The sequence below is a fragment of the Pseudomonas syringae genome (genome assembly GCF_001698815.1).
GTDB classification, from domain to species: Bacteria; Pseudomonadota; Gammaproteobacteria; order Pseudomonadales; family Pseudomonadaceae; genus Aquipseudomonas; species Aquipseudomonas syringae_A.
Genome location: NZ_LGSI01000074.1, coordinates 56,451 through 113,041, shown reverse-complemented (window position 1 = coordinate 113,041; position 56,591 = coordinate 56,451). Strand labels below are relative to the sequence as shown.

Below are 56,591 nucleotides of genomic sequence, written 5' to 3'. Positions count from 1 at the left end.
CTGTTTCAGGTAATCCTTGGCATCCCAAAGGCTTTTGTCGAGGTTGCCCAGTGGCGAGCCGCGATAGCCGGAAATGAAACCGGCGGTATTCAGGCCCCGCGCTTCGTCGCGCTGTTTTTGCAGCATCGGCAGGCGGGTCAACGCCTGGGTGCCGGTCAAATACAGATTGCCGGTCGCGAGCCGGTACTTATCGTCCAGACGAATATCAGCCAAAGACATTCAGGTGCTCCTTTTATTTTTATGAGCATTTCAGGCTGTAGTGCCGAGCAGGTTCGACTCGGCGGTCACAAGCAAAATACTGCCTGTAGCAACCGGGCTTTTTCTTTCTAATTTGGCGAAAATCTGCTGATATTCGACATGTTCCTTTCGATAAAAATAAAAAACAGGGTCAATTCATGCAGATTAAATTAAGCCCCATCGACCGCAAGATCCTGCGCCTGCTGCAACACAATGCTGACCTCTCGGCTGCGGAGATCGCCGAACGGGTCGAGCTTTCCCAATCGCCCTGCTGGCGGCGGATCAACCGGCTGCAGGAAGAAGGCGTTATCGAGCGCAAAGTCGCCCTGCTCAACCCGAAAAAGCTCGGCCTGACCATGACGGTTTTCGTCAGCGTGAAGTTATCGGGGCATGGTCGGCGCTACCTGACCGAATTCGAAGAAGCGATCACCGGCTACCCGGAGGTGCTGGAATGCTATGCGATGGCGGGGAATATGGATTTCTTGCTGAAGGTCGTGGCCCAGGACATTTCCAGCTATGAACGCTTCTTGCGCGATCACCTGCTGCAACAGCCCCACGTACAGGAAGCGCACTCCAACATCGCCATGAGCGAGGTGAAGCGCACCACTGAATTGCCACTGGATTGAGGCTCTGCGGCCTCGTCACCGATTGTTTTTCTGCATGGACGCAAGAAAAACATTTGACTTGCAAATGATAATGATTATTATTGCATCAGCTGATCGCGAGATCAGCTGGATAACTCAGGAGTCTTAGGTCGGCTCCTGGATTATCTCCTCATCAGGCTAATCACGGTTTTTGACCCGGATTTTTTCCGGGTCTTTTTTTTTGGTTTTTGCGTTGCTTCAGGCTAATGAAGACGTGTCATTCTGCGATGGCGCGGATCATAGCAAAAAGAATATTGAACGGGACTGTGAAGTTGGCTTTCTCAGACTTTAGCAGCCAGATAAAGAGTAAATGATGAGACATCTCCGTTGAGATACGTTCTCATCATTGAGTAATCTCCCCAGCGAGGCGATCGATCATGAGTACCCAGCTCTCGTCTTTTACCGCCCTTCCGGCTCACCAGCCGGACGCACCGCTCAGCCACCAGGCGCAAGAGCTGCGCATCGGCCTGCAAAAATTGTCGCGCCGCACGCAACAGATCTTTCTCATGAGTCGGCTGGACAACCTGCCCTACGCGAACATTGCCAGCTTTCTGGATACGGACGTGGACGCCGTCGAGCGCGCCATGGTGCGCGCCCTGCAACAGAGCCGCCCGCATGTGGCGGCATCCATCGCGCCGGTTGCCGACAGCGTCAACGAAGCGGCCAGCCGCTGGTATGTGCATTTGCAAAGCCCGCAAGCGACCGCCAGTCAGCGCATTGAATTTCGTCACTGGCTCGATGCGGATCTGGATCACCTGTGCGCCTTCGAGGCGACCGAGCGACTGTGGCGTCAGTTACTGGCTCCGGCTACTGCCATGGGTGCCGGCGGCTGGCATCGTCGCAAGCGCCGCGCCTACCTGGGATGGTGGTTGCTCTCGGCATTCGTGGGCGGGCTGCTGGTCACCGCCGAGGCTTTCTCCTGAGTCACCCATGGCCGATTGACTGAAGTTAACGTCGCCGTGGCCCGCAGTGTTCCGTGTAAAGTAGCTGTCACATTTGGCACTGACGTACAGGAACCCACCGTGACCACTCTCAGCATCAGCGCGGACTTCGACAGCGGCAATATCGAAGTAATAGACGCGAGCAGCCCTGCACACATTCAGCTGGCAATGCGCCCAGACATCAAAAGCCCGCATTTCCAGTGGTTCCACTTCAAGGCTGAAGGCCTGCACGTCGGCGAGCCGCACCATTTCAGCCTCAACAATGCCAGCCAATCGAGTTATAACCGAGCGTGGACCGGCTACAACGCCGTTGCGTCCTACGACCACCAGGACTGGTTCCGCGTGCCCTCGACGTTCGACGGCAAGGCGCTGAATTTCACCCTCACGCCGACCCACTCCGAGGTGTATTTCGCCTACTTCGAACCTTACAGCCGTGAGCGCCATGACTGGCTGGTCAAGCACGCGCTGGAAAACGCCGGTACTGAACTGCTGGCCACCGGCAAAAGCGTCGAAGGCCGGGACATTCCACTGTTGCGCAAAGGCGACGGCGCAGCGGGCAAGCGCAAGATCTGGATCATCGCCCAACAGCATCCTGGCGAACACATGGCCGAATGGTTCATGGAAGGCTTGATCGAGCGCCTTGTGGAGCAGCATGATCCGCAACTGACGCAACTGCTGGATGCCGCCGATTTGTATCTGGTGCCGCACATGAATCCCGACGGCAAGGATCTCAATCGCTGCTGGCAGAATTCCACCGAAGACACCAGCCCCGAAGTGTTCTTCGTCAAGCAGCAGATGGAAAAGTATGGCGTGGACATGTTCCTTGACGTACATGGCGATGAAGAAATCCCTTACGTTTTCACCGCTGCCTGTGAAGGCAATCCCGGCTACACCCCCAAGCAGGCCGAGCTGGAAGAACACTTCCGCCGCCGCTTGAGCGAAATCACCCGGGATTTCCAGACGCGTTATGGCTATCCACGCTCGCAACCGGGCCAGGCAAACATGAACCTGGCCTGCAACAGCGTCGGCGAGCGCTTCAAGTGCCTGTCACTGACTCTGGAAATGCCTTTCAAGGACAACGACGACGCCCCCGACCTGATAACCGGCTGGTCCGGCAAACGCTCGAAACAGCTGGCCAAGGATGTATTGACCACACTCGCGGAAATGGTCTCCGTGTTGCGCTAGACCACAATCGTTGGAGCGAGCGGGCGGCGTTCCGACTTGCCCGCGAATCAGGCGCCTCGGTGGCCCTGATCCACCGCGTAATCGTTCTTCGCGGGCAAGCCACGCTCCAACNGTTGGAGCGAGCGGGCGGCGTTCCGACTTGCCCGCGAATCAGGCGCCTCGGTGGCCCTGATCCACCGCGTAATCGTTCTTCGCGGGCAAGCCACGCTCCAACGGTGCAACTTAGCCCCTGCCCCGCAACATACTGCCCAACACCTCGTCCCGGCGGATCCAGCCGTGAAACAGCGCGGCGGCGACATGCAACACAATGGTCAGAAACAGCAGATACGCCAGGTACGTATGCGCCTGGCGCAGAAACGCAAAGGTATGCGGGTTGGCCGCCACGATTGACGGCAGTCGCAACGAGCGGCCCAACATCACCGGATCTCCGGCGGCAGAAATCATCGACCAGCCAATCAATGGCATCGCCAGCATCAGTGCATACAGCAGATAATGCGACAGCTTGGCCGACAACGCCTGCCACGTCGGCAAGTCGGCGGGCAGCGGCGGCGTTTGCGTAGAGAAACGCACGATCAGGCGCAGGATGACCAACACCAGAATCGCGATCCCCAGCGGTTTGTGAAGGTTGAGCAGCCACTCGTGGCGTTGCGAAACCGAAGCCACCATGCCAGCGCCGATAAACAGCATGGCGATGATCATCAGCGCCATCAACCAATGCAGCAGTCGCGCCAACGGGGCGAAATGTCGGGTGGGTGCGCTCATGATTTTTTCTCCGCAACGGGCGCCGCTTTGGGCAATTGATCAACTTCGCCAGTACGCCGCTGATAAGAAGATGCATACGCCGCCGAGCGGGCCGCCAGCAACGGGTCGCCAGAACCCGCGATACCGGCAGGCAGGATCAACGGATCAAAATTGATGTCACGACAATCGCCATCCGCTTGCGGTTGCGTGCTGTCGATGACCAGCGTCCCGGCATTGGTGGCGCGACGTTCGGCAGGCCATTGCTTGCTGGCGTCGTCAATCGGGTCGCTCGGTTCAGCCAAGGTAATCATCAGGTTCCAGCGCAGCGGCCCACGGGCGAGTCGGTCGGCTAGGTCCGGCTCCAGATAGTCCTTGGCGTCCGGCGCAGGACCGGCCGCTGCATCCTGACTGACCGGCACCATATTCCAGCGCACAGCCTGGCGCTTGCCATCGGCGCTGACCAGATAGAACGCATTGACGCTGTTGTACGTTTCGGTGGCGTAACTGGCGGACGGCTTGGCCGTCTTGACCCAAGCAAGGAACGGCGCGGCTTCCGGGTGTTTGGCAAAAAACGCGGCAGGCTTGGCGGGATCAGGTTTGCCGGTTGCCGGGTCAGGCGCCTGCGCTTGCATCAGCTCATAAAAAGCTTGCGGCGTGCCGACCGGGAAAACCGGCATGGCATTCATGCCGGTACGCCATTGCTGGCCGTTGGCCTGGGTGAAGCGCAGCGCCATACTGCGCAACGGCGCGGCGCTGTCCGGCGAGTAGGGATTGCCCGTCGGCAGGGCAAATCGACCTTCGACCGGAGTGCGCGTCGCGGAAAACACCTGTGCGCTGGAATACTGCGCGGCACTGCCATTGCTTTCAAAGTAACCTGCGACACACACGCCCTTGGGGTGGTTGCGCCTGAATCCGGGATGCACGCCGTTGTTGTGCTCCAGCCCATCGACCAGACGTGCCGGGGTCAGACGCTGCGGATCCAGATAGCCGCCGACATAAGCCAGCGCGGTGGCGGCCGCCAAAACGATAACGCCAATGCCAGCCAGGCGCAGCAGGGTGCTGCCAAGGCTCAAGGGCGTTTTTTGCTGTTCAGGCGGCGGGAAGCGCTCGACCATGGGGGATCTCCTGGGCCGATGGCCTGTAGGTAAGTGGACGGTAAGACGCACCCTGTCAGGGTTTATTCCCTGCTCCGAAATTAATTGTATAAATGGAGGAATAAACGCTGTGGAGCGTCGTCTCTCTGATCACACGCTTACCTGATCATAGTTGCAGACCGGAAACCCGCCGCCCATGAACGAGCTTGATGAACAGTTACGGGAGTTGATCCCGCGCATGCGCCGGTTCGCGTTGTCGCTGACCCGCAACCCCAGCACTGCCGACGACCTGGTGCAGGCTAGCCTGGAAAAAGCCTTGTCGGCCTGGGGTAACAAGCGACCGGAGGGCGATTTGCGCGCCTGGCTGTTTTCCATCCTGTACCGGCAGTTTCTCGACGCCCATCGTCGCTCCCGGCGCTATAGCCGGATGCTGGAGCTGTTCACCGGGGGTGGCGACGATCATTATCAGCCCAGCGTCGAGCGCACCGTGGTGGCGCAGTCCACCCTGAGTGCATTCGACCGTCTGAGCACCGAACAGCGCGCGTTGCTGCTCTGGATCTCGGTGGAAGGCTTGAGTTACAAGGAAGTCGCCGAAATTCTCGACGTACCTGTTGGCACCGTCATGTCCCGCCTGTCGCGCGCGCGTCAGGCGCTGCGCCAAATCAGTGATGGCGAAATCCTGTCCCCTGCCCTGCGGATATTGAAATGATTACCTTGCCCCCCAGCGAACACGTATTGAATGCTTACGTCGACCATCAGCTCAGCGATGCCGACCGGGCGACACTGGAAACCTGGCTCGCCGCGCATCCCGACGTCGCCTTGCAGGTCAAGCAATGGCAGGAAGATGCGCAACAGTTGCGCGCGGCCTTGAGCGGCCAGTTGCAACGCCAGGCAAATCCCGAACTGGACCCGACCTTCATTCGCCATCGCCTGCGCCGCAACCGCTATCGGCATTTCGCCACGGCAGCGGTGTTGCTGGTGGCGGTGAGTGGCGGCGGCCTGAGCGGCTGGCATGCCAGGGAAATGACCCTGAGCAATGCGACCCTGCCCATGGCCGATGCGGTGCAGGCGTACCGGATGTTCGCGGTCAACGACGACATGGCCAGCGACTGGAGCGCCGAAAAACCCAACGACGCCCAAGGCTGGCTGGACCGCAACTTTGCCCGCGCCGAGCGTCTGCCGAATATGGAAGCAGCCGGTTTCCGACCGGTCAGCGGGCGCATGACCAGCACCGAACAAGGCGCGGCAGCCATGGTCGTGTACAAGGATCGCGAAGGCCGCACCCTGAGTTTCTACATCCGTCCGCCCGGTGCGCAGCATCATCTGCTACCGCGTGGCAGCCGCCTGGATGGCGATCTGCAGGCTGACTACTGGTCGAGCGGCAGTTACAACTATGCGGTGGTTGGCGCCGCCAAAGACGAAGCGACCCAGCGTGCCCGGAAGGCTTTGCCTGAAGCGATTTGATGGGTGGTTGAGAATTTGTAGGACCGGCTTTAGCCGGGAGAACGCTCTCCCGGCTAAAGCCGGTCCTACGGAATGACGCGGTGATTCAGCAACAAACCGCTCAAGCAGCCAACCGGCGACCATTGCTGCGCTGCACCAGCAAGCTCAGTAATGCCGTCAGCGCCAGCGCAATCACCACCGCACCATAGACGTTGGTGGTGGCGATCAAGCCGAAGGTGTGCGCTGAAAACCCTGCGACAAGGGCCGGCACACAGAACGCCAGATAGCTGAGCACGTAGAACGCCGACATCAAACCCGCCCTCTCGTGGGCGTGTGCCAGCGGCAGCAGCAAGCGTAAGGCGGCGAGAAAACTTGAGCCGAAACCTATGCCGGCTATCACCGTCCCGACAAAAAACAGCCACAGCCAACCCGCATTCACTGCCGACAGGATCACGGCGACGCCCAGCGTCAGGAAGCTTGCGCCGATCCATAAGCCAAGGGTCGGCGGTCGCAAACGCAGGTTGAGGATCGCCAGTGCGCCGCTCAAGGTCAGAGATGCCACAGCTAACCCGCCGTTGATTGCCGAGGTCGAACCCGTCGCCGCCGCCAACAGCGAAGGAGTCAATGACAGGTAGAAACCGCCCAGCGACCAGGCGGCGATATCCACCGGCAACACCAGCCATAAAGTACTCCTCGCCTGGAGCGGGACATGCAGCGAAGGCTTGAGGGACTTCCACACCCCCGGCTGGCGGCTGACTGTCTCCGGCATGCGCCACAGATAGATGGCCTGCGACACAAACGCGGCCAGCAACAGGTAATACGCCAACAGCAGCGGCAGAGGCGCCAGCTCTACCAGCAAGCCTGTGCCCAACGCGCCGATGGCCATACCGAACATTGGCGCGATACTGTTGACCAACGGACCCTGTTTTTGATCGCTGTCCAGCAATGCTGCGCCCAGAGCGCTGGCCGCCATGCCGGTGGCCAGGCCTTGAAGCATGCGCGCAAGGACCAGCCAGATCACATCCGTGGCTATGATGAACAACAGCATCGAGATGATTTCCAGCAGCAAGGCGCTGAAAATGACCGGCCGCCGGCCCAGATAGTCCGACAACGAACCGACAATCAGCAAAGCAACCAACAGCGTCAGCGCATAAACCGCGAAGATCAGCGTCAACATCGCAGCCGAGAAGCCCCAGGCCTGCTGGTACAGGTGGTACAGCGGTGTCGGCGCGCTGGAGGCGGCGAAAAAGCACAGCGTGGTAAACGCCAGAAAGCCCAGGTGATTGCGACCCCGTTCGTGCATATCCGGTTTCTGGAAAGGAAGGGACATGGGTACACTCTCCACTCAAGCAAATCATTAAAGCTAATATTTAGCGTTTCCGAGTGTGCTAGCTGTCGCCGCTTAAAGCAAATACTTTGTGTTAAGGTCTGCCACATGGCTATTAAAGAAGGAATACGCACCGGCGGCCGCAGCGCCCGGGTGCAAGAGTCGATTCACGGCGCAGTGCGCGATCTGCTACGCGAACATGAGCGCGGCGACCTAAGCGTGCCTCTCATTGCGACGCGCGCTGGCGTTACCCCATCGACCATCTACCGTCGCTGGGGCGACCTGACCACGCTGCTGGCCGATGCTGCGGTGGAACGCCTGCGCCCGGACCCGCCCATCGATTGCGGCAATCTGCGCGATGATTTGCTGACCTGGACCGAGATGTACCTGGATGACATGGATTCCGCTCCCGGCCGGGAAATGATGCGCGACGTCGTAGCCAGCAACGGCGCCAGCTGTTCCGGCAAATGCATGGCGATTACCCGCGACCAGCTTCAGATCATCATTGATCGCGCGATGGCCCGTGGTGAAACCTCGCCCAGCGCCGAGGACCTGATCGATCGCGTGGTGGCGCCGACGGTCTACCGGATTCTGTACGCCGAATCCGCGCCATCCCTCACCCGCGTTCATCAATGGGTAGACGGCTGCCTGGCAGACGCCAACGCTCAAGTGGAACGTGGCTGATCCATGCACAGCCTCGAAGAGCTGCGCGCTGGCAAACTGGCCGGCATCAAACGACTGGATCTGTCCTGCGGCCTGACCGAGTTCCCGAAGGAAATCTTCGCGCTGGCCGACTCGCTGGAAGTCCTCAATCTCAGCGGCAATGCCTTGCAGCACTTGCCTGATGACCTGCATCGCCTGAAGCGCCTGCGCGTGTTGTTCGGCTCGGACAACCTGTTCACCGAGCTGCCTGACTGCATCGGCCAGTGCCGCGAACTGCAGATCGTCGGTTTCAAGGCCAACCAGATCCAGCATGTCCCGGCTCAGGCGCTGCCGCCGCAGTTGCGCTGGCTGATCCTGACCGACAACCGGATTCAGCATCTGCCCGACGCGCTGGGCGATTGTCCGGCACTGCAAAAGCTGATGCTCGCCGGCAATCAGTTGCAGTCGCTGCCCGCCAGCCTGGCCCGCTGCGAACGACTGGAGCTGATCCGTATTGCCGCCAATCAGCTTACGGAGTTGCCCGCATGGCTGCTGGAACTGCCTTCACTGGCCTGGCTGGCTTACGCTGGCAATCCGCTATGTACCGAACACGAACAAGCCGCTGTGCGGCAGATTCCCTGGCGGGAGCTGCATGTTCAACAGCAGTTGGGCGAAGGCGCCTCCGGCATCATCCAGCAGGCGCGCTGGCAAAGCCCGGAACAGCCTGACAAGGCCGTCGCACTCAAACTTTATAAAGGCAGCGTGACTTCCGATGGCTCGCCGCTCAATGAAATGGCGGCGTGTATTGCTGCCGGCAATCATCCCAACCTGATCGGCATCGAAGGCCAGATCCTTGACCATCCTCAGGCTCAGGCAGGTCTGGTGATGCAACTGATTGCGCCGAGCTTTGCCAATCTGGCAGGACCACCGAGCCTGGAATCCTGCACGCGAGACATCTATCCAGCAGATCTGCGCCTGTCCTTGCCAGTGGTTGTGCGTATCGCCCAAGGCATCGCGTCAGTTACCGCCCACTTGCACGCGTGCGGCATGACTCACGGCGATCTGTACGGACACAACATTCTGTGGGAACCCGACGGCACCTGCCTGCTGGGGGATTTCGGCGCAGCGTCGTTTCATCCGACAGCTGCCTTGGGAGAGGCGCTGGAGCGCATTGAAACACGGGCGTTCGGGATTTTACTGGGGGAGTTGCTGGAGCGCTGTGACGCCGAGGGGTCGCAGATGACGGCGTTGCGTCAGGTGCAGGCTCGGTGTGTGCAACCGGAGATTGGCGCAAGGCCAATGCTGGGCGAGGTTGAGCGGCTGTTGCAGGTGTAAATACAAACTCGTTGGAGCGAGGCTTGCCCGCGAAGGCATCAGTTCAGGCAATAGATATGTCGACTGGAATACCGATTCGCGGGCAAGTCGGAACGCCGCCCGCTCGCTCCAACAGGCTCTCTGTTTACCGCTGCTTACCCCGCCAACCCTACATAAACGTTCTGCACATCGTCATTGTTGTCGATGGCTTCAAGGAAGGCTTCGACTTCGGCCATTTGCTCATCGGTCAGGCCGTCCACGGTGCTTTTCGGGCGGTAGCCCAACTGCGCGGACTGCACGGTAAACCCGAACTCAGGCAGCTTTTTGCACACAGCGTCCATGTCGGTCGGTTCGGTGAGAAACAGCGTCGCCCCCTCTTCACCCGGCTCGCAATCCTGCGCGCCCGCTTCGATGGCGGCTTCGTCAGCATCGGCATCCGGGCTGGCAGGGACGGCTTCAATCATGCCCTGATAGTTGAAATCCCAGGAAACCGAACCCGCGGCGCCAAGCTGGCCCTTGCGGAACAGCACGCGAATTTCCGAGACGGTGCGATTGATGTTGTCGGTCAGGCATTCGACGATCACCGGGACGCGGTGAGGCGCGAAACCTTCGTAGGTCAGGCGTTCGAACGTGACGTTCTCGCCGAGCAGACCGGCGCCTTTCTTGATTGCGCGCTCCAGGGTTTCGCGGGGCATCGAGGCTTTTTTCGCCTGCTCGACCACCAGACGCAGACGCGGGTTCATGTCCGGATCAGCGCCGGCGCGTGCAGCAATCATGATTTCCTTGGACAGCTTGCCAAAAATACGACCCTTGGCATTGGATGCTGCTTCTTTATGCTTGACCTTCCACTGTGCGCCCATGCTTGCTCTCTTGATCCGATTGCGCCCTGCCCATCACAGCCACTATCGCTACAAAACACCGACGATGGCTGGGGCAAAACGCTGAAAAATTGGCTAACCGAATGAAATGCGTCGTGACTGATGAACGACGCCCGGCGCATTTTATACGCGATGGCGCCAGATGAAACCCCTGCTGTCGCGCCATTGATCGTAGCCAAGCTGCTAATGCCGCGGAAACACCTTGAAGCCAATCACCGATATTACCCTTTAGCTTGTAGTCCCTTTCCGAAAAAAGCCTAAGCGATGCCCATTGACCTTGGCATTTCGTACCCTCTGCACCCTGAATTTCAAGCTGGGAGCGCTGTGGATGTTCGAAGACAAGCAAATGCCGATAACGCTGAACCTCACCGGCAGCCCGATGGACCTGCGCGTCCTCAGCTTCACCGGCCACGACGCCCTGAACGAGCCATATCGCTTTGACGTTGATCTGATCAGCAGCAACCCGCATCTGGATATGGACAGTCTTACAGGCACCGCCGCCTGGCTGGCCTTTGGTGTCGAGCACGCAGGGGTTCATGGCCTGGTCGACGGCGCCAGGCAACTCTATGCCGGAACATGCCTGAGCCTGTATCGAATTAGCCTGGCGCCAAGTCTGCTCAATCTGGAGCAAGCCCGTCAGCGCCGCGTATTCACAGGTCTAAGCGTGCCGCAGTTGATCATCCAATTGCTGGAAAACCATGGCCTGAACCAGGATAGCTACCGTTTCGAGCAACCAGTTGGCGTGTATCCGCCACGCGACTGGTGTGTGCAGTACGACGAAACCGACTTGCACCTGCTGCAAAGGCTCTGCGAAGAGGAAGGCATTCATTTTCGGTTTGAGCACAGCCCGACCGGGCACCAGCTTATATTTGCCGACGACCCGGCCAGCTTCCCGGAGCGGCAGAGCGCGATACGCTTGCAGCGCGATGAAAGCACCGACAACCAGCCGGCCATCGGTTACCTGAGCGAACGCCTGACCATGCACGCCGGGACTGACACCCATGATCCGGTATGGCACCGCTGCAGGAGCAGCGACGCCAGATCGCTGACCACTGCGCAATCAGATGCGCAAGGTGCAACCAATCAGCCTTTCGACACGGGAACTGACACGTCAAGACCCGGAGACGAGGAAGCCCACCATCGACAGACAAGCGCTCGTACGCTGGAGCGCCTGCGTTGCGAGCGACGTCATATCCGTGGATGGAGCAGCCATTGCGCACTGACCAGTGGCCAGATCATTCAGGTTCTGGGTCACCCCGTCACGTTGTTCAACGATCAATGGCTGCTGGTCAAGGTCCGCCATTGGGGCAAGCAGCCGCAGGTTCTGGAGGGCTGCGACCCTCACGACATGGCAGGAATTCTGGGCGCGGCCGTTACTGCTGCGCACGAGCAACAGGCGCCGTGGATCGTTCAACTGTCGAGGCTGCCTGAGCTTGAGACGTTCGAGCATGGCTATCGCACCGGCTTTTGCGTGCTGCCTTGGGCAATGACATTTCGTCCTTCCTGCACCCACCGTAAACCCGGCGTACGCGGTGGTCAGCAGGTAACGCTGATGGCTGATGCGGCCGAGTTCGGCAGATCCGGTAATGCGTGGCGAGCTCCGGTACGTTACGACTGGCAGATTGCGCCGTCCTCACCGGAGGACCACACCTGCTGGGCTCTGGCAGACCTCCCCGATCTCGCCGAGGTGTCAGTCAGTGAGCTGGCCGCTGGTGACCGGTTGCTAGTGCGGCATTTCGACAGCGATCCAGACAAGCCGGTCATCTGCGGCGTCCTGGCACACAGAACTGCAGCTCGGGTGGCCGAAAGTCCGGAAACAGCAATCCTGTTGAACGGGATACATCTGGAAAAAGCTCCCGCCAACATTCATCTGAATTCCATGGACGATCTTTTGTTCGAAGCGCGGGAAGACCTGCGGCTGAGCACGGCGAAGGCGACGTTCGAGCTGAGTAGCGCAGGAATCACGATCACTGGCCCGCGCACAGTCACCCTGCAACCTTGCCTTTTACCCGAAGTCGCGCCCGCCCGATCGCCAAACACGCTGCGCTGGGAAGACGATTTGCGTTTGACCGAACATCCCGGCCTGCAAGGCGCGCCACTGGCAAACCGAATCTGGTACATCGTGTTCATGTCGATCCCAGGGCTGGCGCACTTGCCGCGACTCGAACCCCGGCATTTTCTCTATGAAGGCAGAACCGACGAGCGAGGCTATCTCGGGCTGACCTGCGCCCAGATGCGCGAGCTTTCTGCTCGCTACTGCAGAAGCCCGAAGCACCTTTGCCTGGTGCATCCCGACCGCTGCATCACGCTGCAGGACTACTTCGCGCAGAACTGGAGCGAGCAAAGGCTACGCGCGTTCATGGAACAGGACTGACGGGTACCCATCTTCCCTAACGTCCGTTGAAACGGGGCTCACGCTTCTCGATAAACGCCGCCATGCCTTCCTTCTGATCTTCCGTTGCGAATGCCGCGTGGAACACCCGACGCTCGAAACGGATGCCTTCGGCGAGGCTCACTTCAAAGGCCCGATTGACGCTTTCCTTGACCATCATCGCCATCGGCAAGGATTTTTCGGCGATGGAACTCGCCACCTTGAGGGCCTCGTCCAATAACTGCTCAGCGGGCACGATGCGCGCCACCAGCCCGGCACGCTCGGCCTCCTCGGCATCAATCAGGCGTCCGGTCAGACACATTTCCATGGCCTTGGCCTTACCCACCGCACGGGTCAGGCGCTGGGTGCCGCCCATGCCTGGCAATACGCCCAGTTTGATTTCCGGCTGACCGAAGCGCGCGTTATCTGCGGCCAGAATGAAATCGCACATCAATGCCAGCTCGCAGCCGCCGCCCAGGGCAAAGCCCGCCACTGCAGCAATCATCGGCGTGCGCCGGTTCGCGACCCGGTCGCTTTGCGCGAACAAGTCGTCGAGGTAAATTTGCGGATAGACCAGATCGGCCATTTCCTTGATGTCAGCCCCTGCGGCAAATGCTTTGGCGGAGCCGGTAAGCACAATGCAGCCGATGTTGCGGTCACTGTCGAGCGCATCCAGCGCGTGGTTCAATTCACTGATCAGCTGCGCATTGAGGGCGTTCAGCGCGTTCGGCCGGTTCAGGGTGATCAAACCGACCCTGCCTCGAGACTCTAATAAGATAGTTTCATAAGCCATTGATATATATCCATTTTATTAAAATTAGGCAAATTACATAAATAACTTCAAATACATCACGCAAGCTTATGATTTATATGACTTTATATAACATCTATCGCCATGGCCGTCGCCTCGCCGCCACCGATGCAAATCGCCGCTACGCCCCGCTTCAAGCCCTTTTGCTTCAGGGCGTTGATCAGAGTGACCAGGATGCGGGCACCGGACGCGCCAATGGGGTGGCCCAGCGCGCAAGCGCCGCCATGCACGTTGACCTTCTCATGAGGCAACTCCAGCTGGCTCATGGCGACCAGCGTGACCACCGCAAAGGCTTCGTTGATCTCAAAAAGGTCGACGTCACTCAAAGACCATCCAGTACGGCTGAGCAATGCCTTGATGGCGCCAATCGGCGCGGTGGTGAACAGCCCCGGCTCGTCGGCAAACGCCGCGTGGCCATGGATCACGGCCAAAGGCTGCAAGCCACGACGTTGCGCCTCGGAGCGGCGCATCAACAGCAATGCCGCTGCGCCATCGGAGATCGAGCTGGAGTTGGCCGCGGTCACGCTGCCACCTGGGCGGAACGCGGGTTTAAGGGTCGGAATCTTGTCCGGACGCGCTTTGGGCGGCTGTTCGTCCTGGGTGATTTCCCGTTGCTCCTTGCCTGCCGTCACGTGCAGGGGGACGATTTCCGCGTTGAAATAACCGTTATCGGCAGCCGCCTGGGCACGAGTCAACGAGGCAATGGCGAAGGAGTCCTGGGCTTCACGGCTGATGCCGTTGGCCTCGGCGCAGTCTTCAGCAAAAGTGCCCATCAGCCGACCGCGCTCATAAGCATCTTCCAGTCCGTCGTAGAACATGTGATCGATCACCTGACCATGCCCCATGCGATAACCGCTGCGGGCGCGATCCAGCAAATACGGCGCGTTGGACATGCTTTCCATGCCGCCGGCAACGATGACCTCGGCGCTGCCGGCCAACAGCATGTCATGGCCAAGAATCGCGGCCTGCATGCCGGAGCCGCACATTTTGTTCAAGGTGGTGCACAGGGTCGAAGTCGGCAGCCCGGCGCCCAACGCGGCTTGTCGCGCAGGTGCTTGACCGATCCCGGCAGACAGCACACAACCGAACAGCACCTGCTGGACATCGGCCGACGCCAGCCCGGCGCGTTCGACGACCGCACGAATGGCCACAGCACCCAGTTGCGGGGCCGTCATGCTGCGCAGATCACCTTGAAAGCCGCCCATCGGCGTACGAACCGCACTGACGATCACCACCGGATCATCACGAGTTGCGGGATTATTCATAGACATGATCAAACTCCTGAGTCTGATTGCTCATTTGGCGGCCATGCGCAGCGCGCCATCCAGGCGGATGACCTCGCCGTTGAGCATGGGGTTTTCGATGATGTGCCGCACCAGCGCTGCATATTCGTCCGGCTTGCCCAGCCGTGGCGGGAATGGCACGCCCGCAGCGAGGGAATCGCGCACTTGCGCGGTCATGCCGGCCATCATCGGCGTTTCGAAAATGCCGGGGGCAATCGTCATGACCCGAATGCCGAAGCGTGCCAGTTCCCGGGCTGCCGGCAGAGTCATGCTGACGATTGCGCCCTTGGACGCCGCGTAGGCGGCCTGACCGATCTGTCCGTCATAGGCCGCCACCGATGCGGTATTGATGATCACGCCGCGCTCGCCGCCCTCGTTCGCCGTGCTTTCGGCAATGACCGCCGAAGCCAGGCGCAGCAGATTGAAGCTGCCGATCAGGTTGACGTCGATGACGCGACGAAAGCTCTCCAGGTCATGCACGCCTTCCTTGCCGAGGATTTTTTGCGCACCGACAATTCCCGCGCAGTTGACCAGCCCGTGTAACTCACCGAACGCCGCCACCGCCGCAGCCATGGCTGCCTGGACCGAATCTTCCCGGCTGACATCGGCCACCACTGCGTGGGCGCGCGCGCCGAGTTTGTCACGTTGCACAGCCAGCGCCTCGGCATTGAGGTCCACCAGCATCACCCGCGCGCCCGCCTCGATCAGCATCTGCGCGGTCGCCGCGCCCAGTCCGGATGCGCCGCCGCTGACGATGAATGCCTTGTCTTGAATGTCCATGAAACCTCGCTATCTCGATTTTATTCTTGGAATAACCGAAATAGTCGCGCCGTCAGCAGGCGCAGGCAATGGTCAAAGCATTCAGTCTGGATGACTGGTTTGGTCAATAGCGACTACGGCTTCGCAGCCAAGCATCACGCTGCGGTAGTGACCGGGATTGGACCCGGTCCATTTGCGGAAGGCCTTGTAGAAGGAACTGGTGTCGGCAAACCCCAAGCGCGTGGCGATGGAGGCAAAGCTCAACGTCTCTTCGGCGAGCCAGTGAATGGCCAGCTCTTTGCGTACGCTGTCCTTAAGACCTTGATAACTGTGGCCTTCGTCAGCGAGACGACGACGCAGGGTCGATGCGGACATGCCCAAGTGCCTTGCCAGCGCTTCAGTGTCCGGCCATTGCTCGGCGGGCAGCTCGTGCAAGTCATGACGAATCCGGATAGACACACTCTGCGGGTCGCGATACTTGACCAGGATGTTGGCTGGCGCCCCGGCGAGGAAACGCCGCAACTCAGCGGCCGAGCGCTTGATTGGCAAATCCAGGCAATCGGCGGCAAAGATCATTCGCGAACAAGGCCGCTCGAAACGCAGGTTCTCACCGAACATCACCTTGTAGTCGTCGATGAAGGCTGGCGCCGTACAGCGCAATTCGATGGCGAGGATAGGAATACGCCGCCCGCTGAGCCAGCAGGCCACGCCGTGCACGATCATCCAGTAGGTGAAGTAGCTGAATGCCCTGCCCGGCGCGGTTTCGCCTTCATCAAGGACGATTTCTGCCACGCTGTGCTGGCGGATCAAACGGGCGCCGAACCGCTCCAGCATCAGGGACAGAAAACTCAAGCCCGACTCAAGCCCGGCGGCGACGGTGAGCTGGGCCATGGACGAACGACACAGAAATTCCAGGCTGCCCTGGCGTAGACGTCTGGCGTCCATGCCGAAAAACTCATCGTCACAGGCCTGCGCCAGTGCTCGCCATAACGCTGCATAGGCTGTAGCCGGGACTCGTGAACCTGCGCGGGTCAACAGATCCGCAGCGATACCGACAGTGTCCAGTAAGCGCGACCGAGCCTGGGCGCTCAGGCCGCATTCCAGCAATGCCTCGCGCACCAACTCAATGGCAATACTGTCTTTTTCAACCGCGACAGACGGGGATGCATGAGCAGTTTTGAGGTTATCCATCCAGGGATCGCCAAGCTACGATCTGCGCAGCATACGGCCCATGTCTGCGGAAAACGAATCTCTATGGTCAATTGCGGTCTGACGGAGTAACGCAACGTCGCCTGCTTGTCACCCTTGGAGCCATCTGGATGCCCTTACGTCCCTTTCGTACCTTGCTGGTCAGTCTTTTACTGCTGGGTGTCTCGGCATGCGCGCTGTTTCCCAATCGTGACCCGCTCAATATCAACGTGGTGGGCATCGAGCCTTTGCCTGGTCAAGGCCTTGAAGTCCGCATGGCGGTCAAGCTGCGCCTGCAGAACCCCAACGAAACGGCTATCGAGTACAACGGCGTCGCGCTGGACCTGGACGTCAACGGCAAGCTGCTGGCATCGGGAGTCAGCGATCAGCAAGGCACCATCGGGCGTTTCTCCGAAGCCGTGCTGGTGGTTCCGGTCAGCGTTTCCGCCTTCGCCGCATTGCGCCAGGCAGTTGGCCTGACGCAAACCCAGAGCCTGGATAACCTGCCGTATACGCTGCGGGGCAAACTGGCTGGCGGCGTATTTGGCACCATGCGCTTCAGTGACAGCGGCACGCTCAACCTGCCGCACGCGGAAGACGGCAGCTGGTAATCCGCGAGACAACGCGGAAGTTCGGACTTATTTGCTGGTGGCCACCAGGCGATTCACTTCACTGCGGACCATGTTGGCGTATTCCGGCGGGCTCATGGTGTCCAGCTCCGAACGCACCCACTCAGACCATTTGCCCTTGCGTTTGGAACGTTCGCCGAACAGACGAGCGGCGTCGCCTTTGGCCTTGCCCAGGTTGCTTTGCCACAAATCGAACAGACGGGATTTTTCATCTTCGAGTGCAGCACGCTCAGGCAGAGGCCGGTTGGCCAGATTGAAACTCATAACGGTCACCTGTGACTAAAAATCGGCTGCATCTTACACCCGTCACGGATAAGTTCCGGGCAAATTCGACGAGCGAATTGCGATACGTCATACAAACCGCTGCAACTTTTCCGTAGGCTCAAGACTCCATTGCTCACTGTTGTCATCAATTGGAAGGAAATCATCATGGCTCGTAAAACTGCTGCCCAAAACACTGCAGAGCAAATCAAGGATCAGGCCTTCAGCGAACTTCAGGCGCTGATCGAAGAATCCGACAAATTGCTCAAGGACAGCGCAGCGCTGGTTGGCGAAGACGCAGAATCCCTGCGCGCGCAGCTGAGCCTGAAGCTCAAACAGGCTGCGGAATCGGTATCGAGTGTGCGTGAGCGCACCAAGCCGGTGGTTGAAGCGACCGAGACCTACATCGGTGGCCATCCATGGCAGACCGTCGCGATTTCCGCAGGTTTCGGCCTGGTGGTAGGTCTGTTGCTGGGTCGTCGCGACTGATCGACCTGTGTTCGATCCGCATTTGCGAACACTGAATCTGCACTGTGGGAGCGAGCTTGCTCGCGAAGCGTCCTGAGATCGCCTCGCCAACAAGTTGGTTCCTGCAACACTCGATCAGCTATGCAGCGGCACCAACGCCTGCAACTGCTTGGCGAAATAATCCGCGGTAAACGGCTGAGCGTCCGACTCCTTCACGCCGATCCGCTTTTTCTCAAGCCACTGCGTACCCTGCGCAGGGTCCTGACAGCTCAGTGTCACCACTTCCTGGGCATGCACGCTCAAGCCTGTAGCGGCAACCGACACTGAACCTTTGGCACCCATGGCATCCGGAATGAACGCAACCTGGCGTCCAGCGATGGTCAGCGTCATGCGCTGCGTACGGAATGGCGAGTTTTCGTCGGGATAACCTTTGCTTTGTGCCAGATGTGGCTCGTATTCCACGGTGATCTGGCCACCCTCGATCAAAGGTTTCAGCCACGCTTCGATCTGCTGGTACAGCGCTACGATACTGGCCTCCCATTGCGCGAGGCCGGTATGGAACTGCTGATGCTTTTGCTCTTCATTGCGTTGATTGGCGCTCAGCAACTCGCCCAACCGTTGAATTTCGTCCATAAAAGCGTTTCCCGGATTCACGCGTCGATTGATTCGAGCGCGTAAACCGAGGGTGGCACAGCGGCGGTTGAGTGTCGCGGTTCATTTGTCGCAGATCGGGCGGGAACCGATCACTGGACGCGTTCGATCACCACCGGATCAGCAAACCGGTGAGCCTTGGTGATTTTGGCTTGCAGCAGCGCCAACTGTTCCTCGGCTTCCTGCTGGGTCTTGTAAGGGCCGATCAGCAATTGCTGCTTGCCCTCGATGGTCACCAGAAATGGCGCATAGCTGCGCTCAAGCAACCAGGCACTGATATCACTCAGGGCCTCTCTCGCGTTGAGCTGGATATTCCATTGCACGCTTGTGCCTGGGGCGATTTGCTCGGTCTGAGCTGCCTGAACCTTGGGAGGCGGTGGCGGGGTTTTGCCGACATCACAGCCGCTCAGGGCCAGAGCTGCGATCATTATTGCCATCTTGCGCACGTCTGCTTGCTCCTCGTCTGAAGTGGCGGGAGTTTATCACCCTGTCACTGGCAGCGAGGCGTCAAAAGGCCAGAATGGCCGTGCAGTCAACAGATGAGTGTATCAATAAGATTCTGTCCGACGACGACACCCGCATGGCGGGCCTCATCGACAGACTCGTAGCCCAGCCGACAGATAACGGTCGGCATGGGTGTCTGGCACGCCATCGTGACCGTGACGTGAATGATGAATTCAGCGACTTCCTTGACGCCCAAAGGGCAAACAACCAGAACTTCGATCACCTGCCCACGATAAACGTTGGAAAACGTCTTGCGAGGCATATCCATTCGAATGTCTCTTTTAATGGAGTGAACTCTTTTGACATGCAAAACGCCCATTTGTTATTTATATCTCGCCGAACCAGCCAACGGTAGGAACATCAGAAGACCTGACGTTGCCAAACTGGTTTATCCGATCCGGGCAGGGGTTTGCGCATGTGCACTCGACATTCCATCCATTGCTTCATTCCGCCGTACATCATGGAACACATGGCTCAGTCGCCTCACGAGCGTGTCAGAGCGTTGGCAATCACCAATCTGGCCAGCGGCGCAGCGTTCGTCGCGTTCCGCATGTCGGCGCAGGCGATGCCGACCCTGCTTGCGCAAAAATCCCCGGACGGCAAGAAAAACCGCCTGATCTACGACGCCAAGGGCACCAATTCCCTGCCTGGCACCCTGGCCCGCGCCGAAAACCAGAAGGCCACCGGCGACGCCGCTGTTGACGAAGCCTACGATGGCTCCGGCGACGTCTACGATTTCTATGAGCAGCTGTTTCAGCGCAATTCCCTGGACGGCAACGGCATGACACTGGTTTCAACCGCACACGTCGCGGAGGTAGATTTCCAGGGCGAATTCGTGCCGATGAATAACGCCTTCTGGAACGGCCAGCAAATGGCCTACGGCGACGGCGACGGCATCGTTTTCAAACGGTTCACCGGCAGTCTGGAAGTCATCGGCCACGAGTTGACCCACGGCGTGCAATCGTTCACCAGCAACCTGACGTATCAGGGGCAATCAGGCGCGCTGAACGAGCATTTCGCCGATGTGTTCGGCATTCTGATCCGGCAATGGAAAGAAGGCACCGCCGTTGAAGATGCAAGCTGGGTGGTCGGTAAGGAGTTACTGGTTCCTGCGCCCACCCGTCGCGGCATTCGCGACATGGAAAACCCAGGCACGGCCTATGCCAACGATCCGGAACTGGGCGATGATCCGCAGCCAGCAACCATGGCCGGGCTTTATACCGGGCCAAAGGATAACGGCGGCGTGCACATCAACTCGGGGATTCCCAATCGAGCCTTTGTATTGACGGCCAAGGCGCTGGGGGGCAATGCGTGGGACGTGGCAGGCAGGATCTGGTACGAAACCATGCTGCAACTGCACAGTTCAAGCCAGTTTGACGATTGCGCGAGGATTACGGTGCAAGTCGCCGGTAACAAACGCTACGGCGCTGCTACGAAAAAAGCGGTGAAGGCGGCGTGGAAGAAGGTCGGGATTACCGTGTGACCTGCCCTGCCCGACCCACCCGAACATTTATGGGAGCGAGATGATGAAAGTCTGTTTCGTACAGTCAGGTGGCATCGTTGGAGCCATCAAAAGCTGCGAGGTGAACACCTCCAGCCTTGAGCAACCCGAGGCCGATCAACTCCGGCAACTGGTCCGGGACAGTGGCTTGAACCAGTCCTGTAGCTTCGTTTCGGATCAAGCCAGGGATCTGAAGCAGTACGAAATCACCATCGAAGACGAGTCCAACCCGATTTGCATCGTCTTCGACGACCAGAACGTCCCGGCTTCAGCCCGCACCTTGCTCAGTTTCCTGATGCAGCGGGCCAAGCCGGGTGGGCTTTAAGTGAGATCTGACCGCCGAATGACCGGGTCCGGTACCACGACCGAGGTTGATGCCTTGCCTTTCATGGCTGCGATTTCCCGCATGGCCTTGGCCTGATCGAAGGATCCATCCCACTTGGCGATGGCAATGGTGCCGATCCCGTTGCCGATCAGGTTGGTCACGGCCCTGGCTTCGTTGAGGAAGCGGTCAACGCCCAGCAGCAATACCAGACCGATCAGCGGGATGTCGTGGATGACCGACAGGGTCGCCGCCAGCGTCACGAAACCTGCACCCGCTACCCCCGCTGAACCCTTCGAAGTCAGCAGCAATACGCCCAGCACTACCATCTGATCCCACATCGTCAGCGGTGTATTGGTCGCTTGTGCGACGAAAATCGCCGCCATGGTCAGATAGATGCAGGTGCCGTCGGAGTTGAAGGTGTAACCGGTGGGTAGCACCATGCCGACCACGGATTTCTCGCAGCCGAGCTTCTCCAGCTTGACCATCATGCGCGGCAGCACCGCTTCGGTGGAACAGGTGCCCAACGTAACGAGGATTTCATCCTTGAAGTAGCGCAGGAACTGCATCAGCGGCAAGCCAGACCAACGCGCGACGCTGCCCAGCACCACGACCACAAAGAGCAGCGTTGTTACATAGAGCGCCACCAAAAGCTGACCCAAGGACAGCAAGGTGCCGATCCCGTATTTACCGATGGTAAATGCCATACCGGCACCCGCGCCCAACGGCGCCAGGCGCATGACCATCGCCACGATCCGGAACAGGCTTTGCAACAGCATGTCTATGATATTGACCAGCGGCTTGGCCGGCGCGCCGATCTGCACCAGCGCAACGCCCATTAATACCGAGACCAGGATCACTTGCAGCATGGCGCCTTTAGCGAATGCATCGAACAGCGTGGTCGGAATGATATTCAGGAAAAACTCGACAATCCCGCCTTGCGCCGCCGCAGCCTGGGTATAGGTATTGATCGCGGTACCGTTGATGGTGTTGACGTCGATATTCATGCCCACGCCAGGCTTGAGAATGTTCACCACCACCAGGCCAATCACCAGCGCCAGGGTCGACAACACTTCAAAGTAGATCAGCGCCTTGGCACCGATGCGCCCGACTTCCTTGACGCTGCCCATCTTGGCGATGCCGACCACCACGGTGCCGAAAATGATTGGCGCCAGGAGCATTTTGATCAGTTTGATGAAGCCGTCGGCCAAGGGTTGCAACCTGGCGCCGATATCCGGAAGGAAAAAGCCGATCGCGCCACCAATGACGATGCCGATCAGCACTTGTACATACAGTTGGCTGTACCAACGTGTCGAAGCCTGTTCCATGAAGTGCCTCACTTTTGTTGTTGTATGAGGGAGCTTTTGAAAACGTTGTTGCTAACCGATCAAGGCCCGTAGGAGCGAGGCTTGCCCGCGAATCGTAGTTCCACTCGACGCGTGTATCGCTTGAGCCGACATCTTCGCGGGCAAGCCTCGCTCCCACAGAAAATTGCGTTTAATCAGTTGGATATGCGTATTGCCCCGAGATCACGCCCGTTCGCCCAGCTCACGCATCACGGCATACAGCGCGGATTTGGCTTCGAAGCCCACGCCCGGGATGTCCGGCAGGCCGACATAGCTGTTCTCGACCTTGATGCCGTCGGCAAAACCGCCGAAAGGCTGGAAGACGTCCGGGTAGGATTCGTTACCGCCCAGATGCAGGCCGGCGGCGATGTTCAGGGACATCTGATGGCCGCCGTGAGGCACGACCCGGCGCGACGACCAACCCAGTTCGGTCATGACGTCCAGGGTGCGCAGGTATTCCACCAGGCCGTAGGACAGCGCGCAGTCGAACTGCAGGAAATCACGATCAGGACGCATGCCACCATGGCGCAACAGATTGCGCGCATCCTGATGGGAGAACAGGTTTTCACCCGTCGCCATTGGCAAATCATAGTGATTGGCCAGTTCGGCTTGCAGGGCGTAGTCCAGCGGATCGCCCGCTTCTTCGTACCAGAACAGGTTGTAAGGCTTGATCGCCTCGGCGTAGGCAATCGAAGTCTTCAGGTCAAAACGACCATTGGCGTCCACCGCCAGGCGTTGACCGTCGCCGACCACTTCCAGCACCGCCTCAATGCGCCGCAGATCTTCATCCAGCGGCACAGCGCCGATTTTCATCTTCACCACGTCGTAGCCACGATCCAGATAGCTCTGCATTTCGGCCTTGAGCTTGGTCTGGTCCTTGCCGGGATAGTAATAACCGCCCGCCGCGTAGACCCAGACCTTGTCATCGGCCACGCCGTTGCGATAGCGGTCAGCCAGCAGGCGATACAGCGGTTTGCCTTCGATTTTCGCCACGGCGTCCCAGACAGCCATGTCGATAGTGCCGACCGCCACCGAGCGCTCACCGTGGCCGCCTGGCTTTTCGTTGGTCATCAGGGCTTTCCAGATGGCGAACGGATCGAGGTTGTCATGTTCCTTGTCGATCAGGGTTTCCGGATCGGCTTCCAGCACACGGGCCAGGAAGCGGTCGCGCATCAAAGCGCCCTGGCCGTAACGACCGTTGGAGTTGAAGCCGTATCCGATCACCGGCTTGCCATCGCGAATGACGTCAGTGATGACGGCTACGACCGAGCAGGTCATTTTTGAAAAATCGATGTAGGCGTTGGCGATGGGCGATGCGATGGAAACGGTCTTCTCGCGAATGTCGACGATGCGCATGGGGCGACTCCTCTTTGCGGCTGTATTGTTATGTGTTTGCCCGGCCACTCTAGAACTGGACGATTCGACGCGGCCAATGCTAAAAGCTGGACACCTCATGCACGAACGGCATCACTACTGATGGAATTGGTCTGGCTGGAAGATTTCAGTGCGCTGGCAGAGAGCGGCAATTTTTCCCGCGCTGCCGAGTTGCGCCACGTCACGCAACCGGCATTCAGCCGCCGCATTCGCTCGCTGGAAAACTGGGTCGGCGTCGATCTTTTCGTGCGTACCACCCACGGCGCGACCCTCACCGATGCGGGCAAGCACATGCTGGCGAGCGCGCAGGAAATGACCCGGCGCCTGCATCAGATGCGGCAGGACACCCGCGAAGTCGCCGGCAAACAGGAGCGCACCCTGCACTTCGCGGCCACGCACTCGCTGTCGTTCACCTTTTTCCCGGCCTGGGTGCGCGCCGCCGAACGCGGCGGGCCTATCGAGGCAGTCCGGCTACTGTCGGACAGCATGACTGTCTGCGAACAGATGCTGCTTCAGGGTCAAGTGCAGTTTTTACTTTGCCATCACTATCCTGATGCCCCACCGCGCTTCGCATTGGGTCAGTTCCAGTCCAAAGTGGTCGGCAGTGATGTGTTGCTGCCTTTGCAGGCGGCCGAGGCTGATTCAAGTCAAACCGGCAGTTCATTGCCGCACCTGGCGTACACGTCCGAATCCGGTCTGGGTCGAATCGTGGCGGCGCGGCTGCTGGGCGAAACGAAGCCGCCGGAGCTGAACACGATCTTCAGTTCACACCTTGCGGCTGTGCTGCTGTCGATGGCACTGGAAGGCAAAGGCTTCGCCTGGCTGCCGCGCACGCTGGCAGACGCCGAAGTCAGCGCTGGAAAGCTGCAACGGGCCCTTGATGAACACTGGGACATCCCGGTGCAGATCCGCCTGTTTCGTCCCATCGCCCGCTTGAGTGACTTCGCCGAGGAGTTTTGGGCGAAGTTGTAGGATCTTGTAATTCAGATGGAAAAAGGCCTCGCCAGCACAGAACTGACGAAGCCAGGGGACGCAATTTGCCGATCAGCGGCTGGCAAAGTACATGGTGACTTCGAAGCCGATGCGCAGATCGGTGAATGCAGGTTTGGTCCACATAGACGAATCTCCTGAGTTGCGCCGGAATAGCCCGGCAAGCCAGTTATACACGTCGCAATCCAGGCTGCAAGCTGGGCGCCAGAGGCTCTGGCACGGTCTTCGCAACACCCGTTGCGCACTACTCGCTACACCTGTTGCAGCCTTGGGCCATTCGTCGCAGGCCCGTTTTTCCACCAGCAACGCGTCAGGCGCAGAGCAGACGCTTTCTCCCTCCGGCGCGTGCGACGGTACAACTATTGCTCTGTTTTCAAGTCCATGGAAAAGACAAAAATATTTTTTGTAACCAGCGGTATTTGTTACAAAAGACTAGAGTCTGAATGACTGAAACATTAGCCGCAGCCTGTTCTGCTCCAGAACGACAACAATAATCATGCGTTCCGCGCAACGTCTGGCGGAGCCGCATTCGGAGTCTTCATGTCCTTGCAACCGAGCCTGCCCCGCCCCGCCGACCTGAACGCGTTCATAGGGGATTATTTCCCTGATCGCAACCTGCCCGCCGACGGTCTGATCGTCCAGTCGTGGTATCGCAGCGTCATCGAGCACGGCTTGCAACCTGCCGGACGCGCGACCAAGGTCATGCTCAGCGCAGCGGAAATCCATCGGCATCAGGCCTTCAATCAGGATTACCTGTCCATCGCCGGCCAAGGCGTCAGCGGGCTGGCCGAACGGGTCGGCAAGGCTGGCTTCGCCGTGCTGCTCAGCGACGAACACGGGATTACCCTTGACTCGCGGGTGCCGCCGGGGGCCAGCGCCTACGCGGAATCCGGTCTGGTGATCGGCGCACGCTGGGATGAAGCGCTGGTGGGCACCAACGGCATCGGCACCGGCATCGCCGCACGCACGCCTTTGATCATTCACCGCGATGAGCACTTCCTGCGCGCCAACGACCGCTTGAGCTGCTCGGTATCACCGATCTTCGATTCGCTGGGCAATCTGCGCGGTTGTCTCAATGCCTCGTGCCTGAACAGCGGCGGCCCCAAGCAGGCGCAATACCTGACCCTGCAATTGGTCATCATGTACGCCCGGCTGATCGAGAACGCGTACTTCAGGCACAGCCATCGCAACACCTTGAGCCTGATGATCAAACCCTGCGAGGCGTTCAGCGATCTGGCCAATGAGCAATTGCTGGCCCTCGACGAGCAAGGCCAGGTGATCGGTGCCAATCGCGCCGCGTTCGTCGAATACGAATCCACTCACCGCGGGCCGCTGTTGGGCCGATTCCTCAAAGACCTGCTGCCGGTGCACAGCGTCGAAGAACTGCTGCGCCTGTGCAACGGCGGCGCCAACGGGGTGCGGCTCAATACCGGCAAGGGCCAGCTGGAGGTCGGGCTGCGCATGCCGGCCCAGCTGCGCGCCCCGGCCAAACGCGAAACCCCGGCCAGCACGCGCGTGGTGCAGCATCCGCCGACACTGGAGCGCCTCAGCGGCGATGATCCAGGTTTACAGCAAAGCGTTGCCCGGCTGTACAAGCTGCTGGATAAAGATCTGCCCATTTTGATCAATGGTGAAACCGGCACCGGCAAGGAAGCCTTCGCCAGGGCGATTCACCACGCGAGCTCACGCCGCTCCGGGCCTTTCGTTGCGCTGAACTGCGCCGCGATTCCGGAAACCCTCATCGAAAGCGAATTGTTTGGCTATCGCAGCGGCAGCTTTACCGGTGCCAACAAGAAAGGCATGAAGGGCAAGCTGGAACTGGCCAATGGCGGCACGCTGTTTCTCGACGAGATCGGCGACATGCCCGCACACCTGCAAACCCGCTTGCTGCGGGTTCTCGCCGAGCGGGAGATTTCACCATTGGGCGCCGACGCACCGATTGCGCTGGATATTCAAGTGGTGTCGGCCACGCACCAGGATTTGTCGGCGATGATCGACAACAAAGTGTTCAGGGAAGACCTATTCTATCGGCTCAGTGGCATGACCTTGCGCCTGCCGGCCCTGCGTGAGCGGCGTGACATCGACAGCCTGATCGACGACGTGTTGACTGACCTCGCAGGCGGCGAAGCCTGCAGAATCGACGCGCAGGCAAGAAACCTGCTGCGCCGGTTCCCTTGGCCCGGCAACATCCGCCAACTGATCAATGTATTGCGCTACGCCTTGGCATTGGCTGACGACGGATACATCGACAGCGCCTGCCTGCCGGTGGAAGTCTTGCAGCCACGCAGCGCCGAGTCCGTGGCGAAGCCAATGCTGCCGCCAAGCCGCGACCTGGCAAGTCAAGTCGCCGGTGATGAGGGCCAGCGCCTGAGGGAAGCATTCAAACGGCACCAATGGAACATCACCGCCGTGGCCGAAGAACTCGTCGTGGCCCGCTCGACGCTGTACCGCAAGATGAAAAAACACGGGATCGTGCAGCCGAATCTGGTGATGTGATCAGTTGGAGCGAGGCTTGCCCGCGAATCGGGCGCCTCGGTAGGCCAGACCCACCGCGTTATCATTCTTCGCGGGCAAGCCTCGCTCCAACGGTTTGATGAGACCAGCAGCCATCAAATCTGCAAATAAACCACATGCGTATGGGTGAATTCATACACCCCATGCTTGCCGTCCGCGCCGCCGATGCCGGATTTGCGCACTCCGGCGTGGAAGCCTTGCATCGCTTCAAAGTTCTCCCGATTGATGTAGGTTTCGCCAAAGTCCAGCTCGTTGCAGGCACGCATCGCCGAGCTGAGGTCTTTGGTGTAGATCGATGAGGTCAGGCCGAACTCGCAGTCATTGGCCAGGGCAATGCCTTCGTCCAGATCGTCGATGATCTGAATCGGCAGCACCGGTCCGAAGATCTCGTGGCGCATGATCTCCATCGCTTGTTGGCAACCGGCCAGCACCGTTGGCTGATAGTGGAAACCCTGACCATTGCGGTCAGCGATGGATCCGCCAGTGATGATCTGCGCACCGTCGCCCACGGCGGTCTTGACCATCTGCGCGACCTTGTCGAGCCCGGCCTGATTGATCAGCGGCCCCATGTCCAGATCGTCTTCGGCCAATGGATCGCCATAGCGCGTCGCCGCCATAGCTGCGCTGACCTGGTCGATAAACTGGTCGGCGACTTTGCGCTGCACGTAAACCCGCTCGGCGCAGTTGCAGACTTGCCCGGTGTTGATCACCCGCGAAGCCGTGATCGCTTTCACCGCCAGGCCCAGGTCGGCGTCAGCCAGGACAATGGCTGGCGCCTTGCCGCCCAGTTCCAGATTGAGTTTGGTGATGTTGCCCGCCGCAGCCGCCATGATCCGCGACCCCGTGGCGACGCTGCCGGTGAAGTTGACCATGTCCACCCCGGCGTGGCTGCTCAGCGCACTGCCAACCGTAGCGCCTTTGCCGGACACAATGTTCACCACGCCTTTGGGCAGATCGGTTTCAGCGAGCAAACGGGCAAACTCGAAGCAGTTGATCGGGGTTTCTTCGCTGGGCTTGATGACGATGGTGTTGCCGGTAATCAGCGCCGGGGCCAGCTTGCGAGCGATGAGGAAAAACGGGAAGTTCCACGGCAGAATCCCGGCAATCACGCCCAACGGCTTGCGGAAGACGAAGATGTTCTCGCCTGGTCGGTCGCTGGTGAGGATTTCCCCTTCGAGGCGACGCCCCCACTCGGCCATGTAATCCAGATAGTCGGCGGTGAAATTGACTTCCACCAAGGCCAGCCCGAGCACTTTGCCCTGCTCGGCGGTGATGATCCGCGCCAGGCGTTCGGCGTTGTCGCGGACCTTGCTGGCGATGCGATGCAGATAGCCTGCGCGTTCATTGGCCGGCTTGCGCGCCCAGCCTTTTTGCGCAGTGCGCGCGGCGGCGATGGCGCGCTCGACTTCCGACAGGCTGGTCTCGGGCACCGAGCCCAGCAACTGGCCGTTGGCCGGGTTGAACACTTCGATGAGGTTATCGTTGGGCGCAAAAGCGCCGTCGATGTAGCTTTGGTAGATGGGCAGTGATTCGTTCATAGTGAGTTTCTCTGCTCTGTCTCGGTTGTTTGTTGGTATTGCAGCGCACTGACTCCGTTGGAGCGAGGCTTGCCCGCGAAGAGGCCGGTATATTCACCAGATTTTCTGGGCTTGAGTTATTGCCTTCGCGGGCAAGCCTCGCTCCAACAGTCGGTGTTCCAATTCAGGTTTTATTGATTCGCCGCCGTCTTCGCCGACTTCATATCGTTGAGCAGGTCGTGGGAGCGTTTGATGATGTATTGATGCACCAGCTCCACTTCGTCCGGCTTTAGCTCTTCGGCGAACGACGGCATGCCGTCCTGGACACGACCGCCATAGACAATGCCGAGGAACATCTGGTGGTTTTCCTTGCTGAGCATGCGCAAGTCGGGCAACACGCCGCCGCTGATGGCGTTGATGCCGTGGCAGGTATCGCAATGGCCGTTGAACAGCGCCCGGCCTTTGTCGACCTGTTCGGTGGTACCAGTGAACGCCGGTGGATCGACCTTGCGGTCGGCGTATTTGTATTTCAGATCCGGCAGTTTCGCCGTCCCGCCCAGCTTGTAGGTCAGCACCTGAGCGTTGGGCTTGACCCCGGCGCGCAAGGACAATGCCCCGGCAAAGGTGGAAAACGCCCCGCCCCAACCGGCCATGAACGTCACGTATTGCTCGCCATCCACTTCATAGGTAACGGGACCGGCCATCACCCCGGTATTGGCCGGCTGCTCCCACAAGGTTTTGCCTTTGTCGGCTGAATAGGCCACCACTCGCCCGTCGGCCGTGCCTTCAAACAACAGGTTGCCAGCGGTGCTCAATGTGCCGCCGTTGAAGATCGTCGAGTACGGCACTTCCCAGCGCGCTTCCTGCTTGATCGGGTCCCAAGCAATCAGCTTGCCGGTCCAGGTGTCGGCCAGTTTGCGCAGGCCTTCGGGATCTTCCGGCATCATTCCGGTGTTGACCTGTAGCTGATACATGCTCTTGAATTTCTTGCGCGGCGGCACGCCATCCACATCCTGATACAACGCCGACATGATGTGCGCCGGGATGTACACCAGACCGGTCTGCGGGTTGTAGGACATCGGCTGCCAGTCGTGGGCGCCCCAGAACGCCGGCTGGACCAGCAAGGCTTTTTTCTCCGGATCGCGCCAGTAAACGGCGGCTTTCTCATCGACGATGGGTCGGCCGGTCTTCATGTCGACGCCGGTCGCCCAGTTGATCGGCACGATGTTCTTGGCCGACAACAGTTCACCGGTCTTGCGATCGATGACATAGAAAAAGCCGTTTTTCGGCGACTGCATCAAGACCTGGCGCATCTTGCCGTCGATTTCCATGTCCGCGAGCATGATGTGCGCGGTGGCCGTGAAGTCCCAGGCATCGCCGGGAGTGGTCTGGTAGTGCCAGACGTATTCGCCGGTGTCCGGATTGATCGCGACGATGGACGACAGGAACAGATTATCGCCCTTGCCTTCCGAGCGCAGGCGCGGGTTCCACGACGAAGCGTTGCCGACCCCGAAGTACAGCAAGTTGAGTTTCGGGTCATAGGACATCGAGTCCCAGACGGTTCCGCCGCCGCCCTGCTCGACGAACTTGTCGCCGAACCAGGTCTTGGCGGCCATTGCCATGGCTTTGTTTTCCGGCGGCAGTTTCGGATCGCCCGGCACCGTGAAGAAACGCCAGTCCTGTTTGCCGGTGTTGGCCTCATAGGCCGTGATGTAACCGCGCACGCCATACTCGGCGCCGCCGTTGCCGATGATCACCTTGCCGTTGATGATGCGCGGCGCACCGGTAATAGTAATGCTGCGATTGGGATCGGTACGGGTGTCCACGGACCAGACGCGCTGGCCGGTCTTGGCGTCGATGGCTTCCAGGCGCCCATCCAGCACACCGACGAAGACTTTGCCACCCCAGACTGCGACGCCACGGTTTACGGCATCGCAACAGGCTTCACCGGCACGGCTGCGGTCCGATTGCGGATCGTATTTCCATAACAACTTGCCGTTGCGCGCATCCAGCGCATAGACCATGGAAAACGGCCCGGTGGTGTACATCACGCCATCCACGACGATGGGCGTGGCTTCGACGCCCCGGTCGATGTCCAGTTTGTAGCTCCAGGCCAGACCGAGCTTGCCGACGTTGCCATCGTTGATTTTGTTCAGCGGGCTGAAACGCTGTTCATCGTAGGTACGACCGTGGCTCATCCAGTTGCCGGGTTCCTGGTCGGCGGCGCTGATCCGCGCGCCATCGACCTGCGCGGCCTCGGCGGCGAACGCTACGTTGGCGCAGGAAAGCGCCACGGCGACGGCGGCAACGAGCGACGTGAGCGGTCCGGGACGAGGTTGTAGGCCAAATCGATTCATGAGGCTCTCCGTTCTTATTAGAACCGGGATCGATCGTCCCGGCTGGAGAGCAACATAGCAAGGCTTGTGCCACACCGTTAAATAGCTTGTATTTCAATGACTTGATTGCAATACGAAGTTAATCTGTCGCGCTCGCACCGCTACACCTGTAGCGCTGCAAACGACAATCAGATCGGGCCTGCATCATTTGTCGCGATGAGCAGTGAATAATGGCGTAGTGACATGCGAACGTCGGTCGCCAACCGGGGTCAATGCAATAACGCCAACCGACCGCAGCCTGTCTTGATTAAGTTCGGCTGATTTAATTCGGCTGAATCGGTGCCGACAAGGTATCTTTCAGCCCCGCGTTTTTTTAAGTTATCCACCCTGTCACTACTACTCAGACGAGCCCACTTTGCCTGACACGAAACAGCCTTCGGACCTGATCATTTGCGAGCATTGCGACTCGTTGTATGAGTCTCATCCGTTGCAGCACGGCGAAACCGCCCTGTGCCTGCGCTGCGGCGCGGTATTGGCCCGCGGTCATCGCCTGACCATCGAACAATTGCTGGCCCTGACCATCGGCGCGGCGGTGTTGTTTGCCTTCGCCAATTACTTTCCGGTGATCAGCATCAGCATGCAGGGCCTGAGCAATCAAGTGACCCTCTGGCAATCGGTCGAGGCGCTGGCTCAGGGCCGTATCACGCTGATTGCCCTGGTCGCCGGGCTGGCAATCATTTTCGCCCCGCTGCTGCAGATCTGCCTGTTGTTCTGGGTCCTGGCGCACGCTCATAAAGGCGTGATCGCCCCCGGCTTCAAGTCCTGTATGCGCGCCCTGGAGCACTTGCGGCCATGGAGCATGCTGGAAGTCTGTCTGCTGGGTATTCTGGTGGCCATCGTCAAGCTGTCGGGGATGCTCGATGTGCATCCGGGACTTGGGTTGTGGGCGATGGCAATGTTGATGGTCCTGATTATTCTGATCGCTGGCAAAGACATTCGCCGCCTGTGGAAAGAGCTGGGAGTCGAGCCGTCATGAACGGGATCCCCTATGCCAGCGAACACAATGTGTGCCTGTGCCATATTTGCGGTTATGTCTGCCCGGCCGATGCCCACGTGTGTCCACGCTGCGACTCAGCGGTACATGCCCGCAAGCCCAACAGCCTGATGCGGACCTGGGCATTTTTGATCGCCGGGCTGATTTTCTATATACCCGCCAACCTGCTGCCGGTGATGTACACCACGTTGTTTGGCAACAGCAGCCAGAACACCATCATGAGTGGTGTGATCGAATTTTTCGAAGGCGGTTCGTGGGACATTGCCCTGCTGATCTTCATCGCCAGCGTAGTGGTGCCGTGCATCAAGTTCGTGGTGCTGGGCTTGTTGCTCATCACCTGTCAGCGCCGCAGTACCTGGGCCATGCAGGAGCGGTCGCGGCTCTATCGTTTTATCGAGTTGATCGGCTACTGGTCGATGCTTGACGTATTGGTCGTCGCCCTGGTGGCGGCGCTTGTGCAGTTCCGAGAGCTCAGCACCATCGAGCCGCGCATCGGTATTCTGTTTTTTGGTCTGGTTGTGGTGATGACGATGTTCGCCGCCATGAGTTTCGATCCCCGGCTTATCTGGGACGCAGAGGTTGAAGATGTCTGACAATGCCCTACCCCCTTCCCCCTCCGCGCCGGTTCGGCCCGAGGTCAAACGACGCCGGATGCGTGTTTCGCTGGTCTGGCTGGTGCCGATCGTTGCCGGCTTGATCGGCTTGTCCATGGCGCTGCATGACTGGATGAACGTCGGCCCGAAAATCACTGTCAGCTTCCTCACCGCTGAAGGGCTCGAAGCCAAGAAAACCCAGGTCAAGTACAAAAACGTGGTCATTGGCATCGTCAGCGACATTGCCCTCAGCGATGATCGTACCCACATCCTGGCCACCATCGAACTCAACAGCAGCGCCGGCCCCTTCACCCGCGAAGACAGCCAGTTTTGGGTGGTGCGACCACGGATCGGCGCTCACGGCGTGTCCGGCGTTGATACCCTGTTGTCCGGCGCGTTCATCGGCGCCGATGCGGGCAGCTCGGACAAGACCAAGAACGCTTTCCTCGGCCTGGAGACGCCACCGCCAGTGACCTTCGGCGAGAAAGGCAAGCGCTTCAGGCTGCACACTGATGACCTGGGCTCGCTGGACATTGGCTCGCCTATCTATTACCGACGCATTCAGGTTGGCCAGGTGGTTTCCTATGACCTGTCAAAGGACGGCAAAGGCGTAGACATCGAGATTTTCATCAACACCCCCAATGACCAGTACGTCAGCACCGACACGCGTTTCTGGAATGCCAGCGGCGTTGACGTCACCCTCGGCGCCGCTGGGCTGAAGATTGCCACCCAGTCGCTGACCTCGATCATCGCCGGTGGCATTGCCTTCCGCGAGCCCAACTGGAGTCCGGATGCAAAACCGGCGCCGGAAAACGCTGAATTCCGAATCTTCGATGATCAAGCCACGGCGCTTGCGCCACCCGATGGCGAGCCGCGCTACATTCGCATGCGTTTCGCCCAGTCCCTGCGTGGCCTGGTGGTCAATGCGCCGGTGGACTTCCTCGGCGTGAACATTGGCCGCGTGGTTTCCGTGGACCTGGATTACGATCCACAGACGCAAACTTTCCCTGGCATCGTCGGTGCGGTGATCTATGCCAAGCGCCTGGGCGCGGCGGAAGCCAAGCTGCAAAAAATAGGCGGCACGGGTGATGAGGACGAGCAATCGGCGCGCATCCTGGGCGGCTTCGTGGCCCGGGGATTGCGGGCACAGGCGCGCACCGGCAACTTGCTGACCGGTCAGCTTTACATTGCGATGGACTTCGAACCCAAGGCCCCCAAAGTGGTGTTCGATCCAAAAGCCCGCCCGCTTGAAATTCCTACCGTACCGGGCAGCTTCGACAAGTTGCAGGAACAGCTGCAGACCTTTGTCGACAAACTGGGCAAGCTGCCCATCGACGAACTGGCGAACAATCTCAACGGCAGCTTGAGCGAACTGCAGAAAACCCTGAAGCAGGTCAACGGCACGGTCCTGCCGGAAATGCGCGGCACTCTGCAACAGGCGCAGAAAACCCTGCACACCGCCAACGACAGCCTGGGTGAAGACTCCCCGGCCCGCGTGCAACTGGGCCAGGCCATGGACGAAGTGCAACGCACCGCCCGCTCTGTTCGCGTGCTGACCGACTTCCTCAGCCGTCATCCGGAAGCCTTGATACGTGGCCGCACTGGCGACGCCGCGCCAGGCTCGTATAAAGCCCCCGCCTCTTCCCGTGCAATTGATCTGGAGCCACAGCAATGACCCTGCGCCTGAAGTTCTTCGTGTTGGCCGCGTTGCTGGGGACCAGTGCCTGCACGTCCACTGTGACCCATTACTACACGCTGATTGCACCGGCCACGACCACGGCACAAAAGCCGGTTGCGGTCGCACCTTTCCAGTTTGAAATGCTCCCGGTGCTGATGCCGGTGCAGGTGGATCAACCGCCGCTGGTGATTCGCCAGGGTGATGGCAGCCTGGCCATTCTCGACGCGGAACGCTGGGGTTCGCCCCTGGGTGATGAGTTTCACGACGCGCTGACCGGCCAACTGGAGCGGCGCTTTGGCAGCCGGGACATGGCAGGCTTGCCGAAGGACAGCGGCCAGCCGGTGCTGTCATTGCGCACCGACGTGCGCCGCTTCGAGTCGGTGCCGGGCAGCTACGCAATGATCGACGTGGTGTGGAGCCTGGGCTTGCGCAATGCCGGTACCAAGGCACAAAACCTGACGTGCAGCAGCGTGATTCGCGAGCCTGCCGGTCTGGGCATGGAAAATCTGGTGCTCGCTCACCAGCGTGCGGTTTCCCGTCTGGCCGACACCATCGCCAGGACCGCTGGAAACTGGGCACAAGATCAGCATTCACGCTGCCTGTGACGCGCTGACTCAACCCCCCGGGCCGGCCCCACTGGAGCGAGGCTGGCCCGCGAAGCGAAATACCAGTCGACACACCCATTGCCGCAAATGCCCATTCGCGGGAATGCCTCGCTCCAACGGGGCCGGAAACAATCCGAATGACCTCAGTCGAATATTTCCTACATTCTCGTACCAACTAACGATCCACTTGAGTGGATTTTAGGCGTATCGTTCGAATCGGTTCAAACCGAGCCGAGCGCCGAAGCGTGCGGAAAATCAGCGTCGCGGGTCTGAGCGCGACTTCGTTAGAATGCCTGTGCGCTCAATGAACAAGGCTTTTTATCGCTTCACCGGGTCAACCTGGGAAGCTACCGTCTGGAAGGAAATATCCATATGCCTGGGATTGGTCAGCGGCTTAAGCAGGAACGCTTGAAACTCAAGCTCTCACAAAGTGCCCTAGGTGCGATCGGCGGCGTGGAAACCAATGCTCAAGGCAACTACGAAAACGGGATACGTTCACCCAGGGCGGACTATCTGTCACGTATTGCTCAGGCGGGTATCGACGTGGCTTTTGTGGTCACCGGGTTGAGAGTGTCAGCGCTGCCCGACAATGAAGGATCGCAAGTAACGCCCCAGCAGGATGACGTACCGCAAAGGTTGCCTGTCGAAGATCCGCTGGCGACCCTGGTGGAACGCCTGCAGGGCAGCCTGCACGACCTCTCTGACCATCTTTACCAGATGACCCGCCTGGCTGACGCGAGGATTGAGCCCGGCAAGTCCGACACCTTGCAAACCCAGATCGAGACTATCAAAGGTGATGCGGAAGCCATTGCTCTAGCCACCATCCGCTTGATCTTTGTTACTTCCCGCTTGAACTGAGTACGTTTCAACCGGAGTCACTCTAACGCTGACACTGTTAGTTATAAGTTTAAAACCAACCGATCTACCCGCACGGCTGGCGGCGCTTGCGTACTTCTGGGCGAAAGCAGCTATGTTCATAGCTCCCGGCAGCCAGGATTTCCATCGTTGCAGGTGTTGCAGACTGTTCAGATGCTGCATAGCTACCTGGTTTTCTCGGCATGGCCTATCCGTCTGCCAAACCTGCATTGAGAAGACAGGGAGCGCGATCATGAGTGAACCACTTGATCTACAAGCATTGAAAAACCGCCAGATGACTGCGTGGGCCAGCGGCGATTACGCCGTGATCGGCACAACGCTGCAACTGGTCGGCGAACTGCTGGCCGAAGCCTGCGACCTTCGTTACGACGAACGCGTCCTCGACGTTGCGGCCGGCAATGGTAACGCCACCCTCGCCGCAGCCCGCCGTGGTTGCGTTGTGACCTCCACCGATTACGTGAGCGGCCTGCTCGAACGCGGCCGCGAGCGCAGTCGTGCTGAGCATTTCGACGTGAGCTTCCTGGAAGCCGACGCTGAAGCCCTGCCCTTTGAAGACGCATCCTTCGACGCAGTGTTATCGACCTTCGGCGTGATGTTCACCCCCGACCAGCCGCGAGCCGCCGCTGAATTGGCCCGGGTGTGCCGTTCGGGCGGACGCATCGGCCTGGCCAACTGGACGCCGGAAGGCTTCGTCGGGCAAATGTTCAAGACCCTGGGCAAACACCTGCCACCGCCAGCCGGTGTCAAACCGCCTTCGCTGTGGGGGGTGGAAGATCACTTGAAGGAACTGTTCGGCGATGCCGCGGCAGAGATGAAAGTGACGCGCCGCGAGTTCAACTTCCGTTACCGCTCGCCAGCGCACTTCATTGAAGTCTTCCGCACCTGGTACGGCCCGGTTCACAAGGCCTTTGCCGCCCTCCCGCCCGAAGGCGCGGTGGCATTGGAGCGCGACCTCACCGAGTTGCTGACGCGCCTGAACCGCGCCGGCCAGGCATCTTTGGTGGTGCCCAGCGAATACCTGGAAGTGGTGGTTAGCCGGCGCTAAGTCCCGTTGGAGCGAGGCTTGCCCGCGAACAGGCCGGTGCAGACCATCACTCTTCTGAACCTGAAACAATACCTTCGCGGGCAAGCTTCGCTCCTTGTATGTCGCCAGCGGACATCGGTCAGCCGTTATTTATCCTGGCGCCGCGCTTCGAATCGAGTGGCACTAACAGTATCTGCGGTGCGGCTTATTAAGATTTCGCCCTGACGGTCGAGTCCTTTTGTTTCGGCAAAAGCCCCCCGTGTCAGGCTACTTGTCGCCCTGTTGATTGACTCAATCATTCAAGGGGGCGAAGGTGTTTAGCAATGACCAATAGTTATGGCGACGAGTTTAGAGACTGGGCTGTTCAGCAGATGATGCCGCCTTTCAAGCGATCCGTTGCAGAGCTCGCTGCTGACATCGGAGTGACACCGCAAGCGCTTCGCAACTGGAGAAAAATGGCTAGAGAAAAAGGCTTGATCGTGCCTGCGCACAACAAAACCAGTGATCAGTGGTCCAGTGCCGATAAATTCAACGTTGTTGTCGAGAGTGCTTCGCTGAGTGAGGTGGAGCTGTCTCAATACTGCCGAATCAAGGGGCTTTATCCCGAACAAATCCAGGAGTGGCGCCTGTCGTGCCAGAACGCCAATCCTGCCGTCACCGTCAAACCCAGTGAAAAGAAAACCGCCGAGCAAAATCGAATAAAGGCGCTGGAGCGTCAACTCAAGCGCGTCGATGCCGAGCGTGCGGAGGCGGTGGCTTTACTGGAACTCAGAAAAAAAGCCAATGCGATCTGGGGCAAGGACAAGGAAGACTGATCAGCGCCCCTGATCGTAAAGAAGCGTTGAGGCTGATCGCCGAAGCAACACAGAGTGGGGCTCGTCGATTTCGGGCGTGCAATGAGCTAGGACTAAGTCTACGGACCGTACAGCGCTGGCTGTACACCGACACTGACAGACGCCAGGTTGTCCAGCGCAAAGCACCACCTAACAAGCTCAGCGATATAGAGCGTAAGGCGGTTCTTGAAGCTGCCAATCAACCTGGTTACGCCAGCCTGACACCGCACCAGATTGTTCCTAAGTTGGCCGACGAAGGTATTTATCTAGCCTCGGAAGCCACTTTTTATCGGATATTGAAAGAGGCTAACCAAAACGTTCGTCGTGGCCGCGCCAAGGAGCCAAAACGGCGTGCGCCGACCACGCATCGTGCTGATGGACCTAATCAGTTGTGGTGTTGGGATATCACCTGGATGCCGAGCGCAGTTAAAGGGCGTTTCTACTACTGGTACATGGTCAAGGACGTCTACAGCCGTAAGCTGGTGGTCAATGAAGTGCATGAGTCTGAGTGGGCCGAGCACGCGTGTGAACTGCTTGAAAAGGGTTGCTTGCGTGAGCGTACGGCAGGCCGTCCGCTGGTGCTGCATTCGGATAATGGTGGCGTGATGAGGGGCGCGCTGTTGCGTGAAAGCATGATTTCACTGGGCGTTGAGCCCTCGTTCAGTCGCCCGCGGGTTAGCAATGACAATGCGTATGCAGAAGCCCTGTTTCGCACCGCCAAGTACTGTCCGCTGTGGCCAGAGCGACCTTTCGGTAGCCTGACTGAGGCCAGGCTCTGGGTGCAGAGATTTGTCGAGTGGTACAACGAAGAACATCGCCACAGTGCCCTGAAGTACGTGACGCCCAATGAGCGTCACGAGGGCCAGGCGAGTGATCTGCTGAAGGCGCGTGAGGTGCTGTATGAATCTGCCAAGGAGGCCAATCCAAATCGCTGGAGCGGCAAGACACGCAACTGGCAGCTCGCGAGCGCTGTTTATTTGAACCCTGAGCGTCCTGAGGTTAAGGCCGTGACAGGAAGGTAAAGCAAGAGCAAGGCGACAGGTACGTTGACACGCGCCGAAAGGACGAAACCATCTGCGCTGACGTCCGGCCCCTGCTTCGCAGCGGTTCCTTCGCTCCGGTGCCGTGCTGGGGCGACGCGCCGACGGGCCATCCCTGGCCCAACGGCGCTCGCTCGGCATCCATGCCGAGCGCACCCCACCACGACACCTGCACTCAGCCTCCCGACGCGCGTTTGGCGGCGTCTGCAAGATCGCGGCACGGAAAAGCGAAAATCAAAAGCCAGAGCAATTTTCCAGATTGGTCTTGGCCCGTTGGAGCGAGGCTTGCCCGCGAAGAGGCCGGTACAGACCATCACTTTTCTGAACCTGAAACAATGCCTTCGCGGGCAAGTCGGAACGCCGCCTGCTCGCTCCAACGGAGTTGCCCGCTCGCTCCTACATCGCAGCACTCACCATCGCCCGAAGCAGCACCGCGCAACCGGCGGCCAGATCTTCGGGCGTGGCGTTTTCGATTTCGTTATGGCTGATGCCGCCTTCGCACGGCACGAAAATCATCCCGGCCGGTCCCAATTCGGCGATGAAAATAGCGTCATGTCCGGCACCACTGACGATATCCATATGGCTCAAGCCCAACTGCTGCGCGCCGTCACGCACCGCATCGACGCAGCGGCTGGCGAAATCCAGCGGCGGGAAATCGGCCGTTGGCGTCAGCTCGTAAGTCAGGCCGTTGGCGGCGCAAGCCTGTTCGATTGCCTGCTGTAAGTCGTCGACCATGGCCTGCAATTTGTCGCTGTGCAGATGCCGGAAATCGATGGTCATCTTCACCTCGCCAGGGATTACGTTACGCGAGCCCGGATGAAGGTTCAGGCAACCGACTGTTCCGCAGGCATGTGGCTGGCTGGCATTGGCGATGCGGTTGACGGCAGTGACGACGTGCGCGGCGCCGACCAAGGCGTCCTTGCGCAATGACATGGGCGTCGGACCAGCGTGGGCCTCGACGCCACTGAGCGTCAGGTCAAACCATTTCTGGCCAAGGCAACCCATGACCACGCCAATGGTTTTGTGCTGATCTTCCAGAATCGGGCCTTGCTCGATATGCGCTTCGAAGTACGCACCCACCGGATGACCCAGCACCGCGCGGCTACCGGCGTAGCCAATGCGTTGCAATTCCTCGCCCACGACCAGACCGTGCTCGTCCTGTTTAGCCAGGGTTTCGGCCAGGTCGAGCTTCCCGGCGAACACCCCGGAACCCATCATGCACGGCGGGAAACGCGAGCCTTCTTCATTGGTCCAGACCACAACTTCGATGGGCGCGGCGGTTTCCAGTCCCAGGTCATTCAAGGTACGGATGACTTCCAGCCCGGCCATCACGCCGAAGCAGCCGTCAAACTTGCCGCCGGTGGGTTGCGTGTCGATATGGCTGCCGGTCATGACCGGCGCCCGCTGCGGATCGCTGCCGGAACGCCGGGCAAAGATGTTACCGATTGCATCGACCGTTACCGTGCAACCGGCGGCTTCGCACCACTTCACGAACAGATCACGAGCCTGTCGATCCAGATCGGTCAGGGCCAGTCGGCAGACACCGCCTTTGACCGTCGCGCCCAGTTGCGCGAGGTCCATCAGTGATTGCCAGAGACGCTGGCTGTTGATCAGCGGCGCGTTAGTGGTGAGAAGATCGGGACTGATTTGGGTGTTCATGGGTGTTCTCCATTTGAGGACCGTAGGAGCGAGGCTTGCCCGCGAAGAGGCCCGGCCGGTCGCAAGTTTCTCGGCGGTTAAACAACGGCTTCGCGGGCAAGTCGGAACGCCGCCCGCTCGCTCCAACAGGCCACGTGCGCTTCAGGAATTTTCTTACCCGGCAATCTTCACTGCCAGTTTGACCAGGCTCAAGTCGCTGCCCCTCGGTCCCATCAGCGAGATGCCCAGCGGCACCCCATCCTTGTTAACCAGCGGCATGCTCAACTGCGGTGTGCGGCACAGCACGGAAATGGCCAGCAGGTGATGCGAAATCTGCCGCGTCTGCTCGATTTCTTCGTCCCTGGCGCTAAGCAGCGGCGCGATATCCGGCACCGTCGGCATGACCAGCACGCGATCACCCAGCAGCGCTTTCCAACTTGCCGCAAAGCGTTCACGCAACGCGCAGGCGTCGTTGTATTGCGCGTCGGTGACGGCCTTCGACCAGGCGAAACGTGCCGCTACATCGGGACCGAGGCACAAGCCGTTTTGTTCGATAAAATCGCCCTGCGCCAGCCACGCTTCGCGGCCCTGGATGTAGCGAAATGCCCAATAGGCATCGGTGAGCGAAGGCAACTCTCCTTGCAGCTTTTCCAGCGGTCCGCAGCAGGCGCTGATTTGCGCCAGGGCCGGAGCCAACGCGTCGAGGGAAGCGTCCGGCAACATCCCGAACAACGCTTCGCTTATCAGCAGTTGAGGCTGATCCGGCAAAGGCGTGGAATCCTGGCCCAGCAGACACTCGCCCACCAGACCAAAGACCTTGGCGTCGCGGGCGAAATAACCGGCGGTGTCCATGCTTTCGCACAGCGCCTGGGTCTTTTCCAGAGAGAGGCGACCATGACTCGGCCGCAGGCCGAACAACCCGCAATAACTGGCGGGTGTGCGCACCGAACCGCCGGTGTCGCTGCCCATGGCGAAGTCACACAAACCATTGGAAACCGCCGACGCCGATCCCGAAGATGAGCCACCGGGAATGCGGTCGTGGGCCGCGCCGTTGCGTGGCGTGCCGTAATGCGCGTTCTTGCCGCTCATGGAAAACGCCATCTCGTTGGTGTGGGCCTTGCCGATCAACTCGGCTCCCGCATCCAGCAAGCATTGAATGGTCGGGGCAGTGGTGGTTTTGATCCCCGACATCGCCAATACATGAGGGTTGCCGCCGCCCGTTGGGTAACCGGCGACGTCGAACAGGTCCTTGGCGACGAAGGTTAATCTGGCCAATGGGCCGCTGGGCGCACGGGGCACTTCGACGGCCGGGTATGGCATCAAGGCAAACGCAGAATCAGTCATGACAGAGACTCGCAAAGAAGTTGAACGGGGACCTGATTCCAGTGATGACAGCTCACTGAGTGGTCGGGAATGATGTCTTCGATGGCCGGCACCACGCTGCGGCAGACATCGCTGGCGCGCGGGCAGCGGGGTGCGAATGCACATCCGGCTGGCAGGTTGGCCAGGTCCGGCGGCGCGCCGGGAATGCTGATCAAGCGCTCGCCCTTGCGCAGGCCATCCTTGGGCCGCGTGCCGAGCAACACTTGCGTATACGGGTGTTGCGGGTTATTCAGCAGCTCGGCCAGAGGCGCCTGCTCGACAATGCGTCCGCCGTACATCACCGCGACGCGGTCGGCGACCTCCACGGCCGCGCCGATGTCGTGGGTAACGAAGATGATCGACAAACCCAGCGCCTGTTGCAGTTCGCGCAACAGGATCAGAATCTGGATCTGCACCGTCGCATCCAGCGCAGTGGTCGGTTCATCGGCGAGCAGAATCTGGGGTTTACAGGCCAGCGCCAGGGCGATCATTGCCCGCTGGCGCATGCCGCCGGACATCTCGTGCGGGTACGCATCCAGACGCTGTTCCGGGCTGGGAATGCGCACGCTGCGCAAGGCTTCCAACGCCGCCGCACGGGCGTCGGCCTTGGACATCGGTCGATGACGACGCAGCGCTTCGACGATCTGCTGGCCGATGGTGTAGACCGGGTCCAAGGCCAATAGCGGCTCCTGGAAAATCATCGCCGCCACCGGCCCGCGCAGCGCCTGCAACTGGCTGCGCGACAACGCCATGAGGTTCTGCCCGGCAATCTCGATCTGCCCTTCGATGCTCGTGGAGCGTTCGGAATGCAGGCGCATCAAGGCGCGCAGGGTCACGCTTTTACCGGAGCCGGATTCGCCGATCAGCGCCAGCACTTCACCTCGCGCTACCGACAGGCTGACACCGTTGACCGCCGACAAGGTTTGCCCGCCGCGCTTGAAACGTACCTTGAGGTCACGCACGGCGACCATGGGTTGTTCGTTCATGCCAAGGCTCCTGTGTAGATCAACTCCGCCGATGGACTTTGACTGTGCCCTGCCCCCGGCTGGACCATCAGGCACGCGGCGAAATGCTCAGTGCCGGTCATGGTCAGTTGCGGCGCGGTTTGCCCGCAGACGGTTTCGGCATGCGGACAGCGCGTGTGAAATCGGCAGCCGGACGGCGGATCAATCGGGCTTGGTGGATCACCGGATAGCGGCGATACCAGCGTGCGTCTGGCCGGGTCCATGGACGGCATGGAAGTCAGCAGCGCCTGGGTGTACGGGTGCTGCGCTTCGGAAAACAGCGCCTCGGCAGGCCCGACTTCGACGATTTCGCCCAGGTACATGACCATGATCCGGTCGGACAGATAGCGCACCACGTGCAAATCATGGCTGATGAACACGTAAGTCAGTTGCAGGCTGTCCTTGAGGTCGAGCAACAGGTTCAACACCTGGGCTTCCACGGATTTGTCCAGTGCCGACACCGCTTCGTCGAGAATCACCAGACGCGGGTCCACCGCCAGGGCGCGGGCAATGTTGACCCGCTGGCGCTGCCCACCGGACAGTTCGTGGGCATAGCGTCCGGCGAAACGCGTTGGTTCAAGCCCGACCCGACCCAGCAGATCCCGCGCCCGCTGCAGGGACTCGCGCTGGCTGACGCCATGCACCGAAGGCCCGAACGCCACCGATTGCTCCATGGTCAGCCGCGGATTCAGTGACGAATAGCTGTCCTGAAACACCATCTGCACCTGCCGCCGATAATCGCGCAGCGGCAACTGGTGCCCGCCTACGCTCATGGCATCGAACACCAGCTCGCCGCTGTCGTGTTCGATCAGCTGCATCAACAGCCGCGCCGTGGTGGATTTACCGCAGCCCGACTCGCCGACCACGCCAAGGGTCTCGCCCTTGTGCACCACAAAATCGATGCCGTCGACGGCACGGACTACGCTACGTTTGCCCAAGCCGCCTTTGACTGGGAAGTGTTTGACCAGTTTTTCCACTTTCAGCAGTGGCTGCGCTGGACCGCCAATATCGCGCTTGGTCATAGTCAGCTCCGAATCGCCATGGCCGCCCGCAAGCGGTCGGCAAGCACGTTGAAGGAGATCGAAGTGATGAAAATCATCGCTCCGGGCAGCGCCGACACCAGCGGCTGGGTGTAGATGGCGGTGCGCAGAGTGTTGAGCATCAAGCCCCATTCCGGTTCCGGCGGGGTAACGCCCAGCCCGAGGAATGACAGGCCCGAGGCGAGGATCATCGACACCGAGATCAAGCCGGTGGTGAAGACAAAGATCGGCCCCAGCACGTTGCCCAGCACCTGAGTGCGAATGATGGTGAACGAGCCCGCACCCGACGCCCGCGCAGCTTCGATGTAGTCGCGATTGCGCACCTGAGTGGTCACGCTCTCGGCAATCCGCGCCACTTGCGGCACGAATACCAGCGTCAGCGAGATCAATGCGTTGTTCACTCCGGCGCCCAACGCCCCGGAAAACGCGATGGCCAGCAGCACCGACGGGAACGCATAGAACACGTCCACGGTGCGCATGATCAGGCTGTTCAGCCAGCCGCCGAAATACCCGGCGATCACACCGATGGCGCCGCCAATGAAGAACGCGAAGATCACCGGCGTGATGCCCATGAACAGCGACAGGCGCGCGCCCAGCATCAAGCGCGACAGCAAGTCGCGGCCCAGCTCATCGGTGCCAAGCGGGAAGCCTTCGGTGCCGATCGGCTTGAGGCGTTTGAACATCGAAGTGGTGAACGGATCGCCCGGCACAATCCACGGGCCGAACACCGCGAGGATCAGCAACGCGACAATGACGGCAGCCACCACCAGGGCGACCGGGTCACGACGGACCCGACCGAACACTTCACTCCAGTAACCCGGCGAGCTTTCAACCGGGGTGATGACCGGCGCGGCCGGTCGCAATATCGACAGGTTCATGCTCAGCCCCTTTTGATACGTGGATCGAGCAGCGTCTGCAGGATATCCACCAACAGATTCAGCGCGACGAAGAACAAGGCCAGCACCCAGATCGTGCCCTGCAACAACGGCAGGTCACGCTGGAAAATTGCCGAATTGAGCAATAGGCCGGTGCCGGGCCAGGCGAACACGGTTTCCACCAGAATCGAGCCGCCCATCAGGTAGCCAATCTGCAACCCCATTACCGCCATGGCGGTCGGCGCGGCGTTCTTGACCACATGCAGGAACAACCCCCACTCCCCCAGGCCCTTGGCGCGCAGGCCGATGATGAATTCCTGGGACAGGGTTTCCGCCACCTGAGCGCGCACGGTGCGGGCGATGATTCCGGTGGGGATCACCGACAAGGTAATCGCCGGCAGAATCATGAATTGAAAGTGCGCCCAGTCCCACGCCCAGGCCGACTGTCCCATGGGGCCGCCGCCAGTAGCGGGTAGCCAGCCCAGTTGCGAGGAGAAGACGATAACCATCAGCATGCCCAGCCAATAATGCGGCACGCTGACGCCGATGGCGGAAATCGCCGAGGCGATCTTGTCCAGCCAGCTGTCCTGAAAGTAGCCGCCGACAAAGCCGAACAGGCTGCCGAGGACGAAGCCGAAAAAGGTTGCCAGCACCGCAAGGCGCAATGAGTAACTCACTGCGTTGAGCACTTCGCTGGTGACCGAACGGCCACTGGCAATCGACATGCCCAGGTCGCCATGCACCGCATGCCAGACCCACAGGCCAAATTGCACCGGCAACGGTTTGTCGAAACCATAAGCCTGAACCAGCTGTTCGCGCAGCGCTTCGGAAGCATCCGGGGGCATTACCGACACCAGCGGATCACCGGGCGCCATGTGCACGAGCATGAAACACACCAGCGCTACGCCCAACAGAATCGGGGTCGCCAGCAGAACGCGGCGCAAGATATAGGCAAGCATAGGTTTCCTCACTTGGATTCATCACGGAAACGACATGAACCGCGCTGACTCCGTAGGACCGGCTTTAGCCGGGAGGGCGTGCTCCCGGCTAAAGCCGGTCCTACGGATAGGGTGTTGCAGCGCTTCTCAGTCCTGCTTGGAGACCAGCGACAAGTCGATGAACCAGCTTTGCGGCTGGACCACGCCGGTGACTTTCGGCGAAATGGCCCGTGGTCCCACGTCGTGGGCGACAAACAGGAACGGCACTTCATCGACAATCGCCGCATGCAGCTTGCCGGAAGCTTCGTCCAGCGCTTTCGGATCGAACGAGTTGCGCACCGAGGTGATCAACTTCTCGACTTCCGGCGAGGCGAAGAAACCCCAGTTATTGGAAACCGGCGGGAAGGCCTTTTCACTGGCGAAACGCACCATGCCGAAGTACGGGTCCATGACCGCTGCGCTGACGTTGATCGCGTTGGCGCCCTGCGCTGCCGGGTCCTTGGCACCCAGACGCCAGCCGCTGAACAGGGTGTTCCATTCAGTGACCGCGATGTCCACATCGAAATAGCAGCCCTTGAGGCTCTGCTGGATGTATTCGTTCATCGGCAGCGGCTGCATCTGCCCGGAACCGGAAGCCGAGGTCAGAACCTTCACCTTGACCGGATGGTCCTTGCTGAAACCGGCGTCGGCCATGAGTTTCTGTGCAGCGGCCTGGTCATACTTGATCTTGAAATCCGGGTTGCCGTACCACGGCGAATCTTTCTCGTAGATGCCCGTGGCTTCCTGCATGAAGCCGCCCAGATACGCCTTCAGCTCGCTGCGATCCAGACACAGGTTCGCCGCCTGACGCACGCGTTTGTCGAGCCACGGCGAACCCGGCGCGAACGAGAACTGCCATGGCCACAAGTGCGGTTGGCCGTTGGCGTAGATCTTGAATTTCTTGCTCTTGATCTGCTCGATGGCATCCGGCGCGGGCGCTTCGATCCAGTCCACCTGACCGGACAACAGCGCAGCGGTGCGTGCGTTGGCTTCAGGCAGTGGAATCAACACCACATGGTCGACCTTGGGAATGCGCTTGGGATCCCAATAGCCGGGATTCTTGTCCAACACCAGTTCCTGTCGCGGCACCATGCGATCCATCTTGAATGGCCCGGTGCCTACCGAGTGGCTGGCGAATGCCGTCCAGGCCAGCTTCGAACGCTCGGCCGGATCGGTAGTGGTTGCGGGAACTGCGGCAAAGTCTTTCTGCCAGGCCGTTGGCGAGGCCATGAACAGGTTGGTCAGGTTATACGGCAGGACCGCATCGGGTTCGCTGGTGGTCAGTTCAACGGTCAGGTCATCGATTTTCTGCGCGCTACGCAGGGTCGGCATGCGCGACACGGTCATACCGATCTGGCCTGGCGCGTATTGCGCGGCCTGTTTGTCGAGGACTTTATTGACGTTCCACACCACCGAATCTGCGTTGAACGCCGAGCCATCATGAAACTTCACGCCGGGACGCAACTTGAAAATCCACTTGGTGTGATCGTCCGGCTTGACGGCCCATTCAGTGGCCAGCCCCGGAATCAAGGTGCTGGGCTTCTCGGCTTGCGACAGATCCCACTCCACCAAAGAATCGAACATGGTGATCCCGGTGAAACGATTGCCCTCATAGCCTTGATCGGGCTGACCGTGGGTCAGCGGGATGTCTGCGGCGGTCATGGCGATGCGCAAAGTGCTTTCGGCCATGGCGGCCAGGGGTGACACAGCGCCAACGGCGATCGAACAGGCCAGAGCCAGCCGGGTAAAACTTCGTGCGCGGGTTTCTGAAGCATGCGTCATGGCGAGTTTCCCATCAGTCAGGTAAGGAGAGCTGACAGGCACAACGCAATGCTCATACCAACTTTTTTATTTCGTTTGCGAAGACCGCCGCTTTCGCCTTAAAACCTCATATTTTTCATAGACATAAAACGTTACGAAAAACCCGTGAAAACTTTACCCAAACGTTTGGGTAGTGTTGCGCAACGGTTCGTGCAATCTTTTGGTACGCAACGCTCCATCGTGGCGCAGCGGCGCGGTTTGCCAGTGCTGAATCGGCTGAACCTGTGCAGCGAGCCGACTTGATGCGAGCATGGCACCCTGCTCATCTGCACTTTCAGGCGTACCTCATGAACAGACGTCCGGCCACGCTTCGCGGTATTGCCCAACAACTCAATATCCATGTTTCAACGGTCTCGCGGGTCCTGAACGGCACGCTGGACCACGCGGGTCGCGCGGCCTCCAAAGACACCATCGAGCGTATTCGTGCGCTGGCGGCCAGCCTGGATTACCAGCCCAACACCCATGCCCGGACCCTGAAAACCCGACATAGCCGCGAGATCGGCGTGCTGGTGCCCAGGCTCTCGGACATAGTGCTCGCCACGGTCTACGAAGGCATCGACGAAGCCGCCAGCGCCATGGGCTATACCTCATTTGTCGCCAATACCCTGGACCTGCCGGAGCGTCAGCGTGAACGGGCCGAGCGGGCGCTGGCGCGCAATGTCGCCGGGCTGATCATCAGTGACGTGCATTGCACGAATGAAGCGGGATTTCTTGAGGAACTGGAAGAACGCCAAGTGCCGTTCGTGCTGGTCAGCCGACGCCGTGGCGAGCACTGTTCGATCACTTCCGACGACGAAATGGGCGGTCGACTGGTCGCCGAACACTTATTCGCCCAAGGGCATACGCGTGTGGCGGTGATTGCCGGCGAGCCGCACAGCAGCAACGCAATGGAACGCACCGCCAGCTTCGTCGAGTATTACCGTGAACAAGGCATCGAAATCGACGCCGAACGGATCATCCCCGGCCATTTCGATACGCAGACCGGTTTCAGCACTGGCGAAATCCTGCTCGCTCATCCGCAGCCGCCCACGGCGATTTTCGCCGTCAACGACTTCCTCGCCATCGGCCTGTTCGGCGCCCTGCGCAATCGCGGGGTGGTGGCCGGGCGCGATATCGCCGTGGTCGGCTACAACGACACGCCGCTGGCGACCCACCTGCAACTGACCAGCATCAGCACCAGCATGCACGCCCAAGGTGTGCGTGCCGTGGAAACCCTGCTCAAACGCCTCGCTGGCGAACCTGTGCAATCCCATCGCTTCCCGGCGCTGCTGAAGGTACGCGCCAGCAGTCTTTGCCGGCCGTAACCCAGACTAGAAACCCACCGTCGCCGAGACCAGCCAGGTCCGTGGCGTCGACAAGGTCAAGCCAGCCGCTGCATCCGACGACGTGGCGGCAGAAACCCAATAGGTCTTGTCGAGCACGTTTTCGACAGCGGCACGCAAGGTGATCGGATTGCTGCCCAGTTTGAACGCGTAACGTCCGCCCAGATCGTAGCGCTGCCAGGCGTCGATTTTCTGCTCGTTGGCCTGATCCAGGTATTGCGAGCCGGTGTGAATGGCCCGCGCGGTCAAGGTCAAACCCGGCAACCGGTTGATGTCGTATTCGAGCCCCATGTTGGCATTGAGGATCGGCGAACCGGTGCCGCGCTTGCCGTCGTATTGGCCCAGCGCGGTTTTGGTCTGCTCGCTGTCCAGCACCATTACCCCGCCCAGCAGACGCAGATCGCTGGCCAGTTCGCCAAACAGGTTCAACTCGACGCCCTGATTGCGCAGTTCGCCATCGGGTTTGAAGTTACCGCTGGCGTCGGTGATATAGCTCGGTTGTTCGATGCGGAACACACTCAAGGTGGTGGCGAAGCCGCCCATGTCGAGCTTGACGCCGACTTCGGTCTGTTTTGATTTGTACGGCGCGAACACTTCGTCGCGGTTGGTGGCGGTAGTCGGCGCGGTTTCGCCCTGGCTCAGGCCTTCGATGTAGTTGGCGTACAGGGAAATGTTGTCGGTGGCCTTGATCACCAGACCCGCCGCTGGCGAGGTGGCTTGCTCGTCATATTGCTGACCGAGCACGCCATTTGCGTAGGCATCGACTTCCACCCGTTGCAGCCGCGCGCCGAGGGTCAACAGCACTCGGTCATCGAAGAAGCTCAAGGTATCGGCCAGCGCCGCACTGGAGAACACATCTTCGGTGTGGGTCGAGGTGTCGAAGCGATTCGGCACTCCGGGATACGGCTGCAACACCGGGTTGTAGAGGTTGCTGACGCGGGTCAGGTAGCGCTCGCCGCTGTTGTCGAACTCCATGTCGAAGCGGTTCAGGCTCAGGTTGACGGTATGGCCAATCGGCCCGGTGTTGAACCAGCTGCGCGCGCCGACGGTAAAGGTCTTGACCTCCTCGTCACGCTGAAACGACCGGGGCGTCATGTTGAAATTGCCGTTGCTGTTGGTGACCTGCACCGCGTGGCGCAGGAAGTCATATTCACCGCTGCGCGCGCCTGCTGCGGCGTAGACCATCAACGAATCACTGACGTCGTACTCGCCACGCACTGCGCCGAAGGTGTCCTTGGAGTCGGCGTAGGTCCACGGCTGGGCAAAGTTGTGATGGATATCCTCAGCCTTGGGCATTTTAATCCCGGCCGCGACTTCCACCCGCTCGATGGGCGCATCGCCGTGGCGCTCGGAACGACCGAAGTCCAGGGACAAGCGCACCCGCTCTTTCTTGAAATCCAGGCCGATCACGGCGGCTTCGCGCTCGACGGACTGATGATCCCACTCGGTTTCGCCGGACTGACGCACGCCATTGAAGCGCACGCCGTATTCCTGCTCATCGCCAAAGCGTCGACCAATGTCCATGCTGCCGCCGAACTGGCCCGCCGACGCATAGCTGCCGGTAAATTCGGTCAGCGGTTCCTTGCCTGCGCGCTTGGGCTCGATATTGATCCCGCCGCCCACACTGCCACGGGGCGCGATGCCGCCGAGCAAGGCGCCAGGGCCTTTGAGAATATCAATGCGTTCGACCATCTCCATGTCGATGGAATACGTCGGCAGCACGCCGTACAGACCGCCGAACGACACATCGCTGTTGTACAGGCTCAAACCGCGAATCGAGAACTGCTCGAAACGACCACCGGCCGGATTGGTGGTACGCACCGAAGGATCGTTGGCCACCACGTCGCCCAAGGTGCGAGCCTGCTGGTTTTTTACCGTAGTGCTGGTGTAGGACGTCAGGTTGAACGGCGTTTCCATGAAATCATGGTCGCCGAGCATGCCTTGATTGCCGCGGCGCGTGACTTGCCCGCCGGAGTACACATCGCCCTGCTGATCAAAGCGGCTGCCGTCGATGGAGGTTTGCGGCAGCAGCATCGAGCCATTTTCGCTGGTCGGTGCCGGAATCAAGGTGTAGGACTGATCGGCGACCGGCTGCAATTGCAGGCCGGTGCCTTGCAGCAAACGGGCAAAACCTTCCTGGGGCGCATAGTCGCCGGTCAGCCCGGCCGTGTTGCGACCGGCGACCAATGCCGGATCAACCGAAAGACTGACGCCAGCCTGCGCAGCAAAGCGGGTCAATGCCGCGCTCAGGTTGCCGGCGGGGATCTGATAATTGTGTCTGGCGCCCTCTTCGGCCCATGCCGGCGCGACCAGCACCGAACCCGCACCAATCCCGACCAGAACGCTGGCGTGGCAACTCATTTGAAGCAAAGGACGCATGCCCAGATGGGTCAGGCGCAGACGTCGAAGAAAAACTGCGGGCATCGGAACACTCTCTTATTTCGTTCACTTGAGAGCAATGACAGGCGAGTTCGGAAAAAGGGACACCGATCAGGCAGAAATTTTTCGCGGCGTCAGCGTGACCCAATAACGGGTGCGCGTCTGCACCTGCACCGGCAGACTGGCAGCCAGCAGCAACAGGATCTTGTCGGTATCGTCGAGGCGGAATGTACCGGTGACTTTCAAGGCATCCAGCGCCGGTTCCCAGCGCAAAATGCCAGGGCGATAACGGCTCAGTTCGGCAAGGAACAGCCCCAGGGGCTGGTTTTCGACGCTGAGCACACCTTCGCGCCAGCCCGGCTGTCGGGTGTCGAAGTTGTGCAACGGCGCCACGGAGGATGCGTTCATGGTTGTTTGCTGGCCGCCGTGCAAGCGCACGCTCAAGCCATTTTGCGGGAACAGATCGACACTGCCGCGCCAGACGGAAACCCGACAGCCCTGCCCGTCCAGACGCACGCAAAGCTCGGCGTCGTTAGCAACAATGCGTCCGGCGCGGGTTTCGATGGCGATTGCGGCCGTGTTCGCCGCCATATTCAACGCCAGCTCACCTTCGATCAGCGCCAGGCTGCGGGTGGCAACGTCGATATTCACCGCGCTGGCCGTATCGAGTTGCAACAGGCTGCCGTCGGGCAGAGGCAACTCCTTGCGCTCGCCCGCCACCGTGCGCAAATCCGCGCGCCATGCGGCTACGGGGGCTTGCTGGCTGAGCAGCCAGCCGCCAGGCAGCAACGCGGCGACGATCAAGGTTCGCTTGAGGACGGTACGACGGCCCAGAGCCGGGCGGTCGAGGCTGGCCAGTGCCAGTTCGCCCGGCAATGCGGAAAATCTGCCACGCAGACCCTGGGCTTTTTGCCAGGTCTGTTCGTGACTGGGGCATTGCTCGCGCCAGCGTTGCAACTGCGCGCGGTCCTCGTCACTGGCGGCGCCGGATTCCAGCAGCACCAGCCAGTACGCCGCATCTTCGGCCACCCGGCGCGACGGCGCGGAACTGCTCACAGCTCGGCCATCAGACAATGGGTGTAAGCCTGGGCCATGTAGCGTTTCACCGTGCGCTCGGACACCTGCAGCCGCTGCGCGATCTGCGCATAACCCAGACCTTCCAGTTGCGCCCACAAAAAAGCCCGGCGCACCGCCAAAGGCAACGCGTCGAGCAATTCATCCAGGGCTTGCAGGGTTTCCAGTAGAATCCAGCGCTGTTCAGGCGACGGGATGACGCTCTCGGGCAAGGTCGCCAAGGCCTGAAGATAAGCCTGCTCAAGGCTGCGACGCTGATAGTGATTGACCAGCAAACGCTTGCCGACCGTCAGCAGATAAGCGCGAGGTTCACGCAGTTGGGTCAGCGGTTCGCTGTGCTGGCTGGCCAGCACCCGGACAAACGTATCCTGGCTCAGGTCGGCCGCATCCCACGCATTACCCAGCCGCGCGCGCAGCCAGTTTTCCAGCCAGCTGCGGTGCTCACGGTAGAAATTTTCCAGAGTGGCCTCTGAAGGCCCTGCTGTTTGCCTCATGCTGAACGGCCCACTGCGCATGTCACTAATTAAAATGAGAATCATTCTAATTAGTTAGCGTGGGCTCGCCAATCTTTTAATTTCCGTAGGAGATTTCATATTTTGGGGGCACCCCCAAAAATCGCGTTGGATCACGCGACTTGATGTGGGAGTTTACGAGCAGCGCGAGGCAGCGATGGCGGTCTGCCTGACACACCACCTCGCGGCCATCGTAACCTTCGAACGTTCCTACAGGATCGCGAGTCAGCGGTCCGTAGGAGCGGATTTATCCGCGAGGAGGCAGGTACATTCGAGGTGGTTTCTGTGCTGGGAATGCCGCCCTCCCGGCTGAAGCCGGTCCTACACGATAGCCTTACCTACGCTTCATCCGGTCAATGATCACCGCCAACAGCAGAATCGAACCGCGAATCACGTATTGGTAGAAGGTGTCGATGTTCTTCAGGTTCATGGCGTTTTCGATGATTGCCAGAATCAGCACCCCGGCGATCACATGGCGAATCATGCCGATGCCACCGCTCAGCGAAACCCCTCCCAGCACGCAGGCCGAGATCACGGTCAGTTCGAAGCCCTGGCCGATCATCGGTTGCCCGGAGGTCATCCGCGATGCCAGGACCACGCCGGCCAATGCGCCGATCAAGCCATGCACGGCGAAGATGATGATCTTGGTGCGATCCACGTGCACGCCAGCCAGCAGTGCGGCTTCCTGGTTACCGCCGATGGCCAGGGTGTTGCGCCCGTACGTCGTGTAGTTGAGCAGCCAGCCAAAGAACGCGAAGCAGGCGATGGTGATCAGGATCGGCACCGGGACGCCGTACAACTGGCCGTTGCCGAACACGAAGAAGTCTTCGTTCATCACCCCGACGGCCTTGCCGTTGGAGAAAATATACGCAAGGCCGCGGACGATCTGCATGGTCGCCAGCGTTGCGATCAGCGCGTTGATCCGCAGCTTGGCAATCACGATGCCGTTGATCAGGCCTACGACAAGGCCCATGGCAAGGGCTGCCGAAATCCCGAGGAACAGGCTGTCCGTGTCGCGCATGACAATCCCGGCGATGACCCCGGAGCAGGCCAGAACCGAGCCCACGGACAAATCGAAGTGCCCGGAAGCCAGGCAGAACAGCATGGTGCAGGCGGCGATGCCCACCGTGGAAATCGCCAGGCCCAGACCGCGCATGTTCAGCGGCGACATGAAGTTATCGATCAGCAACGCGCAAAGCACGAAGATGCCCACAGCGGCCATCAACATTGCCCAGTCGTCGATTAAACGACGCACATTGAGACCTTGGCGTGGAGCCGTCAGGCTGGTTTCGGTAGACATACGCACCTCTTTTTTATTCTTCACGGTGTTTGGCCAGGTTCAGACGCGGGTTCGCGGCAGTGCCAGTTGCAGCAGTCGTGCTTCATTGGCCTCGTCGCGGGCAAGCTCGCCAGTGATGGCGCCCTCGCTCATGACCAGGATTCGGTCAGCAATGCCCATGACTTCCATCAGATCGCTGGACACGACAATGACCGCGATGCCATCGGCGGCAAGGTTATGGATGATCTGATAGATCTCGGATTTCGCGCCGATGTCGATGCCGCGCGTCGGCTCATCCAGCAGCAGCACTTTCATGGGCATCGATAGCCAACGCCCGAGAATCGCCTTCTGCTGATTGCCGCCGGAGAGAAACAGCATTTGCTGATCCGCCGAGGGCGTCTTGACGTTCATTGATTTGATCTGCGCCTTGGCGTTGTCGCGCTCCCAACGCCCCTGAATCAGACAACCCAGGCTGACGTGACGCGGTCGCGCGCCGATATTGATATTTTCCTGCACGCTGGAGAGCGGCACGATGCCCTCTTTTTTGCGATCCTCCGGGCACAACAGAATTCCGGCGGCAATGGCGTCACGCGGGGACTTGAGCTCCAGCGCCTTGCCCTCGATCTGCAGGACGCCTGCCTTGCTGCGGGTCAGGCCGGAAAGCATGCGGAACAGTTCGGTACGGCCAGCGCCCACCAGGCCGAAAAAGCCCAGCACTTCGCCCTTCTCCACCGCGAAACTCACCGGTTCCTGCAACCCCGGACCCATTAGTCCCGTCACTCGCAGACTCGGCCCCTGATGCTGGCACGGGCGATAGTTGTAGATGTCCTGAATGTCGCGACCGACCATGCAGGTCACCAGCCGATCGTGATCCAGGTCGGCCATGTCCTCGAAGGTGCGCACGAAGCGACCATCCTTGAACACCGTCACCGCATCGCAGACCCGGAAGATCTCTTCCATACGGTGCGACACGTAAAGGATGACCCGACCTTCGTCGCGCAACTTGACGATGATCGCCATCAAACGGTCGATTTCTCGCGCCGACAAACTGCTGGTGGGTTCATCGAAGGCGATGACATGGGCGTTACGTGACATGGCCTTGGCGATTTCCACCAACTGGCGCTGACCGAGGGACAAATCGCCCAAGCGGGTGTTCGGGTCGATTTCGTCGGCCAGGCCTTTGAGCAGTTCTCGGGCGCGGCGCACCATGGCCCGCCGATTGACCATGCCCCAGCGGTTGGGCATGTGGCCCAGCAACAGGTTTTCGGCGACGGACATTTCCGGGACCAGTTGCAGTTCCTGGTGGATTACGGCGACACCGGCGGCAATACTGTCAGCCGTGGACTTGAAGACCTGTTCCCGCCCGCCAATGGACAAGCTGCCACTGTTGGGCTGGTATGAGCCGCCGAGAATCTTCAGCAGCGTGGACTTGCCTGCGCCGTTTTCGCCCATCAAGGCGTGGACGCTGCCCGGACGTGCTTCAAAGTTGATGTCCGACAGCGCACGCACACCGGGAAAGGTCTTGCCGATCCCGTTGAAACGCAGACTGCCGGCGGATGGATGCTGTTCAGTGGCCAGTTGTTGCATGGAACCCTCCTCCTCGCTCCATCGGTCAATGGAGCGAGGCCTTGCAGATGGCGACCTGAAATTCAGGCCTCAAGACGACGCCAGGCGGTTACTTGTACAAACCGATCTTGGTCAGCACTTCCTTGAAGTTGGCCCGGGTGATCAATGTCACGTCGTCCATCGCGGTGTATTTCGGAGGTTCCTTGCCAGTCGTGACCCACTCGTACATGTACTTGGCTGTGTTGTAGCCTTCCTTGTCCGGGCTTGGCAGCATCGAACCGAAGAAGCCACTTTCCTTCTTCTTCAATTCGTCAATGGCGTCGGTGCCATTGATGCCGATTCCGATGACATTGCTGGCGCTGAAACCATTGGTGCTGGTGGCGCGCACGCCGCCGAGGACTGTGTTGTCATTCATGCCGCCGATGATCAGGTTCTTGGCGGTCGCAGGCAGCTTAGGCAGGGCCGAGTTGGTGGAATCCATGCTGCCAGGTACGTCGAGGGTTTTCTGCGGCGCGTAGATAATGTGGTCTTGCGGCAGGCCAGCCTTGGTCAACGAATCGACGGAACCGTCGGTACGCTTTTTACCGGTATCCAGCTCGTTGTAGGTGTTGATGATCGCGTAGGTCTCTTTCCAGTCCCAGTTACGAACCTTCGCTTCAGCAGCCATGGCGGCGCCCTGTTTCTGACCTACCTCGAAAGCGGCCATGCCCAGATACGGCACATCTTCCATGAATTTGCCGCTGGCATCGACAAAGCGATCATCGACGG

Annotated in this window: 54 protein-coding genes (2 of these 54 cut by a window edge); 23 read left to right on the top strand and 31 right to left on the bottom strand. The window is 59.9% G+C overall.

Annotated elements, in window-relative coordinates; all coding sequences use genetic code 11:
* Positions 1-219 carry the 5' portion of an indolepyruvate ferredoxin oxidoreductase family protein gene (locus AFK24_RS28785; RefSeq protein WP_065836481.1) on the bottom strand. The gene continues 3,267 nt to the left of window position 1, outside the view, so 219 of the gene's 3,486 nt are visible here — the first part of the coding sequence; its start codon is at positions 217-219; its stop codon lies beyond the left edge, outside the window.
* Between the two features lie 176 nt (positions 220-395).
* On the opposite strand from AFK24_RS28785, the gene AFK24_RS28780 reads away from it, so the two are divergent.
* The 3 genes from AFK24_RS28780 (at position 396) to AFK24_RS28770 (ending at position 3,007) form a co-directional block, all read left to right on the top strand.
* Positions 396-863, top strand: a complete 468-nt coding sequence (locus AFK24_RS28780; RefSeq protein ID WP_020290002.1) for an Lrp/AsnC family transcriptional regulator — start codon at positions 396-398, stop codon at positions 861-863.
* Positions 864-1,258: 395 nt separating this feature from the next.
* Entirely contained in the window at positions 1,259-1,804 is a 546-nt protein-coding gene (locus tag AFK24_RS28775) for a sigma factor-like helix-turn-helix DNA-binding protein (RefSeq protein WP_065836480.1), read from the top strand.
* A 99-nt stretch (positions 1,805-1,903) separates the two neighbouring features.
* Complete coding sequence (locus tag AFK24_RS28770) at positions 1,904-3,007, top strand: M14 family metallopeptidase (protein WP_065836479.1); 1,104 nt, start codon at positions 1,904-1,906, stop codon at positions 3,005-3,007.
* A gap of 222 nt (positions 3,008-3,229) precedes the next feature.
* Here the strand turns inward: AFK24_RS28770 and AFK24_RS28765 are convergent, their stop codons facing one another.
* Together AFK24_RS28765 and AFK24_RS28760 are read right to left on the bottom strand one after the other, a co-directional pair.
* Positions 3,230-3,769, bottom strand: coding sequence for a cytochrome b (locus AFK24_RS28765; protein ID WP_065836478.1), 540 nt, complete (start codon positions 3,767-3,769; stop codon positions 3,230-3,232).
* Positions 3,766-4,863: a catalase family peroxidase gene (locus AFK24_RS28760; RefSeq protein WP_065836477.1), complete on the bottom strand. Its 1,098-nt coding sequence runs from the start codon at positions 4,861-4,863 to the stop codon at positions 3,766-3,768. The genes AFK24_RS28765 and AFK24_RS28760 overlap by 4 nt, the downstream gene beginning before the upstream one ends.
* 175 nt (positions 4,864-5,038) lie before the next feature.
* Between AFK24_RS28760 and AFK24_RS28755 the strand changes: the two genes are divergently transcribed.
* Positions 5,039-5,551, top strand: coding sequence for an RNA polymerase sigma factor (locus AFK24_RS28755; RefSeq protein WP_065836476.1), 513 nt, complete (start codon positions 5,039-5,041; stop codon positions 5,549-5,551).
* Positions 5,548-6,306: an anti-sigma factor family protein gene (locus tag AFK24_RS28750; RefSeq protein ID WP_065836475.1), complete on the top strand. Its 759-nt coding sequence runs from the start codon at positions 5,548-5,550 to the stop codon at positions 6,304-6,306. The genes AFK24_RS28755 and AFK24_RS28750 overlap by 4 nt, the downstream gene beginning before the upstream one ends.
* A 100-nt stretch (positions 6,307-6,406) precedes the next feature.
* On the opposite strand, the gene AFK24_RS28745 is transcribed toward AFK24_RS28750, so the two are convergent.
* On the bottom strand, positions 6,407-7,615 hold the full coding sequence (locus AFK24_RS28745) for an MFS transporter (protein ID WP_065836474.1): 1,209 nt from the start codon (positions 7,613-7,615) through the stop codon (positions 6,407-6,409).
* Positions 7,616-7,720: 105 nt separating this feature from the next.
* Between AFK24_RS28745 and AFK24_RS28740 the strand changes: the two genes are divergently transcribed.
* The gene (locus AFK24_RS28740) at positions 7,721-8,296 is read left to right on the top strand and encodes a TetR/AcrR family transcriptional regulator (RefSeq protein ID WP_065836473.1); all 576 of its coding nucleotides are present in this window, start codon (positions 7,721-7,723) and stop codon (positions 8,294-8,296) included.
* 3 nt (positions 8,297-8,299) lie between these two features.
* The gene (locus AFK24_RS28735) at positions 8,300-9,589 is read left to right on the top strand and encodes a leucine-rich repeat-containing protein kinase family protein (RefSeq protein ID WP_065836472.1); all 1,290 of its coding nucleotides are present in this window, start codon (positions 8,300-8,302) and stop codon (positions 9,587-9,589) included.
* 134 nt (positions 9,590-9,723) lie between these two features.
* Here the strand turns inward: AFK24_RS28735 and AFK24_RS28730 are convergent, their stop codons facing one another.
* Positions 9,724-10,428, bottom strand: a complete 705-nt coding sequence (locus AFK24_RS28730; RefSeq protein WP_065836471.1) for a YebC/PmpR family DNA-binding transcriptional regulator — start codon at positions 10,426-10,428, stop codon at positions 9,724-9,726.
* A gap of 295 nt (positions 10,429-10,723) precedes the next feature.
* Between AFK24_RS28730 and AFK24_RS28725 the strand changes: the two genes are divergently transcribed.
* Positions 10,724-12,820, top strand: a complete 2,097-nt coding sequence (locus AFK24_RS28725) for a type VI secretion system Vgr family protein (protein ID WP_139110591.1) — start codon at positions 10,724-10,726, stop codon at positions 12,818-12,820.
* Between the two features lie 16 nt (positions 12,821-12,836).
* Here the strand turns inward: AFK24_RS28725 and AFK24_RS28720 are convergent, their stop codons facing one another.
* The 4 genes from AFK24_RS28720 to AFK24_RS28705 form a co-directional block, all read right to left on the bottom strand.
* Entirely contained in the window at positions 12,837-13,610 is a 774-nt protein-coding gene (locus tag AFK24_RS28720; RefSeq protein ID WP_065836470.1) for an enoyl-CoA hydratase, read from the bottom strand.
* A gap of 83 nt (positions 13,611-13,693) precedes the next feature.
* A complete protein-coding gene (locus AFK24_RS28715) occupies positions 13,694-14,899 on the bottom strand; it encodes an acetyl-CoA C-acyltransferase (RefSeq protein WP_065836469.1) in 1,206 nt (401 codons plus the stop codon).
* A gap of 24 nt (positions 14,900-14,923) precedes the next feature.
* Positions 14,924-15,691: a 3-hydroxyacyl-CoA dehydrogenase gene (locus AFK24_RS28710; RefSeq protein ID WP_065836468.1), complete on the bottom strand. Its 768-nt coding sequence runs from the start codon at positions 15,689-15,691 to the stop codon at positions 14,924-14,926.
* Positions 15,692-15,772: 81 nt separating this feature from the next.
* Positions 15,773-16,861, bottom strand: a complete 1,089-nt coding sequence (locus AFK24_RS28705; RefSeq protein ID WP_065836467.1) for an AraC family transcriptional regulator — start codon at positions 16,859-16,861, stop codon at positions 15,773-15,775.
* A 128-nt stretch (positions 16,862-16,989) separates the two neighbouring features.
* On the opposite strand from AFK24_RS28705, the gene AFK24_RS28700 reads away from it, so the two are divergent.
* A complete protein-coding gene (locus tag AFK24_RS28700) occupies positions 16,990-17,469 on the top strand; it encodes an LEA type 2 family protein (protein ID WP_065836466.1) in 480 nt (159 codons plus the stop codon).
* 27 nt (positions 17,470-17,496) lie between these two features.
* Here AFK24_RS28700 and AFK24_RS28695 read toward each other — a convergent pair whose 3' ends face one another.
* A complete protein-coding gene (locus AFK24_RS28695; RefSeq protein ID WP_065836465.1) occupies positions 17,497-17,751 on the bottom strand; it encodes a hypothetical protein in 255 nt (84 codons plus the stop codon).
* A 165-nt stretch (positions 17,752-17,916) separates the two neighbouring features.
* Between AFK24_RS28695 and AFK24_RS28690 the strand changes: the two genes are divergently transcribed.
* Positions 17,917-18,237 (top strand): DUF883 family protein, encoded by a 321-nt coding sequence (locus tag AFK24_RS28690; RefSeq protein ID WP_065836464.1) that lies wholly within the window; start codon positions 17,917-17,919, stop codon positions 18,235-18,237.
* Between the two features lie 114 nt (positions 18,238-18,351).
* Here AFK24_RS28690 and AFK24_RS28685 read toward each other — a convergent pair whose 3' ends face one another.
* The 3 genes from AFK24_RS28685 to AFK24_RS28675 all read right to left on the bottom strand — a co-directional run bounded on the left by AFK24_RS28685 (position 18,352) and on the right by AFK24_RS28675 (position 19,639).
* Complete coding sequence (locus AFK24_RS28685; protein ID WP_065836463.1) at positions 18,352-18,849, bottom strand: hypothetical protein; 498 nt, start codon at positions 18,847-18,849, stop codon at positions 18,352-18,354.
* A 110-nt stretch (positions 18,850-18,959) separates the two neighbouring features.
* A complete protein-coding gene (locus AFK24_RS28680) occupies positions 18,960-19,313 on the bottom strand; it encodes a hypothetical protein (RefSeq protein ID WP_065836462.1) in 354 nt (117 codons plus the stop codon).
* An 86-nt stretch (positions 19,314-19,399) separates the two neighbouring features.
* A complete protein-coding gene (locus tag AFK24_RS28675; protein ID WP_065836461.1) occupies positions 19,400-19,639 on the bottom strand; it encodes a hypothetical protein in 240 nt (79 codons plus the stop codon).
* Between the two features lie 147 nt (positions 19,640-19,786).
* Here AFK24_RS28675 and AFK24_RS28670 point away from each other — a divergent pair, with 147 nt between their 5' ends.
* Together AFK24_RS28670 and AFK24_RS28665 are read left to right on the top strand one after the other, a co-directional pair.
* Positions 19,787-20,854: a M4 family metallopeptidase gene (locus AFK24_RS28670; protein ID WP_065836460.1), complete on the top strand. Its 1,068-nt coding sequence runs from the start codon at positions 19,787-19,789 to the stop codon at positions 20,852-20,854.
* Between the two features lie 43 nt (positions 20,855-20,897).
* The gene (locus AFK24_RS28665) at positions 20,898-21,197 is read left to right on the top strand and encodes a protealysin inhibitor emfourin (protein WP_065836459.1); all 300 of its coding nucleotides are present in this window, start codon (positions 20,898-20,900) and stop codon (positions 21,195-21,197) included.
* On the opposite strand, the gene dctA is transcribed toward AFK24_RS28665, so the two are convergent.
* Together dctA and AFK24_RS28655 are read right to left on the bottom strand one after the other, a co-directional pair.
* A complete protein-coding gene (dctA, locus tag AFK24_RS28660; protein WP_065836458.1) occupies positions 21,194-22,522 on the bottom strand; it encodes a C4-dicarboxylate transporter DctA in 1,329 nt (442 codons plus the stop codon). The two genes, AFK24_RS28665 and dctA, sit on opposite strands and share 4 nt — an antisense overlap.
* 201 nt (positions 22,523-22,723) lie before the next feature.
* On the bottom strand, positions 22,724-23,896 hold the full coding sequence (locus AFK24_RS28655; protein ID WP_020289977.1) for a mandelate racemase/muconate lactonizing enzyme family protein: 1,173 nt from the start codon (positions 23,894-23,896) through the stop codon (positions 22,724-22,726).
* Between the two features lie 120 nt (positions 23,897-24,016).
* Here AFK24_RS28655 and AFK24_RS28650 point away from each other — a divergent pair, with 120 nt between their 5' ends.
* Positions 24,017-24,886 carry a LysR family transcriptional regulator gene (locus AFK24_RS28650; RefSeq protein WP_065836457.1) on the top strand — a complete coding sequence of 290 codons (870 nt, stop codon included), beginning with the start codon at positions 24,017-24,019 and terminating at the stop codon, positions 24,884-24,886.
* Between the two features lie 72 nt (positions 24,887-24,958).
* Here AFK24_RS28650 and pqqA read toward each other — a convergent pair whose 3' ends face one another.
* Positions 24,959-25,030 carry a pyrroloquinoline quinone precursor peptide PqqA gene (gene pqqA, locus AFK24_RS28645; RefSeq protein WP_010209364.1) on the bottom strand — a complete coding sequence of 24 codons (72 nt, stop codon included), beginning with the start codon at positions 25,028-25,030 and terminating at the stop codon, positions 24,959-24,961.
* Between the two features lie 414 nt (positions 25,031-25,444).
* Here pqqA and AFK24_RS28640 point away from each other — a divergent pair, with 414 nt between their 5' ends.
* A complete protein-coding gene (locus AFK24_RS28640) occupies positions 25,445-27,400 on the top strand; it encodes a sigma-54-dependent Fis family transcriptional regulator (protein WP_065836456.1) in 1,956 nt (651 codons plus the stop codon).
* 113 nt (positions 27,401-27,513) lie between these two features.
* On the opposite strand, the gene aldA is transcribed toward AFK24_RS28640, so the two are convergent.
* Both aldA and AFK24_RS28630 read right to left on the bottom strand, forming a co-directional pair.
* Positions 27,514-28,956, bottom strand: coding sequence for an aldehyde dehydrogenase (gene aldA / locus AFK24_RS28635; RefSeq protein ID WP_065836455.1), 1,443 nt, complete (start codon positions 28,954-28,956; stop codon positions 27,514-27,516).
* A 170-nt stretch (positions 28,957-29,126) separates the two neighbouring features.
* A complete protein-coding gene (locus AFK24_RS28630; RefSeq protein WP_065836454.1) occupies positions 29,127-31,292 on the bottom strand; it encodes a PQQ-dependent dehydrogenase, methanol/ethanol family in 2,166 nt (721 codons plus the stop codon).
* A gap of 394 nt (positions 31,293-31,686) precedes the next feature.
* Between AFK24_RS28630 and AFK24_RS28625 the strand changes: the two genes are divergently transcribed.
* The 7 genes from AFK24_RS28625 (at position 31,687) to AFK24_RS28590 (ending at position 38,956) form a co-directional block, all read left to right on the top strand.
* Positions 31,687-32,307 carry a paraquat-inducible protein A gene (locus AFK24_RS28625; protein ID WP_065836453.1) on the top strand — a complete coding sequence of 207 codons (621 nt, stop codon included), beginning with the start codon at positions 31,687-31,689 and terminating at the stop codon, positions 32,305-32,307.
* Positions 32,304-32,918, top strand: a complete 615-nt coding sequence (locus tag AFK24_RS28620; protein ID WP_065836452.1) for a paraquat-inducible protein A — start codon at positions 32,304-32,306, stop codon at positions 32,916-32,918. Before AFK24_RS28625 ends, AFK24_RS28620 begins: the two co-directional genes overlap by 4 nt.
* A complete protein-coding gene (locus tag AFK24_RS28615) occupies positions 32,911-34,593 on the top strand; it encodes an intermembrane transport protein PqiB (protein WP_065836451.1) in 1,683 nt (560 codons plus the stop codon). The genes AFK24_RS28620 and AFK24_RS28615 overlap by 8 nt, the downstream gene beginning before the upstream one ends.
* On the top strand, positions 34,590-35,201 hold the full coding sequence (locus tag AFK24_RS28610) for a PqiC family protein (RefSeq protein ID WP_065836450.1): 612 nt from the start codon (positions 34,590-34,592) through the stop codon (positions 35,199-35,201). The genes AFK24_RS28615 and AFK24_RS28610 overlap by 4 nt, the downstream gene beginning before the upstream one ends.
* Positions 35,202-35,573: 372 nt before the next feature.
* Positions 35,574-36,059: a helix-turn-helix domain-containing protein gene (locus AFK24_RS28605; RefSeq protein WP_065836449.1), complete on the top strand. Its 486-nt coding sequence runs from the start codon at positions 35,574-35,576 to the stop codon at positions 36,057-36,059.
* Positions 36,060-36,309: 250 nt separating this feature from the next.
* Positions 36,310-37,122: a class I SAM-dependent methyltransferase gene (locus AFK24_RS28600; RefSeq protein ID WP_065836448.1), complete on the top strand. Its 813-nt coding sequence runs from the start codon at positions 36,310-36,312 to the stop codon at positions 37,120-37,122.
* Positions 37,123-37,424: 302 nt separating this feature from the next.
* A protein-coding gene (locus AFK24_RS28590; protein WP_430962188.1) for an IS3 family transposase occupies positions 37,425-38,956 on the top strand; the annotation gives its coding sequence in 2 pieces (ribosomal slippage) (positions 37,425-37,866 and positions 37,866-38,956; 1,533 coding nt in all).
* A gap of 414 nt (positions 38,957-39,370) precedes the next feature.
* On the opposite strand, the gene AFK24_RS28585 is transcribed toward AFK24_RS28590, so the two are convergent.
* From AFK24_RS28585 to AFK24_RS28555, 7 genes are all read right to left on the bottom strand, one after another.
* On the bottom strand, positions 39,371-40,633 hold the full coding sequence (locus tag AFK24_RS28585; RefSeq protein ID WP_065836445.1) for a Zn-dependent hydrolase: 1,263 nt from the start codon (positions 40,631-40,633) through the stop codon (positions 39,371-39,373).
* Between the two features lie 153 nt (positions 40,634-40,786).
* Entirely contained in the window at positions 40,787-41,956 is a 1,170-nt protein-coding gene (locus AFK24_RS28580; protein WP_065836444.1) for an amidase, read from the bottom strand.
* Positions 41,953-42,960, bottom strand: coding sequence for an ABC transporter ATP-binding protein (locus AFK24_RS28575; protein WP_065836443.1), 1,008 nt, complete (start codon positions 42,958-42,960; stop codon positions 41,953-41,955). Before AFK24_RS28575 ends, AFK24_RS28580 begins: the two co-directional genes overlap by 4 nt.
* Entirely contained in the window at positions 42,957-44,000 is a 1,044-nt protein-coding gene (locus AFK24_RS28570; protein WP_065836442.1) for an ABC transporter ATP-binding protein, read from the bottom strand. Before AFK24_RS28570 ends, AFK24_RS28575 begins: the two co-directional genes overlap by 4 nt.
* 2 nt (positions 44,001-44,002) lie before the next feature.
* Positions 44,003-44,896 carry an ABC transporter permease gene (locus AFK24_RS28565; RefSeq protein WP_065836441.1) on the bottom strand — a complete coding sequence of 298 codons (894 nt, stop codon included), beginning with the start codon at positions 44,894-44,896 and terminating at the stop codon, positions 44,003-44,005.
* A gap of 2 nt (positions 44,897-44,898) precedes the next feature.
* Positions 44,899-45,852, bottom strand: a complete 954-nt coding sequence (locus AFK24_RS28560; protein WP_065836440.1) for an ABC transporter permease — start codon at positions 45,850-45,852, stop codon at positions 44,899-44,901.
* A gap of 126 nt (positions 45,853-45,978) precedes the next feature.
* Positions 45,979-47,652, bottom strand: coding sequence for an ABC transporter substrate-binding protein (locus AFK24_RS28555; protein WP_065836439.1), 1,674 nt, complete (start codon positions 47,650-47,652; stop codon positions 45,979-45,981).
* Between the two features lie 144 nt (positions 47,653-47,796).
* Between AFK24_RS28555 and AFK24_RS31295 the strand changes: the two genes are divergently transcribed.
* Together AFK24_RS31295 and AFK24_RS28550 are read left to right on the top strand one after the other, a co-directional pair.
* Entirely contained in the window at positions 47,797-47,934 is a 138-nt protein-coding gene (locus AFK24_RS31295; RefSeq protein ID WP_170826410.1) for a hypothetical protein, read from the top strand.
* Between the two features lie 44 nt (positions 47,935-47,978).
* A complete protein-coding gene (locus AFK24_RS28550; protein ID WP_065836438.1) occupies positions 47,979-48,995 on the top strand; it encodes a LacI family DNA-binding transcriptional regulator in 1,017 nt (338 codons plus the stop codon).
* A 6-nt stretch (positions 48,996-49,001) separates the two neighbouring features.
* Here the strand turns inward: AFK24_RS28550 and AFK24_RS28545 are convergent, their stop codons facing one another.
* From AFK24_RS28545 to AFK24_RS28520, 6 genes are all read right to left on the bottom strand, one after another.
* A complete protein-coding gene (locus AFK24_RS28545; RefSeq protein ID WP_065836437.1) occupies positions 49,002-51,437 on the bottom strand; it encodes a TonB-dependent receptor in 2,436 nt (811 codons plus the stop codon).
* 66 nt (positions 51,438-51,503) lie between these two features.
* Complete coding sequence (locus AFK24_RS28540; protein ID WP_065836436.1) at positions 51,504-52,448, bottom strand: FecR domain-containing protein; 945 nt, start codon at positions 52,446-52,448, stop codon at positions 51,504-51,506.
* On the bottom strand, positions 52,445-52,960 hold the full coding sequence (locus AFK24_RS28535) for a sigma-70 family RNA polymerase sigma factor (RefSeq protein WP_065836625.1): 516 nt from the start codon (positions 52,958-52,960) through the stop codon (positions 52,445-52,447). Before AFK24_RS28535 ends, AFK24_RS28540 begins: the two co-directional genes overlap by 4 nt.
* A gap of 352 nt (positions 52,961-53,312) precedes the next feature.
* Entirely contained in the window at positions 53,313-54,278 is a 966-nt protein-coding gene (araH, locus tag AFK24_RS28530) for an L-arabinose ABC transporter permease AraH (RefSeq protein WP_065836435.1), read from the bottom strand.
* Between the two features lie 39 nt (positions 54,279-54,317).
* Positions 54,318-55,844 (bottom strand): L-arabinose ABC transporter ATP-binding protein AraG, encoded by a 1,527-nt coding sequence (gene araG / locus AFK24_RS28525; RefSeq protein ID WP_065836434.1) that lies wholly within the window; start codon positions 55,842-55,844, stop codon positions 54,318-54,320.
* Between the two features lie 88 nt (positions 55,845-55,932).
* Positions 55,933-56,591 carry the 3' portion of a substrate-binding domain-containing protein gene (locus AFK24_RS28520; RefSeq protein WP_065836433.1) on the bottom strand. The gene runs 346 nt beyond the window's last position, so 659 of the gene's 1,005 nt are visible here — the last part of the coding sequence; the start codon falls outside the window, past its right edge; the stop codon is at positions 55,933-55,935.

What these genes read in the sequence shown, in the direction of transcription:
- araH (WP_065836435.1), bottom strand. Translation starts at nt 54,278, where the DNA reads ATGTCTACCGAAACCAGCCTGACGGCTCCACGCCAAGGTCTCAATGTG.
- AFK24_RS28740 (WP_065836473.1), top strand. Translation starts at nt 7,721, where the DNA reads ATGGCTATTAAAGAAGGAATACGCACCGGCGGCCGCAGCGCCCGGGTG.
- AFK24_RS28570 (WP_065836442.1), bottom strand. Translation starts at nt 44,000, where the DNA reads ATGACCAAGCGCGATATTGGCGGTCCAGCGCAGCCACTGCTGAAAGTG.
- AFK24_RS28615 (WP_065836451.1), top strand. Translation starts at nt 32,911, where the DNA reads ATGTCTGACAATGCCCTACCCCCTTCCCCCTCCGCGCCGGTTCGGCCC.
- AFK24_RS28655 (WP_020289977.1), bottom strand. Translation starts at nt 23,896, where the DNA reads ATGCGCATCGTCGACATTCGCGAGAAGACCGTTTCCATCGCATCGCCC.
- AFK24_RS28610 (WP_065836450.1), top strand. Translation starts at nt 34,590, where the DNA reads ATGACCCTGCGCCTGAAGTTCTTCGTGTTGGCCGCGTTGCTGGGGACC.
- AFK24_RS28720 (WP_065836470.1), bottom strand. Translation starts at nt 13,610, where the DNA reads ATGGCTTATGAAACTATCTTATTAGAGTCTCGAGGCAGGGTCGGTTTG.
- AFK24_RS28695 (WP_065836465.1), bottom strand. Translation starts at nt 17,751, where the DNA reads ATGAGTTTCAATCTGGCCAACCGGCCTCTGCCTGAGCGTGCTGCACTC.
- AFK24_RS28750 (WP_065836475.1), top strand. Translation starts at nt 5,548, where the DNA reads ATGATTACCTTGCCCCCCAGCGAACACGTATTGAATGCTTACGTCGAC.
- AFK24_RS28710 (WP_065836468.1), bottom strand. Translation starts at nt 15,691, where the DNA reads ATGGACATTCAAGACAAGGCATTCATCGTCAGCGGCGGCGCATCCGGA.
- AFK24_RS28665 (WP_065836459.1), top strand. Translation starts at nt 20,898, where the DNA reads ATGAAAGTCTGTTTCGTACAGTCAGGTGGCATCGTTGGAGCCATCAAA.
- AFK24_RS28745 (WP_065836474.1), bottom strand. Translation starts at nt 7,615, where the DNA reads ATGTCCCTTCCTTTCCAGAAACCGGATATGCACGAACGGGGTCGCAAT.
- AFK24_RS28550 (WP_065836438.1), top strand. Translation starts at nt 47,979, where the DNA reads ATGAACAGACGTCCGGCCACGCTTCGCGGTATTGCCCAACAACTCAAT.
- AFK24_RS28555 (WP_065836439.1), bottom strand. Translation starts at nt 47,652, where the DNA reads ATGACGCATGCTTCAGAAACCCGCGCACGAAGTTTTACCCGGCTGGCT.
- AFK24_RS28620 (WP_065836452.1), top strand. Translation starts at nt 32,304, where the DNA reads ATGAACGGGATCCCCTATGCCAGCGAACACAATGTGTGCCTGTGCCAT.
- AFK24_RS28705 (WP_065836467.1), bottom strand. Translation starts at nt 16,861, where the DNA reads ATGGATAACCTCAAAACTGCTCATGCATCCCCGTCTGTCGCGGTTGAA.
- AFK24_RS28690 (WP_065836464.1), top strand. Translation starts at nt 17,917, where the DNA reads ATGGCTCGTAAAACTGCTGCCCAAAACACTGCAGAGCAAATCAAGGAT.
- AFK24_RS28535 (WP_065836625.1), bottom strand. Translation starts at nt 52,960, where the DNA reads ATGAGGCAAACAGCAGGGCCTTCAGAGGCCACTCTGGAAAATTTCTAC.
- AFK24_RS28580 (WP_065836444.1), bottom strand. Translation starts at nt 41,956, where the DNA reads ATGACTGATTCTGCGTTTGCCTTGATGCCATACCCGGCCGTCGAAGTG.
- AFK24_RS28715 (WP_065836469.1), bottom strand. Translation starts at nt 14,899, where the DNA reads ATGTCTATGAATAATCCCGCAACTCGTGATGATCCGGTGGTGATCGTC.
- AFK24_RS28675 (WP_065836461.1), bottom strand. Translation starts at nt 19,639, where the DNA reads ATGGATATGCCTCGCAAGACGTTTTCCAACGTTTATCGTGGGCAGGTG.
- AFK24_RS28600 (WP_065836448.1), top strand. Translation starts at nt 36,310, where the DNA reads ATGAGTGAACCACTTGATCTACAAGCATTGAAAAACCGCCAGATGACT.
- AFK24_RS28585 (WP_065836445.1), bottom strand. Translation starts at nt 40,633, where the DNA reads ATGAACACCCAAATCAGTCCCGATCTTCTCACCACTAACGCGCCGCTG.
- AFK24_RS28765 (WP_065836478.1), bottom strand. Translation starts at nt 3,769, where the DNA reads ATGAGCGCACCCACCCGACATTTCGCCCCGTTGGCGCGACTGCTGCAT.
- AFK24_RS28685 (WP_065836463.1), bottom strand. Translation starts at nt 18,849, where the DNA reads ATGGACGAAATTCAACGGTTGGGCGAGTTGCTGAGCGCCAATCAACGC.
- AFK24_RS28640 (WP_065836456.1), top strand. Translation starts at nt 25,445, where the DNA reads ATGTCCTTGCAACCGAGCCTGCCCCGCCCCGCCGACCTGAACGCGTTC.
- AFK24_RS28575 (WP_065836443.1), bottom strand. Translation starts at nt 42,960, where the DNA reads ATGAACGAACAACCCATGGTCGCCGTGCGTGACCTCAAGGTACGTTTC.
- AFK24_RS28605 (WP_065836449.1), top strand. Translation starts at nt 35,574, where the DNA reads ATGCCTGGGATTGGTCAGCGGCTTAAGCAGGAACGCTTGAAACTCAAG.
- AFK24_RS28700 (WP_065836466.1), top strand. Translation starts at nt 16,990, where the DNA reads ATGCCCTTACGTCCCTTTCGTACCTTGCTGGTCAGTCTTTTACTGCTG.
- aldA (WP_065836455.1), bottom strand. Translation starts at nt 28,956, where the DNA reads ATGAACGAATCACTGCCCATCTACCAAAGCTACATCGACGGCGCTTTT.
- AFK24_RS28780 (WP_020290002.1), top strand. Translation starts at nt 396, where the DNA reads ATGCAGATTAAATTAAGCCCCATCGACCGCAAGATCCTGCGCCTGCTG.
- araG (WP_065836434.1), bottom strand. Translation starts at nt 55,844, where the DNA reads ATGCAACAACTGGCCACTGAACAGCATCCATCCGCCGGCAGTCTGCGT.
- AFK24_RS28565 (WP_065836441.1), bottom strand. Translation starts at nt 44,896, where the DNA reads ATGAACCTGTCGATATTGCGACCGGCCGCGCCGGTCATCACCCCGGTT.
- AFK24_RS28650 (WP_065836457.1), top strand. Translation starts at nt 24,017, where the DNA reads ATGGAATTGGTCTGGCTGGAAGATTTCAGTGCGCTGGCAGAGAGCGGC.
- AFK24_RS28735 (WP_065836472.1), top strand. Translation starts at nt 8,300, where the DNA reads ATGCACAGCCTCGAAGAGCTGCGCGCTGGCAAACTGGCCGGCATCAAA.
- AFK24_RS28730 (WP_065836471.1), bottom strand. Translation starts at nt 10,428, where the DNA reads ATGGGCGCACAGTGGAAGGTCAAGCATAAAGAAGCAGCATCCAATGCC.
- AFK24_RS28560 (WP_065836440.1), bottom strand. Translation starts at nt 45,852, where the DNA reads ATGCTTGCCTATATCTTGCGCCGCGTTCTGCTGGCGACCCCGATTCTG.
- dctA (WP_065836458.1), bottom strand. Translation starts at nt 22,522, where the DNA reads ATGGAACAGGCTTCGACACGTTGGTACAGCCAACTGTATGTACAAGTG.
- AFK24_RS28755 (WP_065836476.1), top strand. Translation starts at nt 5,039, where the DNA reads ATGAACGAGCTTGATGAACAGTTACGGGAGTTGATCCCGCGCATGCGC.
- AFK24_RS28670 (WP_065836460.1), top strand. Translation starts at nt 19,787, where the DNA reads ATGTGCACTCGACATTCCATCCATTGCTTCATTCCGCCGTACATCATG.
- AFK24_RS28775 (WP_065836480.1), top strand. Translation starts at nt 1,259, where the DNA reads ATGAGTACCCAGCTCTCGTCTTTTACCGCCCTTCCGGCTCACCAGCCG.
- AFK24_RS28630 (WP_065836454.1), bottom strand. Translation starts at nt 31,292, where the DNA reads ATGAATCGATTTGGCCTACAACCTCGTCCCGGACCGCTCACGTCGCTC.
- AFK24_RS28545 (WP_065836437.1), bottom strand. Translation starts at nt 51,437, where the DNA reads ATGCCCGCAGTTTTTCTTCGACGTCTGCGCCTGACCCATCTGGGCATG.
- AFK24_RS28760 (WP_065836477.1), bottom strand. Translation starts at nt 4,863, where the DNA reads ATGGTCGAGCGCTTCCCGCCGCCTGAACAGCAAAAAACGCCCTTGAGC.